The sequence below is a fragment of the Pedobacter suwonensis genome (genome assembly GCF_044762335.1).
Lineage (GTDB): Bacteria > Bacteroidota > Bacteroidia > Sphingobacteriales > Sphingobacteriaceae > Pedobacter.
Genome location: NZ_JBIWEB010000001.1, coordinates 564,423 through 622,093, shown reverse-complemented (window position 1 = coordinate 622,093; position 57,671 = coordinate 564,423). Strand labels below are relative to the sequence as shown.

48 protein-coding genes (1 of these 48 only partly in view) are annotated in these 57,671 nt (G+C 40.2%); 22 read left to right on the top strand and 26 right to left on the bottom strand.

All coding sequences use genetic code 11. The features are described from left to right. Nucleotides 1-563 carry the 5' portion of a dihydroorotase gene (locus ACIQXP_RS02590; protein ID WP_387504133.1) on the bottom strand. The gene continues 772 nt to the left of window position 1, outside the view, so the window shows 563 of its 1,335 coding nt (coding positions 1-563); its start codon is at nucleotides 561-563; its stop codon lies off the left edge, out of view. A gap of 189 nt (nucleotides 564-752) precedes the next feature. On the opposite strand from ACIQXP_RS02590, the gene ACIQXP_RS02585 reads away from it, so the two are divergent. The 4 genes from ACIQXP_RS02585 to ACIQXP_RS02570 all read left to right on the top strand — a co-directional run bounded on the left by ACIQXP_RS02585 (nucleotide 753) and on the right by ACIQXP_RS02570 (nucleotide 3,349). Next, complete coding sequence (locus tag ACIQXP_RS02585) at nucleotides 753-2,099, top strand: DEAD/DEAH box helicase (protein WP_293741658.1); 1,347 nt, start codon at nucleotides 753-755, stop codon at nucleotides 2,097-2,099. Beyond that, nucleotides 2,099-2,374: a hypothetical protein gene (locus tag ACIQXP_RS02580; protein WP_387504134.1), complete on the top strand. Its 276-nt coding sequence runs from the start codon at nucleotides 2,099-2,101 to the stop codon at nucleotides 2,372-2,374. The genes ACIQXP_RS02585 and ACIQXP_RS02580 overlap by 1 nt, the downstream gene beginning before the upstream one ends. Nucleotides 2,375-2,473: 99 nt before the next feature. Beyond that, the gene (gene gldC, locus ACIQXP_RS02575) at nucleotides 2,474-2,809 is read left to right on the top strand and encodes a gliding motility protein GldC (protein WP_090987907.1); all 336 of its coding nucleotides are present in this window, start codon (nucleotides 2,474-2,476) and stop codon (nucleotides 2,807-2,809) included. A 141-nt stretch (nucleotides 2,810-2,950) separates the two neighbouring features. Next, entirely contained in the window at nucleotides 2,951-3,349 is a 399-nt protein-coding gene (locus tag ACIQXP_RS02570; RefSeq protein ID WP_387504135.1) for a hypothetical protein, read from the top strand. A gap of 5 nt (nucleotides 3,350-3,354) precedes the next feature. Here the strand turns inward: ACIQXP_RS02570 and ACIQXP_RS02565 are convergent, their stop codons facing one another. The 4 genes from ACIQXP_RS02565 to ACIQXP_RS02550 all read right to left on the bottom strand — a co-directional run bounded on the left by ACIQXP_RS02565 (nucleotide 3,355) and on the right by ACIQXP_RS02550 (nucleotide 5,916). Further along, the gene (locus ACIQXP_RS02565) at nucleotides 3,355-3,858 is read right to left on the bottom strand and encodes a lipocalin family protein (protein WP_387504136.1); all 504 of its coding nucleotides are present in this window, start codon (nucleotides 3,856-3,858) and stop codon (nucleotides 3,355-3,357) included. Nucleotides 3,859-3,912: 54 nt separating this feature from the next. Then, nucleotides 3,913-4,302, bottom strand: a complete 390-nt coding sequence (locus tag ACIQXP_RS02560; RefSeq protein ID WP_387504138.1) for a cupin domain-containing protein — start codon at nucleotides 4,300-4,302, stop codon at nucleotides 3,913-3,915. Nucleotides 4,303-4,317: 15 nt separating this feature from the next. After that, entirely contained in the window at nucleotides 4,318-4,797 is a 480-nt protein-coding gene (locus ACIQXP_RS02555) for a methylated-DNA--[protein]-cysteine S-methyltransferase (RefSeq protein WP_387504139.1), read from the bottom strand. Between the two features lie 264 nt (nucleotides 4,798-5,061). After that, nucleotides 5,062-5,916 (bottom strand): alpha/beta fold hydrolase, encoded by an 855-nt coding sequence (locus ACIQXP_RS02550; RefSeq protein WP_387504141.1) that lies wholly within the window; start codon nucleotides 5,914-5,916, stop codon nucleotides 5,062-5,064. A 468-nt stretch (nucleotides 5,917-6,384) separates the two neighbouring features. Between ACIQXP_RS02550 and ACIQXP_RS02545 the strand changes: the two genes are divergently transcribed. Further along, nucleotides 6,385-8,730, top strand: coding sequence for a beta-L-arabinofuranosidase domain-containing protein (locus ACIQXP_RS02545; protein ID WP_387504142.1), 2,346 nt, complete (start codon nucleotides 6,385-6,387; stop codon nucleotides 8,728-8,730). Nucleotides 8,731-10,035: 1,305 nt separating this feature from the next. Here the strand turns inward: ACIQXP_RS02545 and ACIQXP_RS02540 are convergent. The 3 genes from ACIQXP_RS02540 to ACIQXP_RS02530 form a co-directional block, all read right to left on the bottom strand. Next, on the bottom strand, nucleotides 10,036-11,574 hold the full coding sequence (locus tag ACIQXP_RS02540; RefSeq protein ID WP_387504143.1) for an alpha-N-arabinofuranosidase: 1,539 nt from the start codon (nucleotides 11,572-11,574) through the stop codon (nucleotides 10,036-10,038). Between the two features lie 16 nt (nucleotides 11,575-11,590). Next, nucleotides 11,591-13,594, bottom strand: coding sequence for an alpha-L-arabinofuranosidase C-terminal domain-containing protein (locus ACIQXP_RS02535; protein ID WP_387504144.1), 2,004 nt, complete (start codon nucleotides 13,592-13,594; stop codon nucleotides 11,591-11,593). A 697-nt stretch (nucleotides 13,595-14,291) separates the two neighbouring features. Beyond that, nucleotides 14,292-14,750 (bottom strand): type I restriction enzyme HsdR N-terminal domain-containing protein, encoded by a 459-nt coding sequence (locus ACIQXP_RS02530; RefSeq protein ID WP_293741645.1) that lies wholly within the window; start codon nucleotides 14,748-14,750, stop codon nucleotides 14,292-14,294. 243 nt (nucleotides 14,751-14,993) lie between these two features. On the opposite strand from ACIQXP_RS02530, the gene holA reads away from it, so the two are divergent. The 9 genes from holA to ACIQXP_RS02485 all read left to right on the top strand — a co-directional run bounded on the left by holA (nucleotide 14,994) and on the right by ACIQXP_RS02485 (nucleotide 30,698). Then, nucleotides 14,994-16,013: a DNA polymerase III subunit delta gene (gene holA, locus ACIQXP_RS02525; RefSeq protein WP_387504145.1), complete on the top strand. Its 1,020-nt coding sequence runs from the start codon at nucleotides 14,994-14,996 to the stop codon at nucleotides 16,011-16,013. A 350-nt stretch (nucleotides 16,014-16,363) separates the two neighbouring features. Beyond that, the gene (locus ACIQXP_RS02520) at nucleotides 16,364-17,098 is read left to right on the top strand and encodes a hypothetical protein (RefSeq protein WP_293741643.1); all 735 of its coding nucleotides are present in this window, start codon (nucleotides 16,364-16,366) and stop codon (nucleotides 17,096-17,098) included. A 7-nt stretch (nucleotides 17,099-17,105) separates the two neighbouring features. After that, entirely contained in the window at nucleotides 17,106-19,136 is a 2,031-nt protein-coding gene (locus ACIQXP_RS02515) for a plastocyanin/azurin family copper-binding protein (protein ID WP_387504146.1), read from the top strand. 196 nt (nucleotides 19,137-19,332) lie between these two features. Further along, entirely contained in the window at nucleotides 19,333-19,869 is a 537-nt protein-coding gene (locus ACIQXP_RS02510) for an RNA polymerase sigma factor (protein WP_387504147.1), read from the top strand. 52 nt (nucleotides 19,870-19,921) lie between these two features. Next, nucleotides 19,922-20,905, top strand: a complete 984-nt coding sequence (locus tag ACIQXP_RS02505) for a FecR family protein (protein ID WP_387504148.1) — start codon at nucleotides 19,922-19,924, stop codon at nucleotides 20,903-20,905. A 122-nt stretch (nucleotides 20,906-21,027) separates the two neighbouring features. Further along, nucleotides 21,028-24,237: a TonB-dependent receptor gene (locus ACIQXP_RS02500; protein ID WP_387504149.1), complete on the top strand. Its 3,210-nt coding sequence runs from the start codon at nucleotides 21,028-21,030 to the stop codon at nucleotides 24,235-24,237. Between the two features lie 17 nt (nucleotides 24,238-24,254). Then, complete coding sequence (locus ACIQXP_RS02495; protein ID WP_387504150.1) at nucleotides 24,255-26,753, top strand: phosphocholine-specific phospholipase C; 2,499 nt, start codon at nucleotides 24,255-24,257, stop codon at nucleotides 26,751-26,753. Between the two features lie 11 nt (nucleotides 26,754-26,764). Next, nucleotides 26,765-30,043, top strand: coding sequence for a TonB-dependent receptor (locus tag ACIQXP_RS02490; RefSeq protein WP_387504151.1), 3,279 nt, complete (start codon nucleotides 26,765-26,767; stop codon nucleotides 30,041-30,043). A 193-nt stretch (nucleotides 30,044-30,236) separates the two neighbouring features. After that, on the top strand, nucleotides 30,237-30,698 hold the full coding sequence (locus tag ACIQXP_RS02485; protein WP_387504152.1) for a hypothetical protein: 462 nt from the start codon (nucleotides 30,237-30,239) through the stop codon (nucleotides 30,696-30,698). A 586-nt stretch (nucleotides 30,699-31,284) separates the two neighbouring features. Here the strand turns inward: ACIQXP_RS02485 and ACIQXP_RS02480 are convergent. The 3 genes from ACIQXP_RS02480 to ACIQXP_RS02470 form a co-directional block, all read right to left on the bottom strand. Continuing rightward, complete coding sequence (locus ACIQXP_RS02480; RefSeq protein ID WP_387504153.1) at nucleotides 31,285-32,025, bottom strand: DUF3108 domain-containing protein; 741 nt, start codon at nucleotides 32,023-32,025, stop codon at nucleotides 31,285-31,287. 131 nt (nucleotides 32,026-32,156) lie between these two features. Beyond that, nucleotides 32,157-32,552 (bottom strand): hypothetical protein, encoded by a 396-nt coding sequence (locus ACIQXP_RS02475; RefSeq protein WP_387504154.1) that lies wholly within the window; start codon nucleotides 32,550-32,552, stop codon nucleotides 32,157-32,159. A gap of 208 nt (nucleotides 32,553-32,760) precedes the next feature. Next, the gene (locus tag ACIQXP_RS02470) at nucleotides 32,761-33,381 is read right to left on the bottom strand and encodes a class I SAM-dependent methyltransferase (protein WP_387504155.1); all 621 of its coding nucleotides are present in this window, start codon (nucleotides 33,379-33,381) and stop codon (nucleotides 32,761-32,763) included. Between the two features lie 158 nt (nucleotides 33,382-33,539). On the opposite strand from ACIQXP_RS02470, the gene ACIQXP_RS02465 reads away from it, so the two are divergent. Next, on the top strand, nucleotides 33,540-34,532 hold the full coding sequence (locus ACIQXP_RS02465; protein WP_387504156.1) for a helix-turn-helix domain-containing protein: 993 nt from the start codon (nucleotides 33,540-33,542) through the stop codon (nucleotides 34,530-34,532). Nucleotides 34,533-35,152: 620 nt separating this feature from the next. Here ACIQXP_RS02465 and ACIQXP_RS02460 read toward each other — a convergent pair. Then, a complete protein-coding gene (locus ACIQXP_RS02460; protein WP_387504157.1) occupies nucleotides 35,153-35,689 on the bottom strand; it encodes a hypothetical protein in 537 nt (178 codons plus the stop codon). Between the two features lie 769 nt (nucleotides 35,690-36,458). Here ACIQXP_RS02460 and ACIQXP_RS02455 point away from each other — a divergent pair. Further along, nucleotides 36,459-36,926, top strand: a complete 468-nt coding sequence (locus ACIQXP_RS02455; protein ID WP_387504158.1) for a helix-turn-helix domain-containing protein — start codon at nucleotides 36,459-36,461, stop codon at nucleotides 36,924-36,926. Continuing rightward, a complete protein-coding gene (locus ACIQXP_RS02450) occupies nucleotides 36,904-37,467 on the top strand; it encodes a PIN domain-containing protein (protein ID WP_387504159.1) in 564 nt (187 codons plus the stop codon). Before ACIQXP_RS02455 ends, ACIQXP_RS02450 begins: the two co-directional genes overlap by 23 nt. A gap of 261 nt (nucleotides 37,468-37,728) precedes the next feature. On the opposite strand, the gene ACIQXP_RS02445 is transcribed toward ACIQXP_RS02450, so the two are convergent. From ACIQXP_RS02445 to ACIQXP_RS02415, 7 genes are all read right to left on the bottom strand, one after another. Beyond that, the gene (locus tag ACIQXP_RS02445) at nucleotides 37,729-38,898 is read right to left on the bottom strand and encodes a hypothetical protein (protein ID WP_387504160.1); all 1,170 of its coding nucleotides are present in this window, start codon (nucleotides 38,896-38,898) and stop codon (nucleotides 37,729-37,731) included. 102 nt (nucleotides 38,899-39,000) lie between these two features. Next, a complete protein-coding gene (locus tag ACIQXP_RS02440; RefSeq protein WP_387504161.1) occupies nucleotides 39,001-39,657 on the bottom strand; it encodes a hypothetical protein in 657 nt (218 codons plus the stop codon). A gap of 544 nt (nucleotides 39,658-40,201) precedes the next feature. Continuing rightward, nucleotides 40,202-40,627: a hypothetical protein gene (locus tag ACIQXP_RS02435; protein ID WP_387504163.1), complete on the bottom strand. Its 426-nt coding sequence runs from the start codon at nucleotides 40,625-40,627 to the stop codon at nucleotides 40,202-40,204. A gap of 27 nt (nucleotides 40,628-40,654) precedes the next feature. Then, the gene (locus tag ACIQXP_RS02430) at nucleotides 40,655-41,368 is read right to left on the bottom strand and encodes a hypothetical protein (RefSeq protein ID WP_387504164.1); all 714 of its coding nucleotides are present in this window, start codon (nucleotides 41,366-41,368) and stop codon (nucleotides 40,655-40,657) included. A 505-nt stretch (nucleotides 41,369-41,873) separates the two neighbouring features. Beyond that, on the bottom strand, nucleotides 41,874-42,344 hold the full coding sequence (locus ACIQXP_RS02425) for a hypothetical protein (RefSeq protein WP_387504165.1): 471 nt from the start codon (nucleotides 42,342-42,344) through the stop codon (nucleotides 41,874-41,876). Nucleotides 42,345-42,837: 493 nt separating this feature from the next. After that, on the bottom strand, nucleotides 42,838-43,290 hold the full coding sequence (locus ACIQXP_RS02420) for a hypothetical protein (RefSeq protein WP_387504166.1): 453 nt from the start codon (nucleotides 43,288-43,290) through the stop codon (nucleotides 42,838-42,840). Further along, nucleotides 43,291-45,054 (bottom strand): hypothetical protein, encoded by a 1,764-nt coding sequence (locus tag ACIQXP_RS02415; RefSeq protein ID WP_387504167.1) that lies wholly within the window; start codon nucleotides 45,052-45,054, stop codon nucleotides 43,291-43,293. It abuts the gene before it with no gap. A gap of 316 nt (nucleotides 45,055-45,370) precedes the next feature. Between ACIQXP_RS02415 and ACIQXP_RS02410 the strand changes: the two genes are divergently transcribed. The 3 genes from ACIQXP_RS02410 (at nucleotide 45,371) to ACIQXP_RS02400 (ending at nucleotide 46,676) form a co-directional block, all read left to right on the top strand. Continuing rightward, nucleotides 45,371-45,775 (top strand): EVE domain-containing protein, encoded by a 405-nt coding sequence (locus tag ACIQXP_RS02410; protein ID WP_387504168.1) that lies wholly within the window; start codon nucleotides 45,371-45,373, stop codon nucleotides 45,773-45,775. A gap of 342 nt (nucleotides 45,776-46,117) precedes the next feature. Then, entirely contained in the window at nucleotides 46,118-46,285 is a 168-nt protein-coding gene (locus tag ACIQXP_RS02405) for a hypothetical protein (protein WP_387504169.1), read from the top strand. Then, entirely contained in the window at nucleotides 46,254-46,676 is a 423-nt protein-coding gene (locus ACIQXP_RS02400; protein ID WP_387504170.1) for a hypothetical protein, read from the top strand. Before ACIQXP_RS02405 ends, ACIQXP_RS02400 begins: the two co-directional genes overlap by 32 nt. Here the strand turns inward: ACIQXP_RS02400 and ACIQXP_RS02395 are convergent. Together ACIQXP_RS02395 and ACIQXP_RS02390 are read right to left on the bottom strand one after the other, a co-directional pair. Further along, on the bottom strand, nucleotides 46,666-47,856 hold the full coding sequence (locus ACIQXP_RS02395) for a cation:proton antiporter (RefSeq protein ID WP_387504171.1): 1,191 nt from the start codon (nucleotides 47,854-47,856) through the stop codon (nucleotides 46,666-46,668). The genes ACIQXP_RS02400 and ACIQXP_RS02395 overlap by 11 nt on opposite strands. Before the next feature lie 70 nt (nucleotides 47,857-47,926). After that, the gene (locus ACIQXP_RS02390) at nucleotides 47,927-48,448 is read right to left on the bottom strand and encodes an acyl-CoA thioesterase (protein WP_090987823.1); all 522 of its coding nucleotides are present in this window, start codon (nucleotides 48,446-48,448) and stop codon (nucleotides 47,927-47,929) included. Nucleotides 48,449-48,856: 408 nt separating this feature from the next. On the opposite strand from ACIQXP_RS02390, the gene ACIQXP_RS02385 reads away from it, so the two are divergent. Continuing rightward, nucleotides 48,857-50,344, top strand: a complete 1,488-nt coding sequence (locus ACIQXP_RS02385) for an alpha-amylase (protein WP_387504172.1) — start codon at nucleotides 48,857-48,859, stop codon at nucleotides 50,342-50,344. 238 nt (nucleotides 50,345-50,582) lie between these two features. Continuing rightward, the gene (locus ACIQXP_RS02380; RefSeq protein WP_387504173.1) at nucleotides 50,583-50,849 is read left to right on the top strand and encodes a GIY-YIG nuclease family protein; all 267 of its coding nucleotides are present in this window, start codon (nucleotides 50,583-50,585) and stop codon (nucleotides 50,847-50,849) included. Between the two features lie 226 nt (nucleotides 50,850-51,075). Here ACIQXP_RS02380 and ACIQXP_RS02375 read toward each other — a convergent pair whose 3' ends face one another. The 5 genes from ACIQXP_RS02375 to ACIQXP_RS02355 all read right to left on the bottom strand — a co-directional run bounded on the left by ACIQXP_RS02375 (nucleotide 51,076) and on the right by ACIQXP_RS02355 (nucleotide 57,112). Next, nucleotides 51,076-52,002 carry a hydroxypyruvate isomerase family protein gene (locus ACIQXP_RS02375; RefSeq protein WP_387504174.1) on the bottom strand — a complete coding sequence of 309 codons (927 nt, stop codon included), beginning with the start codon at nucleotides 52,000-52,002 and terminating at the stop codon, nucleotides 51,076-51,078. A gap of 25 nt (nucleotides 52,003-52,027) precedes the next feature. Next, complete coding sequence (locus ACIQXP_RS02370; RefSeq protein WP_387504175.1) at nucleotides 52,028-53,023, bottom strand: FAD:protein FMN transferase; 996 nt, start codon at nucleotides 53,021-53,023, stop codon at nucleotides 52,028-52,030. Between the two features lie 10 nt (nucleotides 53,024-53,033). Next, complete coding sequence (locus ACIQXP_RS02365) at nucleotides 53,034-54,353, bottom strand: Gfo/Idh/MocA family oxidoreductase (protein WP_387504176.1); 1,320 nt, start codon at nucleotides 54,351-54,353, stop codon at nucleotides 53,034-53,036. 36 nt (nucleotides 54,354-54,389) lie between these two features. Continuing rightward, a complete protein-coding gene (locus tag ACIQXP_RS02360) occupies nucleotides 54,390-55,355 on the bottom strand; it encodes a formylglycine-generating enzyme family protein (protein WP_387504177.1) in 966 nt (321 codons plus the stop codon). 479 nt (nucleotides 55,356-55,834) lie between these two features. Beyond that, nucleotides 55,835-57,112 (bottom strand): type IX secretion system plug protein, encoded by a 1,278-nt coding sequence (locus ACIQXP_RS02355; RefSeq protein WP_387504178.1) that lies wholly within the window; start codon nucleotides 57,110-57,112, stop codon nucleotides 55,835-55,837. Nucleotides 57,113-57,671: the final 559 nt, after the last annotated feature.

Sequence of the window (57,671 nt, the reverse complement as noted above, 5' to 3'; positions counted from 1 at the left end):
AGGTTATGGCGGATGGTTGCTTCATCTTCACAGTGGGTGGCTACCAATATTGGTGCTTTGCTGAAGATGTTTTCTAAGGTTTTCTCGTTATCAACCAGCATATTGCCAGTCGATGAACCCATAAAAACCTTAATTCCGCAAACATTTTTCGGATCGGTTTTTAAAACCTCCTCAATATTATCGTTACTGGCGCCCATGTAAAAAGAATAATTGGCCAGAGAAGTTTGCGCGGCAATGTCATATTTATCTGCAAGCAATTCCTGCGTTAAGGTATTGGGTACGGTGTTGGGCATCTCCATAAAAGAAGTAATTCCTCCGGCTACAGCAGCCATGCTTTCGGTAAAAATATCGGCTTTGTGCGTAAGTCCAGGCTCGCGGAAATGCACCTGGTCATCAATCATACCTGGTAAAAGATACTGACCTTCGGCATTAATTTCCTGTGCACCGGGCGCAGTAAGATTCTGTCCGATTTTATCGATCAATCCATCTTTTATTAAAACATCGGCTACAATTTTTTGTCCTTCATTTACAATGGTGGCAGCTTTTATCAGGTAAGTATTCATGGTTTCAAAGGTAAAAATAGATTTGAGAAGTTAGATAGGAGATTTGAGAAATTAGGACAGGTTTATATGTCAACACGGTTAATAAACTAACCTCCGTATCCTTTAAATATGCGCTTTCAGTCAGGTTTGATTTAAACCTTCTACCTTACACCTTCAAACCCTCAACCTTAATCACTATCTTTGTACGCTATGGCGAAACCGTTCGAAGAATTTAAGTTAAACAGGCAAATTTTAAATGCTGTGGCCGATGCGGGTTACACCGTTGCAACGCCGATACAGGAAAAAGCAATTGCACCCATATTGTCCGGTCAGGATATTTTTGGTATTGCCGAAACGGGAACCGGAAAAACTGCTGCGTTCGTGTTGCCGATTTTAATGCAGCTTAAATATGCGCAGGGCGAAAATATACGTGCTTTGATCCTATCGCCAACCCGCGAACTGGCTATGCAGATTGAAGAACAGGTAAAACTGTTCTCTAGTTATACCGATCTGCGTTCATTAGTAATTTTTGGCGGTATAGGCCCTAAGACACAAAAAGAACAATTGGCAAAAGGTGTCGATATTCTGATCGCTACGCCTGGCCGTTTCCTTGAGTTATACCTGGCCGGCGATATCAATACGCAAAGCTTAAAGTTTCTGGTGCTGGATGAGGCCGATAAAATGATGGACATGGGGTTTATTGGCTCTATACATCGCATTTTGGAAGTTGTACCGCGAAAGCGCCAAAATTTACTGTTTTCGGCAACCATGAGCGATTTGGTTCAAAAAATTGCCGGCGATTTCCTGAAAAATCCAACTATTGTCGAAACAGCACAACAGGCAACTCCTGCAGCTAATGTAAGTCAAACCCTCTATGATGTTCCGAATTTTAAAACGAAATTGAATTTATTGCAACATTTACTGAAGAATGATGAGGCATTTACACGTTTAATCATTTTCTGTAAAACCAAAACAGTTGCCGATAATATCTTTAGTTTTATTGAACGTAAATATGGTGCTGATCATGTTCGTGTAATCCACGCAAATAAAGGTCAAAATACCAGAATCAATTCCATTAATAGCTTTAAAGAAGGAAATGTAAGGTTTCTGGTAGCCACAGATGTAGCCAGTAGGGGGATTGATGTAAGTGATGTAAGTCATGTGATCAATTTTGATGTACCCATTATTATTGAGGATTATGTACACCGCATTGGCCGTACCGGCAGGGCTTTTGCCAAGGGCGACGCCATAACTTTTGCTACTGAAGGCGAAAAATACTATGTACGTAAAATTGAAAAGCTCATCCGCCAGTCCATCCCGGTTGCAGCCATCCCGCAGGGGGTCTTTATAGAGGAAACTTCCTATGAAGAGCGCCAGCAGATCGCAAAAGAGATTGATCTGCAGAAACGCAAGGAAGATCCTGACTTTAAGGGGGCTTTCCATGAAAAGAAAAACGCAAAAGCCATAGAACAGAAGGCCAGGGATAAAGCAAAGGCAAAGGCGGGTAAGGCAGTTAAAAGTTTTAAAAAAGGTAAACGTTTTGATAAGAAAAAGTAATGATTAAACTTCGCGTTACGCCATTAAACATTGTTGGTGCAATTGGCTTAGGTTTAATGGTTACTGGTCTTTTTTCTGAAAAAAGTATGGCACCAAGGCAGATTAACTTCAGTGGCTTTTATTTGCTTATTTTGGGTTGCCTGGTTTTAGTTACTTTCGTAACGGATCTTATCTTTCGCTTTACTTTAAAAGATATTAAACGGATCTGGATGGTAGAACTGTTATTCATAGTTATTGCGGCAATATTGATGTTAATATTACAAAAACTAGTATAATATCAAAGCAAAGTATTTGGTAAAATCATCATCTTTGCCCCGAATAAAATACCGGTGAATTGGTGTATTCCGTTTATCGGTGAAACCCATTTTGAAAATATGAAAAAAGCAGAAATAAAATTAACAGTTGAGTTAGATGAAGGGAACAATCCGGAGAACATACTTTGGGAAAGTACAGATTCCGGAAATGCTGACAAAGTGCCTGCAAAGGCTTTGTTTTTATCCGTTTGGGATCATAATTATAAAAATACATTAAAAATAGATCTTTGGACAAAAGACATGCCTGTAGATGAAATGAAGCGTTTTTTTTATGAAACCCTGCAAACCATGGGCGATAGTTTTTTGAAGGCAACAGGCGAAACGCTGATTGTAGAAGACTTGCGCGACTATTGCGCCCACTTTGCAGATAAGATGGGTATTATTGAAGGACAGTAGGCTGGTTATTAGTCATTGGTTTATTGGTCATTGTTCATTGTTCATTGGTCATTAAAAAATTGCCATGCAAGCTAGTGATCAATCATTTCCTTATTTCGTAAACCTTTCAATTATTAAAATTAAATTAATCATCTTAAAATCATGTTAGTATTAAATAAATTCATGGCTTGGTTAGGCATTTTGTTATGCGTTATTGCCGGTTTCTGCCCAATGTTGAAAGTGCCAATCAAGGGTAACTGGAACTTATATCAATCTGATGCACGTTTATTTTTGATCACATATGCCATCATCGCTATTTCGGTGTTATTCCTTTTTATCAGAAAAGTTGGGGCATTCCGGTTTTTGAGTTTCATCATGGCTATCTGGTATATTTTAGCTGTTATTGCTGTTTATTTTACTGCTCATAATTATACTAAATATGGTTTTGCGAATAAACTGATCGGCAAAGTGGTCCATTTCCAGTGGGGATGGATTGTATTGTTGGTAGGCGTTATATTGATGCTTTTTAGTGTTAAACGTGGAGAAAAAATATCAGCTTAGGTTTTTTAATGCAATTGCGATGTTAATTTAGCCACATCGTATCCTTTAGCTTTGCACCTGGACACAATTTCATCATGGGTTTTCTTCGGCATCGTCTGATTACGGCTCATGATGAATAAAAATCGATGATCGGGATGACCTACCACTACATAGGAATAATCATCTGCAAGTTCGATAATCCAATAGTCTATCTTTACCGGCCAGATAAACTGTGCCTGTAACGCTCCTTTACTACCGTTTTCTGATGGGGACATTTTCGATGTTCTGGAATAAACCTTTTCATCCCCGGGCTTTTTGTAAGTGGTTACAACGTTATAATAGCCATTTTTATTTAAAGTGTAATTTGTAGTAGTCTCCCTGCTGCCCTTGTCAAAAATCGTAGGGATTGAATATAATGAATACCATGTTCCTGCATATTTTTTTAAGTCTAATTTGGCTACAGGGACATTTTTTTCTGTAGGTAAAAGGGTGAAAAGAATAAAGAGTATGGAGCAGATTGTTTTCATCATATCAGAGGTTTTTAATATGATTTACGAAACAGACCTCATCCTGGTTTTAAGGTCTTAATCAACTACAAAGTAATCATCGCTGCCTTCCTCCAGCGGAATATAAATTCTTTCCCATTCATTGCCGTCCACAACTTCCCAGGTATGCCCTTCTCCGGCGATATCATTGGCAATGAGTATAATCCCCGGCTCGATGATAAAGATTTCACCATTGCTCACGGTGAAACGGAGTTTCCCTTTTAGGGTAATTACATATTGACGACGCGGGGCAGGGTGTGGGATGCGCTCTAAACTAGATACATCTGTTTGGGCAAAAAAGTAATTGGCATTGATGTGCTGGCGGATAGGGATTTTGCCAATTTCGAAAGCACATTTGTCGCCTTCGATATTAATTAAACGGATCGCTTTAAGGTAATTTTTTGGTGTTACGGCTTGATCTCTATTCATCTTCAAAAATATGTATTAAAATTTTAATTCAGTCTGTCCTCTCCGGGCAATTTCGCGTTCGTGCTGCAGTAACCATTGTTTACGCCATAAACCGCCGGCATAACCCACCAGCTTGCCATTACTGCCAATAACCCTATGGCAAGGCACTATAATGGCGATATTGTTTTTTCCGTTTGCGGCAGCAATAGCCCGTATCGCTAATGGATGGTGGGCAGAAAATTTAGCATACGAAATGGTTTCGCCAAAAGGTATGGTTAATAAATTCCGCCAAACCTCCTGCTGAAATTCGGTGCCATTTTGTTTAATCGGAAAATTGAACTGCTGTAAACTGCCATCAAAATAATCACCTAATTGCTGAGCAACTTTAAGTGTGAGCGGATTTTCAGTAAGTCCTGTAATAGCTGTTTCAGCAAAAGTTACGGCGTGTACAAACTCATCATCCGCAAGGATGGTGATTTTTCCAATAGGTGATGCAATAACGGATACATTGTTCATGTCTTAGCTTTCTTTCACAAGTTGTACCGGTTAATATATATCATTAATAAGTTTTTTTCAAAATTATCTGCTCTTCTAGTTATTTTATGGATTTGTTAGTCATAAATGACATGTCGCGTTTTTAATGGTTATCAACTTAACATTTAACTTTCCTTTACTTTTCATTAAATAAAATATTGTTGCGCGGTCAGCGCTGTTTCATGCCGATTGGCGGTTGAAAAAGCATTTTTGTGCTCAATGTTTACATTTTAAGCTAAAAATAGGTTATTGGTGTGCAAAATCTCCTGAAGTATAGAGATGATCTGATGCTGATTTCGAACTGGCATTTTCGATAAAGTCTTTAATTTCCCTGATGGTTTCATCGGGCGCACTGATTTGTGGGAAATGCCCGGTAGCCTTCATTACAACCAGGAAATTGTCAGGCGTATTTTTGTGAATGTATTCTCCAACTGATACTGGGGTTATTTCATCATCTGTACATTGCAGCGTTAGGCTTGGTACTTCGAGGTTTTTCAATTGGTCTCTGTAATCGGCTTTAAAGGTTGCCATTGCAAAGGCAAGGGCTACACTTGGCGCAGTGGCTTCAAAACATTCCTGTAAAAAATCACATAGTTCAGGTTTACAAAGGCTGTCCATCACTCGTGGCGCCAATTGTTTACTCCAGGTTACATAATCCTGGGCGATGTGGGTAAAGATGCTTTCTATATCTCCGGTGTTAAACCCGCCGATATAATCACCATCGTTTAAATATCTTGGTGATGGTCCGATAAAAACCAGTTTTTTAAATACATCCGGAAGCTGCAGGGCGGCAATCATGCCAATCATGCTGCTAACCGAATGTCCAATAAATATAATATTCTTGAGGTCAAGTGCCTGTATGATGTCAATTATATCACAGGCATATCCTTCTAATGTAGCATATTTTTTTTGGTTGTATTGGCTAAGGTCCGAATCACCAGAGCCTACGTAATCAAATAAGATCACTTTGTAATTTTCCAGGAAAGCATCTGTAATATATTTCCAGGAATTTTGAGCACAGCCAAAGCCATGAGCAAACAGAAGTACCTGGCTGCCTTCGCCAAGTATTTTTACATTATTTCTGATGAGTATTGGATGCAAAGTGTTTGATTTTAAAATTCCTTATTAAGTTATGGAATGTAACGGTTTTTTTATGGAAAGATAAAAAATGAACAAAATGCACTGGAGTAATCTGTTGGCAGGCATTCAAACGTTCTTTTTAATGTTCCTGAAATTGTTAAAAAATCCCCTGGCGCTAAATGATTTGTTTCAATCATGATCTAATTGGCAAATCTTTTTTATATCTTCGTTTTATAAATGTCTTTAAGACGTTTATTTTAACCAAATTTTATAAATGCTGCTTTTGGACGGTATAATCCGCTAGCCAATGGTTTGCTAAACCTTTAATTTTATGAGCATTCAAATTATAACAGGCCGTTTTTTATCCTGGGTTTAATCATCAACAGAAGGCACGTAAAACGGATTATTTTATCGCCAAAGGTTATAAACGGTCTACCAAAATTTTACCCACTACGATCAATCATCTTTGTTATGAAGAAGTTTTTAAAAATGAAAAAAATAATTACGGCCGTTTTGTTATCCGCTTTATGCGGAACTGTTTTTGGGCAAACTGTCTTGCAGCCATTTAGTTTAACGGAAGTCCGCCTGCTTGATGGGCCTTTTAAACAGGCACAGGAAACTGATAAAAAGTATATGCTATCGCTGGATGCAGATCGGCTTTTGACGCCCTATTTAAGAGAAGCAGGATTAAAACCTAAAGCTGAATCCTATGGTAATTGGGAAAACACAGGTTTAGACGGGCATATCGGCGGGCATTACCTATCGGCTCTTTCCCTGATGTATGCGGCTACCGGCGATGCAAAGGTGAAGGAGCGGATAGATTATATGATTGCCGAGTTGGACAAATGTCAGCGTCAAAATGGTGATGGTTATCTTGCCGGAATTCCCGGAGGTAAGGATATCTGGAAAGAGATTAAAGCCGGTAACATCAAATCATCCAGTTTTTCGCTCAATGGGAAATGGGTGCCTTTATATAACATCCATAAAATCTATGCAGGCCTTTACGATGCTTATGCGGTTGCCGGCAATGCGAAAGCGAAACAAATGCTCATCAAATTAACAGATTGGTGCGTAGATCTGGTTTCCAATTTGTCCGATCAACAGGTACAGGAATTATTAAAGAGCGAACATGGTGGATTAAATGAAGCTTTTGCCCATGTTTATGCAATAACAGGCGACAAAAAGTATCTTCAATTGGCCAAACGGTTTTCAGATCAATCTCTTCTCAATCCACTTTTAAAAAATACTGATGCTTTAAATGGCTTACATGCCAATACACAGATTCCGAAAGTAATTGGTTTTGAGCAGATTGCGATGTTGGATAAAAATCCGGCCTGGGCTGATGCCGCTGCTTTCTTTTGGAAAACAGTAGTTGATCACAGGACAGTAGCCATCGGAGGAAATAGCGTTAGAGAGCATTTTCATCCTGCAAATGACTTTTCTTCGATGACAGAATCGCGGGAGGGACCTGAAACCTGCAATTCTTACAACATGTTGAAGTTGACCAAGCAACTGTTTCTTGCAGATCCATCAAACACTTATCTCGATTATTATGAACGTACACTGTATAATCATATTCTTTCATCGCAAAGGCCGGAAGGTGGTTTTGTATATTTTACACCGATGCGTCCGGGGCATTACCGCACCTATTCGAATCCGCAGGAAAGTTTCTGGTGCTGTGTAGGTTCGGGATTGGAAAACCATTGCAAATATGGGGAACTGATTTATGCACACCGTGCGAATGATGTGTTTTTGAATCTTTTTATCCCTTCAACCCTAAACTGGAAAGAAAAAGGTATTCAGCTTACACAGCAAACTCTTTTTCCAGATGCAGAAAAAACAACGATCAAACTTCAGCTAAAGCACAAACAACGTTTTGCCTTACATTTCCGTCAGCCTTCCTGGGTGGGACAAGGGAAAATGGTTGTAATGGTAAACGGAAAAAAGGTAATGGCTAAGAGTGAAGCAAATGGTTATGCCAGTATTGATCGCACCTGGAGTACGGGCGATGTGGTTGATATAGCCTTGCCGATGCATACCTCAACAGAATTTATGCCTGATGGTTCTGATTGGGTTGCCTTTCTGCGTGGACCAATTGTACTTGCTGCAGAGATGGATACTTTGAATCAACCTAATTTAACCGCTGATGGCAGCCGGATGGGACATATCGCCTCTGGTGCTTTATTGCCGATTAGTGATGCGCCACTGGTTACCGGGCCGAAAAATACGCTTGCCGATGAAATTGCACTGACCGATAAAAAAACTTTAACCTTTAGTGCCCGCAATGCGGTCTATCAGCCAAGATACAAATCCTTAAAATTGGTTCCTTTTTACACCCTTGCCGAAAAGCGTTATGTAGTTTACTTTCCTTACAGCAGTGAACAGGCTTTGCCGGAACGTGCAAAGGCGATTAAACTGGCTGAAGAAGAAAAGATGAAGATTGAACAGCAAACAGTTGATCTGGTTAATCCTGGTGAACAACAACCAGAATCTGATCATAATTTTAAAGGTGAACAAACGGATAACGGAACCTACCAGGAAAGGCATTTCAGAAACGGTAAAGCATGGTTTAGTTATGTGTTGAAAAACAAAGATTTGTCTGGAAATAAGCTCAGTTTAACCTATTTTGGAAAAGAAAAGGATAAAAGATTCGCTATCCTGATCAATGGGGTTAAAATTGAAAATGTAAAGTTAGATGGAAGCAAGGGAGCTGTTTTTTACACCCAGCAATATCAGATTCCAAAAGCACTATTGAAAGCAGACTTAGAAGTGAAATTTGTTGCCGATCAGGGATCGGCGATTGCCAATATTTATGAAGTAAGGTTGGTGAAGTAAATTTTCACTCCCGTGGTCTGTGTCCTCACAGACCACTAGCGCTATTTAAATGCAATCGTCCTCTGTTCCATGGTCTGTGTCCTCACAGACCACGTATTAAATCTAATTCTTATACTCTGATCCAAAGGCCTCTCCACTTCGCACTGCTCCGGTCGGACGACATTCTTGTTCCATGTCTTGTGTCCTTACAGACTACTGGCATTTTCAAATGCGATTGTTTACCCTGAGCACTAATTTGTTATATAAAATAAATATGAGTAACAGGATTCAAAGCAATAAATTACCTCCAATGATCGTCATTACAATAATGGTTTTTCTTTTAAATTCAGTCAATGGTAACTTTTTTCAGGATATATGAGGAAGGTTTTTTAAGCGAATTGTAGCGACGATAAATATCCTCTGCTGTAGCGAATCAGAAAGCTGCACCGTAAAACAAGCTCAGCATGTTGCGTGGTGGAGATTTATCTTCATGGTCTGTGAGGACACAGACCATGGAATGGGATCTATGAGTAAGGTTTTTGTTCCATGGTCTGTGTCCTCACAGACCACGGATTAAATCTAATTCTTATAATCTGATCCAAAGACCTCTCCACTTCGCATTGCTCCGGTCGAGACGACATCCTTGTTCCATGTTCTGTATCCTCACAGACCACTGGCATTTTCAAATGCGATTGTTCATCCTGAGCGCTGATTTGCTATATAAAATAAATATGAGTGACAGGATTCAAAGGAATAAATTACATCTGTTCCATGGTCTGTGAGGACACAGACCACGGATTAAATCTAATTCTTATACTCTGATCCAAAGACCTCTCCACTTCGCACTGCTCCGGTCGAGAGGACGACATTCTTGTTCCATGGTCTGTGCGGACACAGACCATGGAATGGGATCTATGAGTAAGGTTTTTTAAGCGAATTGTAGCGACGATAAAATCTTCTGCTGTAGCGAATCAGAAAGCTGCACCGTAAAATAAGCTCAGCATGTTGCGTGGTGGAGATTTATAATAATGGTCTGTGCGGACACAGACCATGGAATATTGATTTAAATGGAATGTACTATTCCGTGGTTTGTGTCCTCACAGACCACTAGCGCTATTTAAATGCAATCGTCCTCCTGAACATGAGGATCTTGCTGGAGAAATTTTGTACTGCTTTAGCCTATTTTATTGCCTTAATAAGACTTCCAGTTCTTTTTCTTTAATGGTTAATATGGTGCCATGCCTTAAGCCTTTTGGCAGGGAGATTTGGTCTGAAACATCAGTCCAGTTTTTTAAATCTGCAGATTCTTTGATTGTTCTGATAAAATTATTTCAATTCCAGAACCACAACAGATTGCGTCGGTAACTCTACTTTTAATGAATTACCCGATTTTTTGGCGCCTGTAAATTTGGCGTTGTGTACTTTGTTCAAATCGTTAAAAGTGTTTACGTCAGTAAGTTTAGCAGAGGTTAAAATCTGCCCGGTAACCGAGTTCCATTTCAAACCATCTAAAACCGTACTTATTGCAATTTTTTTATTTGGATCTAAATTAACCAATGAAATATGGATCGCACCGCTGGCATCCTGCGAAGCTGAAACATTAAGCGCTGGTATTTTTTGGTCTCCTACTACATAATCAGGGCTGGTAAAAGCAATTGGTAAATATTTGGCATCCTGGTGTACCTTGTAAAGATCAAAAACATGATAAGTAGGGGTGAGGATCATTTTATCTTTCTCGGTTAAGATTAAAGCCTGTAGAACATTCACAGTTTGGGCCAGATTAGCCATTTTAACACGATCAGAATGGTTGTTGAAGATATTTAAGGTTGTGCCTGCAATTAAAGCATCGCGTAAACTATTCTGTTGATACAGAAAACCAGGGTTGGTTCCAGGCTCCACATCAGTCCATATTCCCCATTCATCAACCACCAAAGCAACTTTCTTTTTAGGATCGTATTTGTCCATTATTGCGGAATGTTTGCTTACCAGTTCTTCCATGTGCAGGCAATTTTTCATGGTCGAAAAGTATTGAGCTTCATCAAACTTAGTGGCAGACCCTTTTGCGTTCCAATTTCCTGTTGGAAGCGTATAATAATGCAAGGTTAATCCCCACATTTGGTCGCCAATATTTTTCATACAGGTTTCCGTCCAGTTATAATCTCCCGCATTAGCACCACTGGCAATTCTTTTGAGCGGTGCTCCCGGATAATTACGTGCATAGGTGGCATATCTACGGTACAAATCAGAATAATAGGCAGGTGTCATGTTGCCACCACATCCCCAGCTTTCATTACCAACCCCCCAAAACGAAACTTTCCATGGTTTTTCTCTTCCATTTTGGCTGCGGATGGCTGTCATCGGGCTTACGCCGTCAAAATTTAGGTATTCAACCCATTTAGCCATTTCTTCAACGGTTCCGCTGCCTACATTCCCGGCAATATATGGTTCACAATCAAGCATCTGGCAAACGTCTAAAAACTCGTGTGTGCCAAAGCTATTGTCTTCAGTTACACCGCCCCAGTTGGTGTTGACCATTTTTGGGCGCTGGTTTCTGGGGCCAATGCCATCTCTCCAGTGGTATTCATCAGCAAAACAACCACCGGGCCAGCGCAGGTTCGGAACTTTTATTTTTTTTAATGCCTCTACAATGTCTAATCTTATTCTACCTTTATTTGGAATAGTCGAATTTTCATCTACCCAAAAACCATCGTAAATACACCGACCCAGATGTTCTGAAAAATGGCCGTAAATGTGTTTGCTCACCACCTGATCGCCTGCAGCTTTAATGGTGAGCCGGGTTTCGTTTTGGGCTTGCGCTAAAATAGAACTACAGAATAAAGCCGCAGATAATATAAATTTTTTCATGTTGATCTCGTTAAATCTATGTGGTAAATGGAATTTTGATGACGTTAAAAGAATAAGGTTTTAACGAAATATTTAATTTCTTGCCTTTTAGGTTAATCGTGCTTTTTTTCGGACTTACCGCTTCAGAATTTTCGAATGAGTTAACCTGTTTAAGATTGCTGTTTGCTATTTCCTCATTGGTACCCTTGCTTTTTAATTTCAATTTTCCTTCAAGGTCGAAATCGATCTGCTGCGGTTGATTAGCGTTATTGGCAATTTTAATGATGAGTTCTTTTTTTACCTGATCGGTTACGGCAGAAGCGTAGAGTCCATCCTGTCCAATAATGTTTTTATTATCAAGTGTAATCGAAACCACATCCGTTCCCTTGTTGGTAGAAAACTGTTTCTGAACATAATAATCTGGTGTGCCATACGATTTTAAATTATCTACCCAGATCATATCCGGTGCCCATTGCCAGGCGTCGATATTCGCAAAAAGTGGTGCGTATGAAGCCATCTGAACCACATCGGCATTGCGTTCCAGGCCGGTCATTAACGAAGCCGAAGCCAATGCACTTTCCCAATTATTTCTATTGCTGCCTTCAATTTTACTATCGGCGTGCACCGCATATTCACCCACAAAAACTTTCGAGCCGTTGCGCGGGTAATTGTCATACCGGCCTGCATTTTTTAAGAACCAATCAGCCGGACGGTAATAATGTTCATCTATAAAATCAGCATGATTATTTCTCAATGTGGTATTAAGCAGGTTAAAACGGTCGCCTTCCGGATCCGTTCCGGAACTGTTAATGATTTTAAAATCAGGGTATTTTGCTTTAATGGCTTTGGTAAAAATGGCAAGCCTTTCTAAATACTGCGGACCCCAGTTCTCATTTCCTACACCCATCATTTTTAGGTTAAACGGTTTTGGATGACCTAAATCAGCACGCATCTTACCCCATTTGGTAGTTACATCGCCGTTGGCGAATTCAATCAGGTCTAAAGCGTCCTGTACATACGGATCAAGTTCATCAAGCGAAGCGACTTCAGCAGAGTTAAACTGGCAGGCCATACCGCAGTTTAATATCGGCAGGGCATCTGAACCGATATCTTCAGCCAGTTGGAAATATTCAAAAAAGCCTAAGCCAAAACTTTGAAAATAATCTGGTGCGGCACGGTGAGGAAATTCGGTATTCCAGCGGTTGATAATCAGTTGTCTGTTTTCGATCGGGCCAATGGTTTTTTTCCACTGGTAACGGTTGGCCAGGTCGGTGCCTTCTACAATACAGCCGCCCGGAAAACGGATAAAACCAGGTTTCATATCGGCCAATAACTGCACCATATCTGCCCTTAATCCCTGCGGACGGTTTTTCCAGGTATCGCCGGGGAAAAGACTGATCATATCCACGTCAATATTTCCATTTCCCTGAAACAGAATGGAGAATTTAGCTTTAGGATCGGTTTCAGTAGCGATAAAACTTGCTGATTGTTTTTTCCAGTCGTTTCCTGTTTGATCAGGAGTCAAAGTGCCTTGTCCAATGATTTTATTGTTCGAATCTTTTAACATCAGTACCAGTTTAACCCCTGGAGTTAACTGGCGGTACATCAATGAAAAATCGTAGCGCAATCCTTTTTTAACGCCGATACCTTTAAATCCCTCGTTTATCAGTTCAAAATCGTCAGTTTGTTTTTTTACCTGTAAATATCTGGGATTGGCGGTATTTACCTCTTTGCGGTTTACCACCAATATTTCTCCTTCCTTTGGATTTTTACGCTGGATGCTCCAGCCCATCAGCGGTTTTGTAAATTCGAACGAGCGGTTTTTAATCAGTTCGGCATAAATACCACCATCGGCACCGAAGTTAATGTCCTCGAAAAAAACACCCCACATATTCGGCTGCACTTTAGCAATACTGTGGTCGGTTTTAACTTTAATTACTTTAGCAGTTTGTGCCTGTACTGGCGTAGTGTATCCAATTCCGATGATAGCGTATGCTACACATGTCGAAACGATAGTTTTAATAGGGTAATTTAAATTCATACGGTTTAATATCTGGAAGATTCTCAAAGTAAATTAAAATATTTAAGATAATAAACGTTATAAGAACATTTATTTTTTTCTTGCTGTATTTGGTTTGTTAAAGCTAGAGCTCTTGCATTAAAGAATTTAAGTTACGCAATAGAAATTAGTAGAAGCATTTAAATTTTTATCGGATATGGCAACTCAATGTTAAATTTTAATAATTAGATGAGCGTGCAGCGCGAAGTATTGGGGCTTTGTTTTTTGTTTGGTGTTTGGAAATGAGTACACAGTAGTTCTTGGCGGTCTGCAGCCCCGCTTTCCATTACAAGTCCTCGCTACGCTCCGGGCTTTCCATTGCAATCGGGTTTAGGAACGAAGGTTTTTGCATACTCCAGCTTAAAAAATGAATACTATTTTTGCCATATAGCCCCGGTTGCAGCGATACCCTGCATCAACGAGGTACGAGGCAGCGAAGCGTATAGCGGAAAACGGGAAGAAAGTTAGTGTTTTGCATTAACCCTGCGCTCCCTATAATAAAAATACTTTTACCATAATCAATTGTATTCGCGAAGCACGAAAAGTAATATTTAAAGTGATCTGTGAAAACATGGAGCCGTGATCAGGAAGAATATTATTTGCAGATTTAGCTACAGCATTACGATTCCCAGTCAGGCTGGAATGACGGATTTTATTCTCCAGTTTTTAACAATTTGAACTACAGCTTCAAATAATCCGGCATTTCTTCTACAAAATTAAAGCTTCCCTTTTCCAAATCCATTTTGGCGTAAACATGCTGCAGACCATTGGTTAACACAATCCATTTGGCCTGGTGAATCGAATTGTATCGTGAGGCCTGATCAAAAACCGATGGTGTAATTTTTACTTTTGGTGCCTTACATTCAATCAACATCAGCTTTTCGCCGGCAGTATTGTAGACTAAAATATCACTTCGTTTTTGCAGTTGATTTAATACTAAACCACCTTCAATCTGAATTAGCGTACGCGGAAATTTCTTTTCCAGGATCAAACTTTGAATAAAATGCTGACGCACCCATTCCTCGGGTGTGAGCACCAGGTGTTTCTTCCTCAACTCATCAAAAATAAAAACCACATCATCTTTTTTGGTAATTTTAAATGGATAGGGTGGTAGGTTAAGCGGAGTAGGAGTGAACATTTCAGTTGGCAGTTTTCGGTTTGCAGTTTGCAGTTGGCAGTTCGCAATTGTCAGTTTGCAATTAACAATACAACAATTTATCAATTTGAAGCCTCAAAGTTAATTAATTCTGAATGATGCTAAAGCAGTCTCCTGCTTAATGTCTCAAATCTCGTGTCTCCAATCTCACATCTATCCTCTCACATCTCTTAATTTATAAACATTTGCCAAAATCCTTAAACCTAAATTGTAATTTTACAGGCAATGACTGCTGCCGAAATTATTAAAGATCTTAAAGTCCGAAAGTTCAAACCTGTGTATTTATTGCATGGTGAAGAATCTTACTATATCGATCAAATAACGGATTATATTGAAGATAAGCTGCTGAACGATGCCGAAAAAGGCTTCAACCAAACCGTTTTATACGGTAAGGATACCGATATGGCTACGGTTTTGGGGGCTGCAAAGCGTTATCCCATGATGTCTGATTATCAGGTGGTGATTGTTAAAGAAGCGCAGGATTTAAAATCGGGTAAGGAAGACAGTTCTAAAGAGGGTGAATTTGTACTCAGTTATTTTGAAAAACCACTACCGAGTACCATTTTGGTGCTGGCTTATAAATATGCCAATTTTGATAAGCGTAAAAAAATATATAAAGCCATCAATAAAAGCGGACTGATTTTTCAGTCAGATCCGGTTCGCGATTATAAGCTGGTACCCTGGATCGAGGAATTTGTTAAAGAAAAAGGTTACAAAATCGATCAGCAGGCATCGGCTTTAATGGCCGAATATCTGGGTACCGATCTCTCTAAAATTGCTAATGAGATTGAAAAGCTGATGCTTAATGTTTCGAAAGAAGTAACCATTAATACCGACCTGGTTCAGAAAAACATAGGCATTAGTAAAGAGTATAATGTTTTCGAATTGCAAAAGGCGCTGGCGATCCGCGATGTGTTAAAATGTAATAAAATTATCAATTACTTTGCCAGCAACCCAAAAGCGAATCCAACCGTTATGGTTTTGGCCAATTTAGGCGGCTATTTTACCAAACTCCTCAAATATCATTATATCCCGAATAAAGCAGATGCTGCTTCAGCCTTGGGTGTGCCCCCATTTTTTATCAAAGATTATGAGGTAGCGGCAAGAAATTACAATAAGGGTAAAGTTTTTCAGGTGATCGGCTTACTTCGCGAATACGATTTAAAAAGCAAAGGACTGGATAGCACCGGTAATGTTGATGATGGAGAACTCCTGAAAGAACTTGTATTTAAGATTATTCACTAATTCAACTTGCAAAGTAATCTCTCAATCATCTTTGAAACTTCGCAAAGGATCCTTCTGCGTTAAACCCCGGTAATTAACTTCGCTTTTTCTGTTAAATGCGAAATGTTGGGTTTTCCCTCACATAAAGTAAACAAAACCGGATCGGCCAGTCAAATTTATGCGCCCTTAGTAAAAGGTTTTACTGATTTATGCCTTAATTATTCCAGCATCTTTCTTATTAAAATTTAACTTTAATTAGTTGTAAATTAACTTATTGTATGGTTAGCGGGCGATTGTTTTTGTAAACTGGCCTGCTAATGATATATTTGTTATGCAACCGATTGTTTTGTTGCGTCTAAACCAAATGAAATATGATCTATAAACGAATGATGTGCTGCCTGGCGCTTTTAGTCAGCTGTGCAGCCTATTCTATGGCGCAAAATGCCAATCCTTACCTCATCAATGCAACAGCTAAACCTTATTTATTGCGGAGCTTCCTGATGTTTGAAGGAAAAAAACGTACCCATGTAATTTCTGTAGGCACGCCCGAAAAGGTGAACTATGCTTACGACTTAAAACAAGGCGCTTTATTGGAAGTATGGCGCGGAGATTTTATAGATGCCAGGGAAATGTGGGAAGATCGGGGAGAGCCTCAATTGGCCAAACCTTTAGGTGCCATTTTACCACTTTCTGCAGCTCCGGCCCTTGCTCCGCTGGCAGATAAGGATGCGGCATGGCCGGATTCTATTGCGTTTGACGATCTTCTAACCCAGGGCTATGTTTTAGATAAAAACAAAATGCCTACTTTTTTATATTCAGCTCATAATGCCGATGTAAGTGATAAAATAGCCGTTTTAGATGGCGGTGCCGGACTCAGCCGTACCATTAGCCTCAAAAACAGCAAACAGCCGCTGTATTGCAGAATTGCAGTTGGGCCAAACATCGAAGCGCATAAAAATAACAGTTATGTTGTTGGCGAGAAGGCCTACACGATAAAAGTAGCTGATGGCGCAAAAGCTTTCATCAGGAAGACCCAAAATGGTAAAGAACTGCTGGTGCTGCTGGCCAATGCTACCGATTCATTAACCTATTCCATCACCTGGTAATCAAGACATGAAAAAATCAACATACTTATTGTCTCTTTTGTTGCTGGGCACTGGTCTGGTAACGGTAAAAGCACAAACACAACCACAAACAGAAAAACAGATTTATCCCATCGTAACCGTTCCCATCCCCAAAGAAATTTCACTTGAAGTGGGTGGAATGACTTTTTTGCCTAATGATGAGCTGGCAGTGGCCACCCGGAAAGGTGAAGTCTGGATCATTACCAATCCGTACATGAAAAACGGACAACAGCCCAAATACCGCTTGTTTGCGCATGGCATGCACGAAGTTTTAGGCTTAAATTATATCAAGGGAGACATTTACCTCACCCAGCGCGCGGAGATTACACGCCTGCGCGATCTGGATGGCGATGGCGAAGCTGATGAATACCGAACCATGTATTCGTGGCCATTATCTGGTAATTACCACGAATATGCATACGGGCCAATGTTGGATAAAGACGGCAACATGGTGGTAACGCTCAATTTGGGCTGGATTGGTTATGGTGCCAGCTTATCTAAATGGCATGGCTGGATGCTCAAGTTTACACCGGATTTTAAGTTGAAACCTTTTGCAACCGGTTTCCGCTCGCCTGCGGCAATGGCACTGAATAACGACGGCGAGATATTTTATGCCGAAAACCAGGGCGACTGGGTTGGCTCGGGCAGTATTACCCACGTAGCGGAAGGCGATTTTGTAGGCAATCCGGCCGGCTTGATCTGGGCAGATCAGCCTGGCTCACCGGTTAAGCTGCGCAAACAGGATATTCCCGATACCGGTGAACCCGAATTCGAAGTAGCCAAAAGGGTACCGGGATTAAAAACGCCATCTGTGTGGATTCCGCATTCCATTATGGGGAATTCTACTTCAGGTATACTCAATTATACCGATAATGGTAACATGGGGCCTTTTAAAGGGCAATTGTTTGTTGGCGACCAGTCGCAGAGCAATATCAACAGGGTGTTTTTAGAAAAAGTTAAAGGTGTATACCAGGGTGTGGTATTCCCATTCCGCAGGGGCTTTTCTTCAGGTATCCTCCGGATGAACTGGGGCTCGGATGGCAGCATGCTGGTGGGTATGACTTCAAGGGGATGGTCTTCTACAGGCAAGGCCGAATACGGGCTGCAGCGCTTAACCTGGTCGGGTATTACACCATTTGAGGTACAAACCGTAAAAGCCCAGCCTGATGGTTTCGAGCTGGAGTTTACCATGCCGGTTGATGAAAAAACAGCGCGCGATGCGGGTACCTATAAGCTATCTACTTTCACCTATAAATATCACCATATTTACGGCAGTCCGGTAATCAATCAGTCGGCACGCAGCATTAAAGCGATAGTGCTTTCTCCCGATCATAAAAAAGTACGGTTAGTGTTGGATAGTTTAAAAGAAGGTTACATTCATGAAATTAAAATGGAAGGCCTGCGAAGTGAAAATGGGAAAATTCCTTTATTGCATGACTATGGATATTATACCATGAATAAGATCCCTGATGGCGAAAAACTGGCACTAACTGCCGAAAATAAACCGACAGGTAATGCGCAGGCACACCACATGGAAGGTATGGACCATCATCAGATGGGCAATATGCCTGCAGCAAGTGGCGCAGTTAAAGGCAATACCGATGTTACCAAACACGTAACACAACAGCCCGAAACCTGGGCCAAAGGACCTGAAAAAACGATTGTATTGGGAACCAAACCAGGTTTGAAATTCGACCAGACCAACATTACCTTAAAAGCAGGCACCAAAGTAAAGCTAACCTTTAAAAATGTTGATGATATGTTGCACAATTTTGTGCTCACTGCGCCAGGTTCTGGTAATGCAGTAGGAGAAATGGCCTTGAAAATGGGGCTTGACGGCGAAAAATACGATTTTGTTCCCGCTACCCCTAAGGTATTGGCTTATACCTCATTGCTACAGCCAGGCAAATCGGATACGATTTATTTCACCGTGCCTGACAAACCTGGCACCTATCCTTTTATCTGTACCTATCCGGGCCATTATATGGTGATGAAAGGCCAGATTAAAGTGATTAAATAAGATACTGCTTAACAGCAGCAATGTCAAAAAGCAGATTGAATGGATATAAAACATTTAATCTGCTTTTTTTATACCCTGATTTCCAATATTACCGGAAATTAATGCTGGGGAAAAAACGTCGTGTTTTGTAACAAACCGTTTATAGGTTAATACTTAATATTGGCTTAATAAGTCGTTAGCTAATTTTGTCCTAACAATGATAAATAATCGTCAGGAACTAATAAAGGCTTTTACCCAGGGTGATGATCAGGCATTCCGCATACTTTTTGATATTTATTGGGATACCTTGTATCAATTTGTAACCCAACAGACCGGCGATGAGGAGCAAAGTAAGGATATCGTTCAAAACGCATTTGTTTCCCTTTGGCAGAACAGGCATAACCTGGTTGTGGGAGATAGCCTGTTGCCATACTTGTTTAAAATTACCAGAAATGAAATTATTTCCCTGTTCCGCAAGAACAAAGTCAGGCTTAATGGAATTGAAATTCTGGTTGCCAGGTTGAAAACTGCCGATGATCCTGAAAATGTACTTATTGCAAAAGAACTTCAAGTCAATATTGATCTCGAAATGATCAAAATGCCACTGAGCATGAAGAAATGTTTTCAGCTGAGCCGGTACGAAAATAAATCGATAAAAGATATCTCTGCAGAACTTTCACTGTCAGAACAAACTGTAAAAAATAACATTTCTGAGGCCATGCGCAGACTTCGTAGTGGCTTAAAATTAACCTAAAGGTAACATTTGCTTAAAGTACTTTTTCTCCTTTCATGCGCTTTATACACGAATGAGATCCAAAGGAGAAAAATATTTAGCTGAACAGTTCAGGAAATACCAAAACGGACAGATTGATGAACAACGCAAACAAATTATTGAAGATTGGTTTGATGAACAATATACAGCAAAAAATACTTCTTCGCCCACCATTAATAAGGCTGCATTAGCGGAAGAGCTTTTTTCCAACATTCAGCAGACGGTAACGACGAGCCGCTCAGTAACCGCTAACGTTTGGCTCAAAATCGCGTCAGTTTTTCTTTTATTTGGAATTGCCGGGCTGCTATGGCGTGCATCTAAGAAGGAGGATAAGGTATTTCAGGAAGCCGCTTATATCCAGTACAGCACCGCAAATTTAGAGATGAAAAAGGTGATGCTCACCGATGGATCAGTAATCTGGCTAAATGCAGCCACTGCTATCCGCGTACCTGTTACTTTCAGTCATGGATCTAAAAGAGAAATTATCCTCGATCATGGCGAGGCTTTTTTTGAAGTAAAAAGAGATACCACCAGACCCTTTCAGATACACAGTGGTAAATACCTTACCACAGTTTTGGGAACTTCCTTCAATATCCGAAATTATCCCGGAGAACACCAGTATAGCTTAGCCGTGCGGACAGGAAAAGTGAAAGTAGAGCGTAAGGTAAAGAACGGCTATGCGTTGTTAAGTGCTGGCCTAACCCGGAACAAGCTGCTGAAAGCCAGTGAAAACAGCCAGTCACCAATCATCAGGACTATCGATACGCGTTTTTATCATGCATGGATGGCAGGAGGTCCTGCTTATCTGGAAGATGCAGATCTCATTCAGATTGGAGCCGCACTGGAAAGGCAATACAATCTTAAAGTAAAGGTAGAAACAAACGGGAAAGCCCTTGCCCGTTATTCACTTTTGATCAACCGTGAAAATATTAAACAGGTTCTTCAAATGCTTGCCGTTAAAACCGGCATCAACTATCAGTTAACAGGTCGTAAACTAATTATTAAAACAGGTAAATGAAATAACAGACAAATTAAAAAAGGCCGGCTGTCTACTGCTATAGATAACCGACCTCAGGCCGTGCTGTAGCAGCACAGTCTATTTCTTAATCAATTCCGAACAAACCAATTAAAAAATTAAATATGCAATATTATTACCAGTATATTAAAAAAAAGGTCAAAAAGATCTCATTTTATACTTTTTCAATTTCGCTGACAATCCTGCTATGTGCATGGGTCAGTTTAACAGCTTCCGCACAATCAACAGATGCCTCATTCTCCGGGAAAGTTGTTGATATAAAAGGAGTTGCTATTCCCGGTGCTTCTGTAGTGGCGCGAAATGAGTCTACAGGCTTCAGGGCTGTAACCTCCACCAATAAGGATGGCCTGTTTAGCCTCATTCAGTTGCCACTGGGCAGGCCTTACACCATCACGGTAAGCTTTATCGGCTACCCAAAACAAATCCGCTCAGATTTCGCCCTAAACCAGGGAGATAATATCGTGGTCAACTTCCGCATGGAAGAAACGTCCAGTCAGTTGAATGAAGTAGTGGTAAGCGCCGGTTCACTCACCAAACGTATTGATAGGCTGGGATCCAGTACCGCAATAACCGGGCAGAGTATACAGCAGCTGCCAACACAAAACCGTAATTTTAACAACCTTTCTGCACTGGCACCTACTACCAACGGCACCAATATCAGCGGGCAAAGAGCCTCTTCTACCAATTATGTAATCGATGGTGCCAGTGCCCGCAATAACCTTACTTCGGGCGCCATAGGCAGTGGTCCATATTCACTTTCACTGGAAGCCATCCGTGAATTTGAGGTAGCAACCAATGTTTACGATGTGACCCGTGGCAGGGAAGGCGGAGGTACGGTTAGTGTGGTAACCAAATCGGGTACCAATACGCTCAGCGGATCGGTATTTGATTACTACCGTTCTGATTTTTTAGCCAGCCCGTACGATATACGCGGAATTAAACGTACACAGAAGTTTACTACCAACCAATATGGTTTTAGTTTGGGCGGAGCGCTTATTAAAGATAAGTTGCACTTTTTTACCGCGCTTGACCGCCAGGATGAAACCATGCCTTTTTACATTGCTGATATTAAAAGCAAAGACGATGAGATATCCCTCGGGATCAGCCGGGGTGCGCTGGACAGTGTAATCAACATTGGCCGAAGCAAGTACGGATTGGGGAGCGAGCCGCAGGTGGGCGAGTTTAAGCGTAAAACTTTGGCCAATACCTTTTTTGCAAGGCTCGACTGGCAGATTAATGATAAGCACCGTTTAACCATCAGGAACAACTATAGCGACTGGTTAAACCCGGTAAGCAACAGTGATAATTCCAATATTAATTTATATGAAGTATGGGGCGATTTTAAATCAAGGGAAAATACTACCCTGGTGGCACTACGTTCGCAGTTCACCCCGTCTTTCCTGAATGAGTTTAAATTGCAGTACCAGTCTGCCACACGTAATTATGTGCCGAATAGTGAGCTGCCGGCTGCAAATATACCAAGGGCCATTGTAACGGTTCGTTCTACGCTTCCAAATGGCACATTGGGCAGTAAAACCGTGCAGTTGGGCGGACAGCGTTTTTTCCCGGAGAACAACAAGGAAAACCAGATCCAGCTGATCAATACCGCTTACCTGAACATTGATCAGTACAAATTTACCTTTGGTACCGACAATACCCTGACCTATATGGATACTTATATATCCAGCGAGCAGAATGGAAGGTTTATTTTCAATAGTTTAGCCGATTTCAACAATCTGAACGCTTCAAGATATGCCAGGGAAGCGCCTATTAATGGTATTCCTTCAGTTCAGCAGTATATTTTAAATGCATCACTTTTTGGAGAGGTAGAGTTCGATCTGGCGAAGCATATCAATGCAATGTTCGGTTTGCGCTATGATGTAACGAGCTTTCTTACCCAGGCAGATTACAACCCGGTTGTGGAACGGACATTGGGATTAAGGACTGACAGTAAGATTACAGATGCCGGAAAAATCCAGCCACGTGTGCAGCTGACCTGGGATATAAACGGCGAGCAGAAAGACATTATCCGGTTAGGCGGCGGTCTTTTTTCTTCTTATCCGGTTAATTATGCACAGGTGAACAATATTCAGAACAGCGGAACAAAAGTGGCCTCAATCGATGTTTCAAGGCCGGCAACAGGCACCAGCCTGGTTCCTGTTCCTGATTTTCCGGCTTACAGAAGAGATCCTGCTTCAGCCCCCGGCATCATTGCAGGAGTACCTTATGTGTCTACCATAAACCTGAACGACCCTAACCTAAAGATGCCTTCAATATTTAAGGCTAATTTAAGCTATAATAAAATTATTGGCAACAGGCTCCGTCTGGGCGTTAACCTGTTGTACTCTTACACCACAAATAACTATGTTTACCTGGACCGCAACCTGGTTGATCGTCCTTATTTCACACTGGCTAATGAGGAAAACAGGGGTGTTTTTGTTCCTGCAGCATCGATAACAGCAGCTGGAATTACCAATAATGTACTGGGAAGAAAGACCAATGAAGTTGGCCGCGTGCTGATGCTCACCAATGGTGCCAGGCTGAAACAGAAGGCCATGATCCTGGATGCAAGTTTCCGTTACCTGAAAGATGGTTACTTAAATGTGAGTTACACCTTAAATGATGCAAGAGATAACTCTTCATATAATGGTAACGTAGCGAATACTTCAACATTCCGTCCGGTTAAATCTGATCCAAGGGATCTGAGTTCAATTTATTATTCAGATAACCAGTATCGCAATAAACTCGTTGTTTATGGCAGTACGCCAACCTGGAAAGGATTTTCGCTTGGCGCAACTTTCAGGGGGATTGGCGGGACCCGTTATTCGATGACTGTTGATGCAGATCTGAACGGCGACTTTGTAGGTGGCCCAGGTAATGATAACGACCTGGCTTTTGTATTCGATCCCAACAATCCGGCAACCAGTGCAACGGTAAAAGCTTCTATGGAAAAAGTATTAAACAATCCCGATAACCGGGCAAAAGACTATATCCTTAAAAGCCTGGGCAAGATTGCAGACAGGAACGGAGGGATCAACCCTTTTTCCGGTACTTTTGATATCCGCCTGCAAAAAGATTTCAAAACCTTTAAAAACCAGAAACTTACCTTAAGCTTTGATGCTTTTAATTTTGCCAACCTGCTGAACAAGAAATGGGGCGTAAACTACAATCTGGGAGATCAGACCTTATTGCTGGTTACCCGTTTTGATCAGGCCAAACAACAATATGAATACCGCGTAAATGAAAACGTTGGCGTTACCCAGGCCGCCGGAACCCCTTACCAGTTACAGCTTGGTGCAAGGTATTCTTTTTAAACAGATTTAACAAATACATGGATACTCGTAGAGATTTTATAAAAAAGGCAGCCCTCCTCTCAGGAGGTGCTGTCTTAAGCAATATGCTTCCGCCTTCAATCCAAAGGGCATTAGCAATTGACCCCACCTTAGGCAGCACTTTTTATGATGCCGAACATGTTGTTTTCCTGATGCAGGAAAACCGCTCATTTGACCATACATTTGGTATGCTTCAGGGGGTACGGGGCTTTAACGACCCAAGGGCGATTACTTTGCCTAATAAAAACAAGGTGTGGCTGCAGTCTAACAAAGAAGGCGAAACCTATGCGCCCTGGCATTTGAATATTAAAGAAACTAAAATTGCCTGGATGGGCTCAACGCCGCACAACTGGACCGACCAGACTGATGCCAGAAACGGTGGAAAATATGATAAATGGCTTGATGTTAAAAAAGCGTATAAGCCAACTTATGCCCACATGCCACTTACGATCGGCTATTGTAAACGCGAAGATTTTCCGTTTTATTATGCCCTTGCAGATGCATTTACCGTTTGCGATCAAAATTTCTGTTCGGTTATTGCCGGTACACACCCAAACCGGTATTACTGGATGACAGGCACCGTACGGGAAGAAAACAAGCCACAGGGTATTGCACATCTCTGGAATATCAGTAATTATGATAAACCTACCTTAAACTGGAAAACCTACCCGGAGCGGTTGGAGGAGAACGGCGTGTCATGGAAGATTTACCAGAACGAGCTGACCATGGGCTTTGGACTAAATGGAGAGGAAAGCGGCTGGTTGAGTAATTTCGGAACAAACGTGATGGAGTACTTTGAACAGTACAACGTTCGCCTGCACCCGGGAGCCATTGCCAACCTCAAAGAGAAAAAGGCGCTGCTGTTAAAACAAATAGAAGCCTATCAGGCAAAAAACCTGACCAAAGAAGAACAGGATAAGCTTATCGCCATTAAGAAATTACTGGAAAAAAACGAAGCCGAGATGAACAGCTATACCATGGAACAGCATCATGCCTTATCGGATAAGGCCAGGAACCTGAATGCAAAAGCCTTTCAGATCAACGGTAACGATCCTGATTTTCATTCTTTAACGGCAATGAAATATGATGACCATGGTGAGCAGCGGGAACTGAATATCCCTAAAGGCGATATCCTGCATCAGTTCCGTACGGATGTTGATAACGGAAAACTTCCTACAGTGTCATGGCTGATGACACCAGCAAATTTTTCTGACCATCCGGGGGTTCCCTGGTTTGGATCGTGGTTTGTAAGTGAGGTAATGGATATCCTGACCAAGAACCCCGAGCAATGGAAAAAGACCATTTTTATCATGACCTATGATGAAAATGACGGCTATTTTGATCACATTCCACCATTTGTACCCCCGCGTCCGTTTAAGGAAAATTCAGGTAAGGTTTCAAACGGGATTGATACGTTGATGGATTATGTTTCGAAAGATCAGCAGACCAACCCATCAATGAAAGAAAGCAATATCAGGGAAAGCCAGATAGGGCTGGGTTATCGGGTGCCGATGGTTATTGTATCTCCTTGGACAAGAGGTGGTTATGTAAATTCAGAAGTGTTTGACCACACCTCATCGCTTCAGTTTTTAGAAAAATTTCTGGAGAAGAAATTGGGAAAAAAAATTATGGAAGAGAACATTACCCAGTGGAGGAGGACAGTTTGCGGAGATCTAACATCTGTATTCAGGCCCTACAATGGTGAGCAGATCAATCAGCCGAAACCTATGGAGAAAAAGCCTTTTATGCAGGCTATTTATTCTGCAAAATTCAAAGACCTTCCAGATAATTACCGGAAGTTGAGTCAGCAGGAAATCAATGCGATCAATAGCAACCATAGCTCATCGCCTTATTTTCCCCAGCAGGAAAAGGGGATCAGGTCTTCGTGCGCACTTCCCTATGAGTTGTATGTAAACGGAGAAGCGGCTAAGGGTCAGTTTAAGCTGAGCTTCAAGGCCGGATCTGAGGTATTTGGCAAAATGGCAAAAGGTTCGGCTTTCACCGTATATGCCGTCAATCCGTTTAAGGGAGAAACAATGCATGTTTGGGACTATACCGTAAAGGCAGGGCATACGCTTGAAGATGCATATTTATTTGATGATTTTGAAGGTGGCCGCTATCATCTAAAAGTGCATGGACCAAATGGTTTTTTTAGGGAATTTGCGGGCGATGAACAAAATCCGGCACTAAAAATAGCATGCACCTATGAACGGAAAGAAAATAAACTTACCGGGAATGTGCTGCTGAAACTGAATAATATGGATCAAAAAGATATCCGGGTTTTAGTTCAGGATCTGGGCTATAAAAAACCTGAAAAATCTGTTCTGGTAAAAGCAGGAAGTGAAAATACCATTTTGCTCGATCTGGAAAAGAGTTTCAACTGGTATGATTTCAGTGTAACTGTTAGGGGAAAAGATCTGTACCTAGAGCGTTTTGCCGGTCGGGTAGAAACAGGCATAGCAGGTAAAACCGATCCATTGATGGGTGGGGTTATTTAGTTTTAGGTTCCATGCGGTTGTTGTTGGTTTTTCTGGTATTAGCTGGGTTTGGCTGTGCAGCACAGACCACCAGGACATCGCTGTCAGGACTGATCAGGACCGCGGGTGGTGTAGCCGTAAATAACGCATCGGTTACGTTGATTCATTTACCCTCCAATACCGTTTATGGCTGCGCCAGTAACCTGTCCGGGGGCTACCTGATTTCTGATGTAAAGCCAGGTGGCCCCTATCGGTTTGAGGTTAGCTCTTTGGGCTTCAAATCCTACCGGCTGGATAGACTGTTCTTTAAACTTGAGGATGAAATATCATTGAATGTGATGTTGGGAGAAGATATCAGAATGCTGGATGATGTTCAGGTAAGCGCAGGTAGCGGCGACATGCTTTTTGACCCCAACAATCGCAGTACTTTATTTAATATCAACCAGGCCAGGATAAGGCTCTTGCCCAGTGTAAAAAGAAGTATTACCGACTTTACCCGGCTGAGTCCCTATGCATTCGGGGCTGCAATTGCGGGTGGCAATTACCGGCAAAACTTCATCACTATTGATGGTTCGGAGTTTAACAACAATTTTGGGGTAGGAGATAACCTTCCGGGCAATGGGGCCCAGCCTATTGCACTTGATGCGATAGCCGAAATTTCGCTCAATCTCGCACCCTATAGCTCCATCTGGGAATCTGGTTTTATTGGAAGCGCCATTAACATCATCACCCGATCGGGCAACAATAAAATGCAGGGGGCTGTATATTCCTACTTTAAAAACCAGGATAGCTATGGCAGGAAGGTTGGCGGAAACACGCTCGAAAAAAGACCCCTTCAATACCTGCTGAACGGATTCAGGCTGGGTGGGCCAATTTTAAAAAACCGGCTTTTTTATTTCATCAGTTTTGAAAAGGAAAGAGAAGTTTACCAGCCCCAAACCTTTAGGGCAGCTACAGGTGAATCCCCCTATGGTACATCCGTTAATACGGCAAGGCCAGGCGCTGCAGCACTCGACAGCATAAGCAGCTATCTGTATGCAAACTACGGCTATGAAACGGGTAGTTATCAGGGCTATGATTTTACGAATAGTAGCCAAAAATTCCTCATCCGTGCAGATTGGAATATTGCCGGGAACAGTAGGTTAACTGTTCGGTATAATCAGCTCAATAGTTTAAAGCCTGAACTGCTGAATGGCTCAAGAAGTCCCTTAACGCCCTTTGCAGCAGGCACAGGACGAAGAAACCTTAATGCGCTGCCGTTTTCAAACTCGAACTTTACAACCAGATCCGGTTTTTATTCCCTTTCCCTGGAGTGGGACAGTAAGCTCTCCACACATTTAGATAACACGCTGCGGGCTTCTTATACCGGCCAGCAGGAGTTGCGGCTATCAGATAGTAAACCATTCCCGTTTGTAGATATTTTAAAAGATGGTATCCCATTTACCTCATTTGGCTATGAACCGTTTTCTTACCACAATAAAAGAAGCGTAGCTTTAGTGTCCATAAGTAATGTGTTGCACTGGAAGCCGCGGCAGAATAGTTGGGATGCAGGATTTCAGGCTGATTATATCCGTACCGGAAATCGCTATATGCCCTTTGGAACGGGATATTACACCTTTTCCTCCTGGTCTGACTTCGCAGAAGGCAAAAAACCTGTTGATTACGCGGTAACCTATCCAACCGGGCAGGATAAAAACCCTCCTTTATATGGTTTTGATTATTTTAACCTTTCTGCATTTGCACAGCATAATATGGTTTTGGGTAAACATACAGTGCTTAATTTAGGTCTGAGAGGTGATTTGTCTCTCTACCCCAAACAACTACCCCAAAACCAGGAACTTTCTGAATTGGTTTTTAGCTCAGGTACCCAGGTCAACACCAGACAATTGCCGCAACCGCAAATACTGCTATCACCAAGGGCAAGTTTAAAATACGATGTATTTAACAACCATCTTCTTCAGTTAAAATTAGGCACAGGGATATTTACGGGGCGTATTCCTTTTGTATGGGTAATTAGCCAGGCCCGTTATTCGGGTGTTGGGCAGGTAAGTCAGACCTGGCAGGGGCAGCTTAACACCCCACATCCTTTTGAGGCAGACTTTCAGCATTCGTTTGCTACGGGGCAAAGCGAACCGCTTCCATCAGTAAGCAGTGTGCTTTCCGGCGATTTCAAGATGCCTCAGACATGGAAAACCAGTATAGGGGCCAGGGCAACCCTTCCTGGCGGCATCAGCTTACAGGTAGATGCAGTTTATAACAGGGATATCCGCAGCATTGCGTTTAGTGATATTAATCTGGTAGAACCCTCCAGGCTAAATATTACGGATTATCCTGACCACAGGTGGGTCTATCCGCAAAAAAATCAGGCAAAGTATATCAATACCTTAAACAGCAACGGAAAAGCAGATCCTAAAGGCACTTCGGCATTAAACATGGTAAGCATTTCCAATTTATCCGGCGGGTCTTATTTTTCTGCCTTATTTGCTGTGAGTAAAAGTTTTAGGCGCGGGCCTGATTTTTCATTCTCCTATATCCGGTCTGTTGCCAGAAATTATAACGACGGTGATGGCGACCAGACCTTATCTGCCTTAAATGCTACACCCACTGTAAACGGAATTAATCATCCGGCTTTAAGTTATGCCGGTTATATTGTGCCCGACCGGATTGTTTCAACGGTTACCTGGCCACTGGTATTCAATAAACATTTAACAGTTAATTTCGGATTGGTATATCAGGGAAGTTCGGAGGGGCGCTTTTCCTATACCTATGCACGCGATCTTGTTGGGGATGGAACCAACCGTTCGTTGATTTATGTTCCCGAAAATCCGTCAGAAATTTCATTTGAACCTTTAAAAGTGCTGCTGAACGGAAACCAGGTGGTGTACAGTAGTGAGGCGCAGCGTAAGGCTTTTTTTGATTATATCGCGCAAGACGCTTATCTGAATAAACGTAAAGGAAATTACGCGGAGCGTAATGGTGCACTGTTTCCGTGGCGGCATTTGTTTGATCTCCATTTCTCGGCAGAATTTACCATCGACCCAAAGAAAAATAAAAACCGGATTGAAACCAGTATTGATGTCCTTAACATTGGAAACCTGATTTATAAAAACTGGGGTCTTAAAAAATTGATTAACGCCTCTGCCATCCTTATACCTGTAAACCTGGATATGATCTCGGCCAACGGAACCACACCACCAAAATTTAATCTTGCAAATGTTGGCGGCAGGTTGGTTTCTGAAACATTTCGTCCCGACTACAGCCTAAATTCAACCTATTTGTTTCAAATTGGATTGAGGTATACATTTGATTAATCATGATGGCGCAAGCCTTATCGGTCACTGCCTTAAGCGTTGGCCTGACAGCGGATTTAGCCGTATTTAAAAGATTATGAATTAAAGCAGCTGTTGTCAGCCGCTAGGCAATACTAATACTAAAGGTAATAACCGTGGCCAGTTTATAATATTTGCGTTAGTGCTGGTAGCAGGATATTGTTTAACTTCAGCCATGAACGAAAATACGATCAAGCCACAACTGCTTTGGGATTTATATCAAATTTCAACGCGTAATGCGCATGAACTGCTAATTGCTCGTGGCTTCCGTTTTCTTAAACGATTAGAAAACTTAATGCTTTATCAGTCGCCTGGTGAGGCTTTTACTTTGACTGAAGAAAGTGGCGTGGTCACTACCGTGCAATACAAGATCAGCGACGAAAAAGCATATTATACCTGTCTTAAATACGCAGAGGAGGCCTTACACTTCCAAACCATATTTGAAAACCACGAGCCACCGGCATATATCATGCGTCTTGATGATGAAAAATGCTCAGTGGTAGGTATGATGATTGGTGGAGAGGGCGATTACCAATCGTTAGCAATTACCCTGCTTGCTAAACTTCCGCCCCACAATGCTGAAAGGAAGGTTGAGGTCATTTTGCAGCCACCCCCCGGATCCCCCATGCTAATGTAGGCTTAGCGACCATGTACCTAAGCATCAGTATGACTAGCGCTTTAGCAGACCAATTATCAACAGCACAATTCATCCGGCCCGCAAGTCTAAACACCAGGATCCGAGCTATTAAATGTGTGATATCTGGTTTCCCCGGTTTATTTTAGTATATTGGTTTAATCAAAAAAGGATGATCACTCAAATCCATCCGTCTGTTTAAAAATCCCCCAAAAAAAACTTCAAAAGTCCACATTCATGCCACATTTACCCCACGTTTAGGCCACGTTCCGGCCAGGCCTGCTTCGTATATACCTGCACACTGCTTCGCCCTTGCCTGGGTTAAGTTAAGGCCTCGTGGTAGATCAGGTAAGTTAAAGATTTGCGCTGATGCAGTTTGGCAGGTCAACAACAGCTAAACAGGGCATAAATAAAAGGTTATCTTCTGGTATTGTTGGTCTATGGTTTTGTTGGAGAAGCCTTGGCAAATTACAATAAGAAAACACCCGGGTTATGAATTCGGTTGGAGCGGTATCAACAGATAAGTAAATATTATACTTTTGATCAGTACATCCCTTTCAAACTAATTTATACCGGATAAGGAGCCAGATTAAGGTTCTATTAATTTCATTTCCATGATGCGGCTGCCCATCGTAATTCGCTGCAGATAGAGTTGCCTGGTAATTTGGTCGATATGATAAATACTTTTCCCACCTGCACTGCTAATTTCATCCGAAGCTTCTACGATCCATACCTTTCTGTCGCCAGAATTTTTGGTGCGGTATTTTCCTTCGTTAACGTTTAATATATGCGCTTTAATTACGCCGGTTTTTCCGTTTGGATTGTAATCAAAAATATTCAAATCTGCTTTGAAACCTGTTTTTAACGGCAACCAGTTGACCAGCATGGGGTAGAAATTACTATCGAAATAACCAGGTTCAACCTGTTGGGCTATTGCTGTTTTCTTACCACTGGTTTTGTCGTGATAGAAACCCTTAATTTCTGTTCCGAACTCAATGGCCATCTCTCTTTGTGCATTGTAAGAGGCGTGGTAAACCGGTGAGAAATCGGTCTTCTTGACAATGGTTGAATCAATCCACGGGGAAGGAGACGATTTCATTTTTACGGTTGTAATTACCTGTATTTTATCACCTGTAACCCCTACCTTCGTATCTACCAAACCAACGGTAAATCTGCTGGTGTCTTTAAGCATGGTCCATTCCATCTGGTAGTGTTGGTTGTGAATAAACTTTTTATTCACTAAGTTTTTGTTTGGGGATATAACTTGCTGGCTCCAGCCGATGAAGGGCATTGCAGCATACAATAAAAGGATCAGGTAACTTTTTTTCATCACATCTTTTTTGGTATATCTGTTAGATGGAGTATAGAATGGTTTGTTACAAACTGATTCAGGTTGGTGAGACACCAACCGATAGTAAAAGAACGGACGCGCACCTGCAGAATCTAGCTATAAGGTTTAGCCTAAAGAAAATTCTGATCTACGGATTGCCCTATTTTGAGTTCTTTATACTTCTTATATCCATCCACCGTTAGTAATTGATATTTTATCTTATTATAGGCAAGAAGATTGTATCCCAAGCTGGTTCTTTTAATATCGAATGTGCCTTCAGGGAATATCAGTTGGTTTTGTTCCACTCTAAATTTACCTTTAATGTAGTCTGCATTGTTGCTAAAAGAGTCATGAAACGCAAATATCTCGACATCATTAATTCGGAATTGACATAGTACTACGGAGTATCTTTTGCCGTTCATTACCGGTTTTATCAAATATAATTGTTGGTTTACAAGCGACAAAGGCCTGGTGCAAGAAGTAAAAGACAAAGCGATCAGTGCCAAGATTTTGAGAACGTTCTTCATAAGGTTAAATATAATATTTTATAGTGCCGGAACAAATACTCCTGTTCTAGCGCAAGTCTTAGTGCCCCTCCCAGAGGCATTGGCCTAACTTGTGTCTAAGCAAGTAGTGAGGGACCAAATTTATTTCAATAAGATCCTGAAACAAGTTCAGGATGAAGATTCTTCGATGACATTGGATTCCAATAGTAGGTGAATTTAACCAGAGCCACTATTTTTTCTGACCAGATACCATGATAAAAGGTTTAGTGATTTCCTCTCCGTTTTGCTCGATTATCGTTTCGGTTAATTTCTTTACTTCGATGTTGGTAAATCCCGATTGTTTGAACAGGCTTTTTACCTCATTAATCTCGTAAAATGTAAAATCGAGCTGTGTCCAGGGCAGGTGAGCACCAAAGTTTTTTTCAACAAAGGCAAGATTCATTTTTCCACCTGATTTTAATACGCGATAGCTTTCCGTTAAGTATTTTAGCGGATCGGGCCAAAAATAAATGGTGTTGGCTGTAAAACAATAATCAAATGAATTATCCTCGAAATCAAGCTGATGATCGGTTGTTTTAATTAATTCTATGTCATTACCATCAGCTTCATCAATAGAAAAGGCCGAATCAGTTGCGGCTTCGGTATGGTAGGTGCCTGAATAACTAATGTTTTCTGCCTTTTCAAACAGGTAAGACAGGTGTACGGTGTTCATCATCCCAATTTCCAATACTTTTTCTTCCGGTTTTAAAGGTAAAACTTGTAAAAGTTTAAAAATTAGGGTGTTTTTAGGTGGGAGAACGTCAGTTTTTTTACTTAGCGTTAACGTAGTCGGGTCCTCTTGCTTCTCCATGGTATAGTCATTAATCTCTTGCGTTGTATTCGCAATTCAGGCAAAATTGAAAAATAGCTGCGGTACACTTTTACACCAAAAGGATTTTCTTTTGCAAAAAACCGAATTGTGGATAATCCCATTGCATTAGTTCGGCTTTTTTTGTGATCATTGCCTTTATGGGAATTAATGTTGGTAAGAATTACGGGGCCTGGAAAAAGGTTGGGGGCAGCTTTGATGATCTCCGTGTTCGCAATGGATTGGTTACACAAAAAAAGGACAAATACAGTTTTTCTTTTAGCGATGCCGAGTTGGTACAGATCAATATTCCTGGTATCTACATTGTGTATGGCGATATCCTGTTTAAACAACAGCAGATGTATTTTAGCCCAACCAACGATGTACCCGATATGATCAAACTGCGTTTTACGCTCTCAGGCAGTGGCACCATTTTTAACCGCGTAAATAAGCAGCAATACATCTTTAATTCCAACCAGCAGAATATTATTTATATGCCTGAGCTTGATGGTACAGGCCAATATGATACCGGCCATAGCTACCGCTTTTTTGAAGTTCATTTCGCTAAAGAAAAGTTTTTGCAATTGGCCGAGCATTCTACAAAAGCATTACAGGTGCTGGCAGATCATGCCGATACCGGGCGTTACATGCAGCTGGGGGAGCAAAATCTTCCTATTTCCTGGGCCATGCAGCACTGCATCCGCGATATTCTCGATTGTGATTATCCGGAAGGCCTGAAACAGATGTTTATTGAATCGAAATGTATTGAGCTGTTGGTACTCCAGGCCGAAGCTTTTGAACGGGCCATTAACCAAAAGGAACCTGCGGCATTGTATTCTGATTATGATCGCGAATGCATTTATCATGCAAGAGACTACCTCATCGAGAATATCCACCAGCCACCATCGGTTGCCGAACTGGCTAAAGTATGTGGCATTAACGAATTTAAACTTAAACAGGGTTTTAAAGGACTGTTTGACAACAGCATATTCGGTTACCTGAGCGATTACCGGCTTAACCATGCCAAAGAGTTATTACTGCAAGGCCTCTCCATAAAATCGGTGGCCTTTATGCTCGGTTATTCCTCTGTACAGCACTTTAGCAATGCTTTCAGAAAGAAATTTGCGGTAACACCGGGTAAGTTGAAGGGGTAAGATGGGAATTGCTTAATACGCTACAGTATGAATTCTTCTTCCGCTCTATGCCGCGGGGCATCAAACTTCTGAGGCATCAAAAGTATGCAAAAATGCTTTGTCAATCCAGCAATGAGCCTTTTGCACAATCCCATGCGCATCAAAAAAACAGCGGCACTTCGTTTTGTGTTCAATATTTTTTTAAAAATTTAAATCATCTTTATGAACACAAAACCACTGCGTTTCAGGTTTGTTAGTGCCAATTTACCTGAACTGCACCTGTTTTTTTGATTTCCCCGGCTCTTGGGATTGACGGGCGTGCTTCGGTAAGGGCTGTGCTATTTCAAAGCAAGCTGGCATAATGCCTAAACTTTTCTTAAAAGAGAATTGTCCATAAGCTAGGATTTAATATAAGGGTTGGGATTGACGGGCGTGCTTCGGTAAGGGCTGTGTTGTTTCAAAGCAAGCTGGCCTAGCCTAACGCTCTAAACAATTTTTATCTATCGGTTGGTGTCTCACCTACCGAATTAAGTGATATAACTGGTAGTAACCACCCCGCCCGTTGGGCACCCCTCCTAAATCAGGAGGGGAGTTTTCCCTCATAGCTGTATAGGGTAAATGGCCAATTAAAATTTGAGCGGTTACAGTGTAGCTGCTAAACCGGCAGTTTCGTTATATTCATAACTCTCAGAAGAATTACGCCAGGCATCGCAGTCTGACAGCCAATCATAAATCATTTTATAGGCAGCGGTAATTTCGGCAGAAAATTTTAAGGTTGCGCCTTCAAAATCATCTTCCTGAAAGATATAGGCATTTAATCCAACATATAATAGTTCTGAAAGGTGCTCCACATCAAATTGGCCAACAGCTTGTAGGTTATCACTCAGGTTTATGGCATAACGCTGAAAGGTTTCTTCATTGGCCAAAAGTTTTGTTTTGGTAAGCAGGCTGATGAGATTGTTTACATCATAAAGGGCATTGGCAATGGTAATGGGTTTGTGTTTACCGGAGCGCGGATCGGGCCCGATAGCTGCGCTAAGCATTTCAGTAAGGAATTGATTCACATCCGATAAACTGATCATATCGAAATAGGCTTCAATCAGTTTCCGGAAGGTACTTACAGCTGCTACCTCATTTGGGAGCTGTGTGTTTGGGTTTTTACAATTGTCGTTTAGCATAACATTGATAAAAAGATCCTGAGACGCTGCTAAACGACAATTAACTCTTTACAGAGAAAATATAGATACGGGACCACCGCTCGTCTCAGGAATATTGTTTAAAAATTGATTTACTTATTGGCTTCTCTTTTAAGATTTGTAAAATATGTTAATTATCATTTAGCATAGGCAAGATAGCTACAATAAATCAATCTACAAAATCTTTTTTGCTTAAATAGGGCATAAACGAGGGCTGTTCCATCATGCGGTCGATAGTTCAGAGGTTGCGGTCGATAGTTCAGATGTTGCGGTCGTTAGTTCAAAGGTTGCGGTCGATAGTTCAGAGGTTGCGGTCGATAGTTCAGAGGTTGCGGTCGACAGTTCAGACGTTGCAGTCGATAGTTCAAAGGTTGCGGTCGATAGTTCAGACGTTGCGGTCGACAGTTCAGACGTTGCGGTCGATAGTTCAGTCGTTGCGGTCGGTAGTTCAGACGTTGCGATCGGCAGTTCAGAGGTTACTGTCGATAGTTCAGAGGTTACGGTCGATAGTTCAGATTTTGTAGCCGATCGTCAGTTAGTCATTGTGCCACCATGAGCTTGTTCTATACTATTGTTAAATTTCATTTCTCCTGTTTTGTATTCTTAACTTTTTACATTTTTTTGGTTCGTACAGTTGTGATGTATTTCTTTTCTCAAACCGTTGGTTAATCTCGTTTGTTATCGTTTTGTTTATTTTATTTATTTCGTTTATTTCGTTTGTTTTTTGTTTAACTTCGTAGAAAATTGCAGCATGATGTCAACTGATCAAATACGCCGTCCTTCCAAAACAGAGCAGAAGATGGCCATAGAATCTTTACCAGCTTTATCATCCATACTCTCCAATATCCATTCTGAACAGACTGAGATTGAGATTGAAGAGACGGGCGAACGCATTAAGATACCTGCACGGGCTTTGGTATTTCTGGGTGATATTTTAAAGGCTATGGGTGAAGGTAAGCCTGTTTCTATAGTTCCGGTGGCAACGGAGGTAACTACGCAGAAGGCAGCCGAGATATTAGGGTGTTCAAGGCCATATTTAGTGAAATTACTGGAAGAGGGGGCTATTGAGTTTATCAGGGTGGGTAAGCACCGCAGGATAAAATTCGAGGATGTTGTGGCTTACAGAGAAAAGATGAAGGTGCAACAGAAAAACAATATTATCGACATTATGGGCGCTGACGAGGAACTCGGCTTGTATGATTCACAGTGTAAGGTTTAAGGCCGTACTGGATACCAATGTCATCTATCCGGTTGTGATCAGAGACCTGCTTTTCTGGTTTGCCCATTATGATCTTTATACGCCAAAGTGGGGTACTAATATTTTCTGTGAGTGGAAAGAAGTGATGCTCAGGCACGGCGTGGAAGAAAGGGAAGCTGAAAAGCGGGTACAAAAGGCAAACCATGCTTTCCCTGATGCTTTGGTGGGTAATTATGAAAGCCTTATTCCACAGATTCAATTACCGGATGAGGATGACCGTCATGTGCTTGCGGCTGCAATTAAAACGAACGCAAATGTGATCGTTACCAATAACCTGAAGGATTTTCCAGAGGAATATCTGGATACCTTCGGTCTAAAGGCCAAAAGTGCCGATGATTTTCTTACCGATATTATCGACCTGAATCAGGAGCAGGCGATTAAGGCTTTTCGCGAGATGGTGCTGAACCGGAAGAATCCCGCAATGGATGAATATCAAGTACTGGAAAGCCTGCGTAGAAATGGGCTTATTGGTACTGCAAATTATTTGCACGCGCTATTGTAAAATCCGCGTACCTTACTTATTAATTAAAGTACAAGTCATCTAGCCCGTTTGCAAGGACACTAAGAATTGCCTTGGTAATGTGCTTTGCATTCGATAGTTTAGACACAGTAAGTATTGGAATTAGTTATTATAAGATTGCAAGTGTTAAGATCAAATAGGAAAAGGAGAAATGGATATAAATTTCTATTTGTAATGGATAGTGCATCGACGTCGTAATTCCTTAAATGTCTTCAGATTACAAGCTTAGATTTCTATTAATTATTAAAAGGGCAATTCATCGTACTCGAATGAGTATGATCCTCGGTAATGAAATATCGAACTGAACCACGTTGTAACAATTTCTTTTATTTCACTATTAGAATTAAGAAAGTTTAGCAGCGGTAGGTTGTTTTTTGGTAATGAGAAATAGAAACGTCGCTCGGTGTTGTTAGATTCCAAATAGAGCGCTTCAAGATCATCATCGTTATAATTTATATATTCTTCCAGATATTTCGAACATATAGTATCCAGATCAATAATCAAACTTTTTTTAAATTTGTTATATATCATCTGTTTTGCACTATAATCAGAAAATACATTAACCTGATAAAATTGATTGTATTCCTCTTCAACAATTAAACAGTTCTGTAAATGGAGATTATCATAATCATTTAGGACAGCCTTGAAAATATCATGGCTTACGAATTTAATTACAGAGTGGTTTACTTGTTTATTAACAATGAAACGATTGACATAGTTAATCTGGTTAATAATGGTGTTTTCCATTTCATCTCCAACGCAATGTGTCTTAATCAGGCTAACAACATCTGTTAATGATAGTAAATTAAAATTATAATAACAAAGAGATTCCTTTCTTCCGTCTTTTAATGAATTCAGTTCGTAAGCCTGGGCTTTTAATAAAGTGTTAATACTTTCGTATATGCTCGCATCGTTAGCTATACTGTTTTTGGCATTATTGTATTCGCGAAATGCAAATATTATATCAGGAGTACTATATAGTTGGCGTAATGGTTCAAATTTGCTATCAGTTGAATTCTTCAGTTCTGAATCCCATTGATTCTTTTTCATTTGGTACTTCAGAACGATATCATTGGAAAAGTTAGCTAATGGGTAACTAACGGTATTATTCTTTGTTCCGTTATTATCCCTAGTCATGAAGATCCAATTATTATCAACACTCTTTTTACAACTTATTATTAAAGCGGTATAAACAATTAAATCTGAAACTTCAGTAACCTTGTAGGCAACAATGTCCATTTCTCGTTGAGTAGGATTTGCATCATCTAGATAGTATCGATTATGAATTACCTGCCACCCACATTCCTCAAGATCTACTGCCACTTTATGTTCCAAGAAAAATCCAGTAGCATCTCTTATCTTATCATCAAGATTATTCGGGATTCCGCCGTTATTAGCTTTGTGTTTGGTCATCACCTCTTGAAATTTTTTAAGGTCGGTTCTTTTATATTATTAATTATATTTGGCCTAGCATCATTCTCTAACTTAGGATATTTTTAAGCCTGTTTGCGGACTTCATCTTATATTAGTAATTTTGAAGCTTTTCAAAACAACATTCAATTTCTGAGACCAGTCAACCGCGTCTTCTTTTCTATATGAGAATGTTAACATATGCATTCGATCGTTATTATGGAATTGATACATTGATACGTTCACTAAAGGGTTGTTCCTCAATTGTCTGGTGTATGATATCTTTAAAACACTTCCCCCGTTTATTGTCACTATTTGTACCCTGTTCCAATTTACTAACTTCAAGCCAGTATTCTTAAATGATTCTATAATTTGTGATTTAAGCTGCTTATCTAGTTCTAATAACTCACTCGACGTAGCCGTAACTGTCGTAGTCAGTTTTTCATACTCTCCAGGGGTTCCAAGATAAGTCTCCAAAATTACTCTAGCATATGTGTTAAATGACTCTTTGTCTAATTTGTTGAGACCCTTTTGTTGAAATACAATTCTATTGTCAGTAATTTGGAACTTAAATGTTTGTTTCAAATCATTCTGGTATTTCTCCTCGATTTTCTTGTATTCGCCGCTCTGTATCTCCATAGTCTCTGGTATGGATATATATCCAACACCTTTAATTAAATAACGGTCATAAGTTATCTGTGATCGCACCTGGATATATGCGTTTGATAGGATGGCTATTAGTAGTAAAACTTTATATTTCATGAATTGCAACTTTAATCAAACCAAAAATGACAATTGCGCTATACTTATAAACACCTCCCATACTAGGATGAGTCTTAGCGTCTATTGCTTTAAGCATAGGCCTGACTTGTGCTTTGCTGGTCTTATTAAGATTAATAATGGCAGCATAAGTTATCCAGCCCACTAGCGTAAACGCTGAGACAATTGGCAACGAACTACAACTTTTCCAATTTCGCAAATACATTCAATCGGAGAACCATCTTTGAACTTTTTCGTTTAGCCCTACTATCTCGAAATCATGGTCATTGTTTTTTTCTTTTATATCGCTCATCGAAAAAATCTTGGAATGAAATTACATCTGCTTCGCTCTCAAAATTCTCTTTAGTGATAATACATAATTTTCTGTAAACATCAGGTAGATATAATCTATCTCTCAAGTAATTTGAAATATAATTGTAAATTGTCTTTTTTGGAGTATTAATTGACAAAAAAATAGCATTCTGAAAATTAAATTTATTTAGATATAAATTCAGCTTGAAAAAATCCCAAATGAACTTTTTATAGCTTAGATTAAGTTCTGTTTAGCTTCAACAATTAGCCTTTGGTTCATTGGACTTTTATCAGTTTCATCTTTGTGTATGATAAAATCTGGAATGAGGTAAAGTTCTTCAAATGGATTTGCTTCGTTTCCAAGTAGACTGCAAATATCATTTACACTTTTTTCAACCCTACTATCACTAATATCAGAATATGCATATTTTTTTGGGATTTGAAATTGACGAATTAACTCCTTAGGCTCTGCTATCAATTTCATATGGTTTAAAATTGCATATTTCTCATTTAGTTTTGTAACAAAATTATTTTCATAAGTTGAAAAGGTATCTCCGTTTATATTAATAATATCATCAACTAATGTTACTCGTTGAGTAATATAATCAACCCTTTCAACCTCATTTAATGCTTTTAGGAAATTCGATATTGTATCGTTCATTTGAAAAAAGGTGGTTTACAGTAAGTGTTAGTTTTGCGGTTTAGAAGTAATGATAGGAGCAAGTTCTTTTTTTAGTTTTTCAAAGTCCTCCTTGCTCATCATATCAATTTCCATTAATTCTTTTGCCTCTTTTAATTTCGCAATAGCCTCATCTCTAGTCATCTTTCTGTTTTTTAGTAAAACTTCACCAGACTCAATAGCTAACTCTGTATCCATTACACTTAAATATTTATTTATGCCAAAAGCTCTCCCATTTATTTCACCTAAAACCATAACAACATATAAAGGTTTATTTTTACTACCCCTGTGATATGTTTTTATTTCATTGACAACTACAGAAGTATTTTTTAAACTATTATCTGCCATACTCTGCGCATCTCCATTCATAGCAGCCATAATACTTCCAAACCCGGCAGGTCTACCCATTTGTAAGAATTCGTAAGTTTTTTTAGCGGTGCTTCTTGATTGTGCCACACCTCCTCTTGCCTTGGTGCCATAACTTCCTGAATAAGTCCTGGTGTTCATTTCTTGAGAAGTGGGCGTTCCTAATATTAACGTGTCGCCAATCTTTACACTATTCTTACTAACCGTTACATACTCTTTTACCTGCGCACCATTTTTAATTGAGCTAAAAAAATTAATGTCTTGGGTATTTTCATATGTCAATAAATCAACATTTTCCTGGGCATAAATATTGACACCTGAAAATAGTACAATAAAAAAGGTAATTGTTTTTTTCATAATCGTTATTAATAATTGGTTTGTTTATTTTTCTTGAAACTAAGATATAAATGCTATGCTGTAGCGCTTAGTTACCCGGAACTGGGCAGATTGGCGAATGAGAGTAGCGTATTTATAAAATAGATATAAAAGTATGTAAAATTCTATATACCATCAATTGCCTTCTTCCTACCTATGTTTCCCTATCAAAGGTTTTAATTGCTTGTGCAAAACATATTCAATTATTTATTCAGCATTTGTCACTGGAGATTTAATTTAGGATGAGATATTTGAAAATTAACATAAAGGTATTTTAATAAAATCTTTTTGCAATACGGGAAACCGCAATTACACATAAGTAAGTATATCATTTTATTTGCTCCATTCTAGCCCAAGTCTTAGCGCCGATTGCCTTAAGCATTGGCCTGACTGCTTTGGTAGTTTTATCATGATTAATAATGACAGCACAAGGCTATCTAGCGTATTAGCGTAAACACTAAGACTTTTGTTAGTAATGGTTAGTTAATTATTCAACAATTATTTTACCAGTTGGCGAAATAATTTCTCCATTTTTCCACTTTGTTTTCCCCAAGAATTTCCCGTTCATCCAAGAGTAGATTAAAATCATATCGTTATCTTGAGAGTAGCGATCTAAATCACGAGGGTTTTCTGATAAATTTTTTAAATTGGTTTTATTGGAAGCTTTGTAAAAAACAATTTGATAGTCCGATACCTTCTTAAACTTTTCAATATTCTGGGTATTAATAAAACTATCTATAGTCGATTCTGATTGTTTAAACCCCTGAAAATTTTCAACGATATAATAATCAGATTTATGATAGATCACTTTACCATTTTCAGAATCTAGACTATCGTATCTATTAAATTTTTCTAACGGAACGAAATTTATTTTTTTATTGATGCAGGAAATCATTAAAGACGAAAACGTAAAGCCTAAAAAAAACAATGTTTTCGCTTTACAATTATAAATGGCCATATAATTTAGCTTTTATGTTGATTATTGTTTCAAAAGGTTTATATCCCCAACCAGCACGAGTCTTAGCGCGCTCATAGCCTTACGCCTTGGCCTGACTTGTGCTTTGGTAGTTTTATCGATATTAATAATAAAAGCATAAGCCATCCAGCCCGGTAGGCTGATTATTTAAACTATATAGGCATTTTCGAACTGTTTCAAAAGGCAGTATAGAATTTAAGCTGTTAACAAATGATCCTAGATTATTAAACGACTTTTAAATATCAATCTTTCTCTGTTATTTCAATAATTGAAAAATTAATGTCGATTCATTGAATACATATAGCCGTTCGATATCCCTAATCTCTTCAAAATTATTTAAAGAAATAAATTTTGAATAATTTATCATCAGATCTTTTTAATGGCTTTGTCTCATTGCAGTATCTATACAAGTCAAATAAATTAAACTAAAGCCATTATATATCTCATCATAAAGATTTAAAGACATTTTATTAGCCTAGTGTGTTCTTTTCGTTCTACTGTAAATTGACCAATGATTCAGCTTATGACATAATTTATAATCATAAATCGTAAATTTTTGGAATTCATAGATCCCAAAAGATACTTTTGCAGTATCGTTCTGGAGAAAGATTTTTCCAAAATCAATTCTTATTCTGTGATTATTAAAAGAGTTTGGACTAAGATCGATGATGTCTTCATTCATTTTATCAGAATTAATATATCCTATGTTAAATTTTTTTGTTCTATCTGGCCAATTCTCATTAACAAGTTTTGTTTTAATGATAAATATAGTATCTGGCTTTGCGGTTAGATTATTAAATAGTTGATTGTCGTCTAATATTTCACTTATAACTTCGTTTGTATCACTTGCTTGGGTGCGTGACTTAATACTACTTTTACATGCGATTAAGCATAAAAATATCAGGAAAAGGTATGTTTTGTTCTTCATTTATTGTCTTGATTTTACTCTATAATATCTTAACCATTCTTGTGCATTGGAAGGCTCTAATCTATTAGAACCTGGGGCCGCAATAATATCTTCGAAGTACCAGCCTGCTTCATAAGAACCTTTACCTGTTACAACTCCTGCCATTCTTTTTGGTAAATTGTTGGCATCTCTTCCAAAATGGACAAATTCATGTAATGTCGTTATCGTCAAAATTAAGCCAAGTGCCTGATATTTGGTAGGGGTATTAGCTATATCTAAATCGTTGACGTATCCATTATCAATTTTCAAAATTTTATTTTTGTCATCAAATTGCCCCACAACGTCGTTTCCGTTACCATCTTTTAGGTTGTTAATCACTATCACTTTGGGGCCTTTACCTGGTTGCATTAGCTCCCTGATTCTTTTTTCTGTAAGCCCTGTTGTTAAACTTAAAGCTTTAAGAATGTTAGGATAATGCGTAAGGAAATTTGGCAAATCATTAACTAAAGCTTTGAATTTTGGATATCCGTTTAATTCTGAAACATCTAAATTTGGCAAATTGATGGTTAACGTATTATTGTCTATTAACTCTCTACAAATGGTTTCTGGATTTTCAATCAAATATCTCAAAGACCAGTGAACGAAATTAGTATTATCTATTGACGATCCATTTTTTATTAAGTATTTACTTAATTCGATAACTGCTTCACCATTCAATGGATTATTAATAAAGCTCAGTTCCGCTCCATCGGGATCGAAATAATTGATAAAATACTGTTGCGGCGTTTGGGTGGTTGTGACTACAGGTGGACCAGATATTTCATCACAATCTGTTTGAGCAGCAACCATCAGCCTGGCGCCTCTTTCAAACGATATACCGCCCGGACCTACCGGCTGTGGCGTACCATCACAAGGATTGTAGGTGCCAGGAGTATTAGGTGTTGTACTACCACCGCCGCCACCGCTACTGCCACCTCCTGTCGGAAAATTTGGCATTGCACAATTTATCACTGTATTTTTATCAACCCTATACCCTGGAAGATAATCTAACATACCCATGGTTAAGCCACCATCGCTTTCCCAAGGACAATGGCCTGGCATATCGCCTGTAGAGCATGGATAGGCCACCACAGTAAATACATCATAAAATTCACATTCTCCCGGAGCGAGGCTAATTACATCTCGATAACCGGAATTTCCACTTATGGTAGCAAGCAACTTATCTTTTAATTTCCCATCACGGTTAGCTAATCCAGTGGTATTTATTTTATCATTCAGGGAAATATCCTCTAAATATATTTTATTGAATACGATGGTTCCTTTAAACTTAGTTTTTAGCTTTTTCCGCCAGTTGTCCAGCCATTCCTTCTCCGGATAATAAGTTGATAAAAAAGCGGTGGTTTTGTCTTGGATTACCTGTATGGTCAGATTCTGAAAAGTAGTTGACCTGGATGTTTGAGGTTTAATCGCAATTACATAACTTATCGTATCTCCAAGGGTAAGTTTTTTTACACTATCCATCTCCAAGTCAAGATTTCCTGGTAGGGCCTGGGTGCTCATAACTTTTGCTTTTTGGCCAGACAGTACTGCTTTTAAACTTCCGGTAGAGTTGAGGTCTATGGCACTTACGAATTGAGAATAGGAAATGGAACGAATTTTATCGGTGGAGCTGTTTTCGGTTTTTTTGGGTAGTAAAAGGTCTTTTTTACAGCTTTGTGCCAATAACAGGCACATCAGGATGAGGCAAACGATGGCTTTGCCTTTAGAGAATGTTAATTTGTTCATTGTTAATTCAGATTAAAATTGAGGCGAATTCCGTAAAGGTATAGCAATATAATTAGTAAACATAATTCTTAATTTTATACTCGTTAAGCGCACTTAGTCAAAGAACCTTTTTAAAAATAGAAAATGATTGAGTGTATAACGATTAGATTTTACTAAACTATAAATTTCATTTTAGTCTTCAATAAGGGAAACCATAATTACACATCAGTAAGTATCTCATTTTATCTGGTTATCGCTTATCTATCCAACCTATTTCCTAATCCATTCCCTTTTCTTAGTTTTGAGGGTAAAATAATCGAAACAAATACAAAGCAGCATGAACCATTGGTTAGTAAAATCAGAGCCTTTTAAATACAGTTGGGAAAAATTTAATGAAGATGGCCGTACCTTTTGGGATGGCGTGCGGAATTACCAGGCCCGTAATAACCTGAAAGCTATGAAAGAGGGCGATTTGGTGCTTTTTTACCACAGTAACGAAGGTAAAAACGTGGTGGGTATTGCCAAGGTTGTAAAAGAGTTTTACCAGGATCCTACCACTGATGATACCAATTGGGTGGTGGTCGATTTAGCTCCGGTAGAAACGTTGAAAAACCCGGTTTCTTTAGAGCAGATTAAGGCCGAACCGAGCTTAGCTGATATTTCATTAATCAGGCAGGGGCGTTTATCGGTAATGCCGCTTAAGGCTACTGAATTTGATAAGATATTGGAAATGGGAAATTAGTTTGGAGTTGGGAGTTTGGAGCTGGGAGTTTTCATGCTAAGCGCCTAATGCTGTGCAGTTAAGTTTGGAGTTGGGAGTTTAGAGTTTGGAGTTTTCCTGCTGAGCGCTGATTAGTTTGGAGTTGGGACTTTGGAGTTGGGAGTTTTCCTGCTGAGCGCTGATTAGTTTGGAGCTGGGAGTTTTAGTTTGGAGTTTTCCTGCTGAGCGCCTGGTGCCAAGTACTAAAGTTAGGAGTTTTTCACGCTAGGCGCTAAAGTTTTCAGTTGGCTGTTTCAGTTTTTATGAATAGTTTTATCTACCATTAACATCCTCCAAATGAAGTAAAAAATCATTGCAACGTTTATGACGCTGGCCGCTTGTTTATTTGTAAACGAAAGCAGGTCGCAGGGCATTAAGCCCTACCTAGCCATTGTAAAAACAAAAACTGATGTGATAAAAGGGCTGCTGTATAAAGCAGATTCGGCTAGCGTAGTGATGATTGTGGAGGGTAGTCCGGGTTACTTTACCTGAGGATCAGATCAAAACCATTAAAATCAGAACCCCGAAAAAGGAAGCCAGTATCATTCAGTTTTTGAAGTATGACCCCTGGAATGCAGATAACTTTGAGAAACGTGCAGATGGCGCTATTGTTCGGAAATGGGGCGAAAAAGACCCGACACTGGGTGAAGAGGTAGGCGGACATGTAGTTACAACCATGGTAAATATTACCGGTAACATCATCGCTGCACCCATACAAGCCATTAACCCGAGTATTGCAAACTTTAAAATTAACGGCGATGCCGCGAAGTATGCAGAACACCAAACTGATCTCGATTATTTCTCGGTTTATTATCAGCAAAATACCAACCCAATAACCGAACTACAGAAAATAAAAAACATTTCGGCTTCATTTAAACCGTAGGCGTTTCTTCGGCTTTATTTTTACTTAGGGTAATGCCTAAAGTCATCACCAGGCTGGTGCCCAATACCACTAAAAACAGGAAAGAAGGGCCAACCTCAACAATTTTGAGCGATTTAGGCAGGTTAAAATAAAGTAAAATACTAATCAAACCGCGTGGCGCAATATAACCGATCGGGCTAAGGGCGCCATTTTTAAATACCTTTAAAAAGAAAAACCGAACCGCGAAAATGGTGAGCAAAATGAAAAAACCATTGGCCAGTACGGGCTTATCGTTCAGCTCGCTGATGTTCATGGTGAAGCCAAAAATAACAAAGAAAAACGTTCTTAAAATAAAGGCACTTTCGGCAGAGAGCTGATACAATTGCGATAAATCTGCAGACAGGTTTTTATACAGAAACACACTCCTGAACCAGGCATTCCGGATGGTATCGGCATTGTTCAGAAATAATCCGGTGCTCAAAATCAACACCAGTGAGGATAAATGGTACGACTGACCAATGGCATAAACCAGGATCAATATGGAAATAATCAGGAAAAATTTAATGTGGTGCACCAGTTTCCCCATTACATAAAGCAGCACCACGCAGGCAATGGCCGATAATAAAATAATTAAAAAAGTGCTCAAGCCTAAGCCTATAAAGGCCGATGTGGTAATGGAGTGATTGGTAATGGCAAAGTTGAAAATGATAATACCGAGGATATCGGAAAAGGAAGATTCATAAATGACAAATTCCCGGTCCTGGCTTCCCAGCGCGGCAGCAGAGGGTATGGCAATGGCCGAACTGATGACGCTAAAAGGAATGGCATTGGCAATACAGGTATATAAATCTTTATGGGTAATCTGGTAAATAATCAGCGTAATGATAGATGCTGTTGCGAGTAAAATGGTTAAGGCAGAGAAAAAAGCGCTTTTGATGACTTTGTTTTTTTCGCGATCGTATTTCAGCTCCAGTGAACCCTCAAAAACAATGAGGATTAAACCTACGGTACCGAGTGTGGGTAAAATGGAGAGGAAATTAAAGGTTTGTATTTTGAGGTAATCGACCAGGAAACGCAGGCCAATGCCCAGTAACAACAGCAATAAAACCGAGGGTACTTTGGTTTTACTGGCCACCAAATCAAACAGATAAGAGAAGATGACTAATCCGCTTAAAATAATAAGTATGGTATAAGTTGTCATATTTTTTAGCGTAAGGTAAACACTAATGTAAAATAATCAAACCAAGCAGAAAGGAATTTGTTGAAAAAAATTAAGCTTTAAAGAAAAGTGCCTTGAGTTCGCTGGCCTCATCAGGACTCATTTTTCCGCCTAAAACCAAACGTAACTGCCTGCGCCGCAGGGCACCATCAAATAAATCAATTTCTTCTGGCGTTTCCGGAATTAGTTCGGGCACAGGTATGGTACGTGCGCTCTGATCAACTGCAACAAAGGTATAATAGGCCTCATTACTTTTCTGGCGTGCACCACTTGGGATATTCTCTGCCCATACATCTAAACGAACTTCTACCGAGGTATTAAAAGCCCGGGTTACTTTGGCTTCGATGGTAATGACATCGCCTAATTTAATGGGCTGTTTAAAAGAAACATTATCAACCGAGGCGGTTACCACGATACGATTGCAGTGTTTTTGAGCTGAAATTGCCGCTGCAATATCCATCCAATGGAGCAAACGCCCGCCCATCAGGTTATTTAAGGTATTGGTATCATTGGGTAGTACCAATTCGTTCATAATGGTAAAACTTTCTCTGGCAAATTTCTTTTTTAAACTCATTTGAGGCAAAAGTAAGTAAAATGTGGTGAAAATGGTATTAGAATTAGGCTCTGGCGCAGGGAAATTGCTTTTAACTTTTCTATGATCATTATTCTTCTCCGCGGGTGCCTAATCATGATGTTTGCCACGGAACCACGAATAACACGGAAAACTTTACTGCTCCTTGATTTCTGTGTTTCCGTGGCTATAGTCAACAAAGATTGCTTCACTCCAACGCGTAGTCCAAGCTTCAGTTCGCAATGACGAAATGATCTTCCCTCAATCGATTCGTCATGCGCTAAGACTTGCGCTAGTAATGGTACAATAAGAATTCTGTGGTGATTTGCGAGATCAGCGGGAAATAGGTTAAGGCATGGTATAAAAACAATTCATCGCCTGTCATGTTATCTTTTATAAAAATCCTAATTAATGCAAAATCAAACGCTTATCCAATTTTTCCATTGGTATTATAACGAAGAACAAAATTTATGGACTAAGGTAGCTGCCGAAGCAAGTCATTTAAAAGAGATAGGGGTAACCGCGGTATGGTTGCCACCAGCTTATAAATCGAACAATGCTACATATGATGTTGGTTATTCGGTTTACGATCTTTTCGATTTGGGCGAGTTCAATCAGAAAGGAAGTGTAAATACTAAATATGGCTCGAAAGACCAATATATAAAAGCTATTGAAGCCCTACATGAGAATGGGATTGGCGCCCTGGCCGATGTTGTATTTAACCACAAAGCAGGTGGCGATGAACTGGAGAAAATTGCCGTTCGGACCGTAAATCCTGAAGATCGAAATGAATTTACCAGTGATGTTTTCGAGATCGAAGCCTGGACAAAATTTACTTTCCCCGGCCGGAAAGGTAAATACTCTGAATTTATCTGGAACCATGAGTGCTTTAGTGGAGTGGATTGGGCCGAAGATGTTCAACAAACGAATATCTATTCCATCCAAAACTATTTAGGCGAAGGTTTTGAAGAGGTACCATCTACTGAATTTGGCAATTACGACTACCTGATGTACAACGATATCGATTTTCGTAATCGCTCAGTAGTTGAAGAATTAAAATATTGGGGCGAATGGATCGTAGAGACTACCAAAGTGGATGGATTTAGGTTAGATGCCGTTAAACACATCAATCCTGATTTTATTGTAGAGTGGATTGATCACCTGAATCAAAAATTTAATCGCGAATTTTTTATTGTAGCTGAAGATTGGAATGTAGTGGACATCGCCGGGCAGTTGAATTACATTGAGATTACCGGCGGACGGACACAAATATTCGATTCACTTTTGCACCATAATTTTTTCCTGGCGAGTAAGGAAGAAGATTTTGATATGCGGACGATTTTCGACGGAACGCTGGTACAGGTAAAGCCCGATCTGGCGGTAACCTTTGTAGATAATCATGATTCGCAACCTTTACAGGCGCTGGAATCTTACGTCGATTTTTGGTTCAGGCCTTTGGCCTATGCCATGATCCTGTTGCGCGTGCAGGGCATTCCGTGTTTATTCTTTCCTGATTTGTATGGAGGGATTTATGACGATAAAGACAAAGAGGGTGATGAAGTGCATGTAGAACTGGTGGCTATCACTGCAGTAGAAACCATGAGTAAGATTCGTACAACCCGGGCTTATGGCGAGCAACGTGATTATTTTGACCATGGCGTTTGCGTAGGATGGACCCGTGCCGGTGATGAAGAGCATGAAAACAGTGGCCTAGCCGTGTTGCTGAGCACCGGTGAGGAAGGCTTTAAAGAAATGGAAATCGGTAAACACTTTGCCGGAAAAACCTTTGTTGATGCTTTGGGCTACCGCAAGCAGGAATTAGTTATTGGTGAAAATGGCAGGGCAGAGTTTCACTGCAATGCAGGCAGTGTTTCGGTATGGGTGTTGAAAGTGGGCTAGGGGAAGAGATGATATTTTGGTCTGTGGGGACACAGACCACGGCGTGGAGGGGTTGGGAATGCCAGTTGCATCTCATCCATGCGTCATTCCCGTGCAGACGGGAATCCTAATGCAGCTTAAGATTGATGCTAGCCTAAATAAATTTGAGATGAAGCGAATGTTTGATGATGTAACACATAAAAATTTAAGAGAAATCATGTATTTTTAATACATGGAACGCGGTGGTTGTGTTTAAATTATGACCAATGTTTTTAACACGGTTTATTATATCGGTGTTACCTCTGATATACATTCAAGAGTAATTGAACACAGGTGCAAAAGATACCCCACTTCCTTTACTGCCAAATACAATTGTATTAAGTTGGTTTATTTTAGGTTCTATTCTAGCATTGGAGAAGCGATCGCGCAAGAGAAGAAATTAAAGAAATGGAATAGGGGTTGGAAAATTAAGTTGATCAGCGATAACAATCCTCAATGGCTGGATTTGTTTAATGAGGATTTGTGATGTTTAACGTTAAAATATTCAGTTTATCTCTGAGAACCGTAAAACCTTTAGTAAGCATTACGATCCCCAATCAAGTTGGGGATGACGATTGCCTCTGAACCATGCGTCATTCCCGTGCAGACGGGAATCTTAATGCAGCTGGCAAACCCGGTACAATGCATTACGATCCCCAATCAAGTTGGGAATGACGGAGTGCATAGGAATGACGACCCATCTAGTTGTATATTTACAAAAAATTATCCTCAGCCCTATAAGCCGAAATAACAGCCAGCTCACCTTCTTTGCCACCTTTAGAATTGCCATGCTCCATACCCATCACACCTTTGTAGCCCTTGGTATGCAGGTGTTTGAAGAGGTTTTTATAATTGATCTCTCCGGTTGTAGGTTCTTTTCGGCCCGGATTATCGCCAATCTGGATGTAGGCAATTTCGTCCCAGCAGCGGTCGATGGTTTTAATTAAATCGCCTTCGGTGCGTTGCATATGGTAAATATCATACAGAATTTTACAAGAAGGACTTTTAACCGCTTTACATACGGCATAGGTTTCATTTGTTTTTTGCAGGAAAAGTTCAGGTGTATCGCTCAAGGTTTCCAACACCATAATCAAACCGTGTGGTTCAAAAATTTCGGCTCCGGCACGCATGGCATCAATTACATTGGCAAACTGGTTCCCGTAAGGCAGGTTACGCTCATAAAATCCTGGCACTACGGTAAGCCATTTGGCATTACAGCGTTTGGCGGCTTCCACCGATTTTTTGCAGGTTTCCACAAATTTATCTTTAAACTCTTTTTTGCCTGTAGTTAAAGAGGTTTTCCAGTTATCGCCACCATCTACCACAAAAACGCCCATGCGCATGCCGAGTTTTGCCAATAAATTGCCGATTTTCTCCTGTTCTTCAACAGACCGGCCCAGGTAACCGTTATCTTCTATCGAACGGAAACCTTTATCGTACATAAATTGGATCTGATCTAAAAAGCTTTTGCCTGCATGGTTTTGGAACATGCCCTGGTGCGGTGCATAGTCCATATTAAAAACCTTATCACTTAATGCCATATTTGGTTTTTCGGCCGCAAAACTATTGGTAATTCCTGCTCCGGTGGTTATTGCACCAGCAGTTAATAAGCTGTTTCTTATAAATTCACTTCTTTTCATCGGTTGGTTTTTAAACGGATAGGTCTTATTGTGTAATTAATTTTTTAAATCCCCTGGTTAGGGTATCAGCCACTTTGCCATCTTTTTGGCGATATACAAAATAAGCTTCGAGGTTTTTTCTGCTTTCCACAAAGGCCATGGCATCTTTAAGGTGCATCGCCATTAGGGCATTATCATATCCATCGGCAGTAATGGCATCATTGGCGTAAACGGTAACGCTGATCATTTCATTATCTAAAGGATAACCTGTTTTAGGATCGATCAGGTGAGAAATTTTTTTCTTTCCGCTTTGATGGAATTTGCGGTAGTTGCCCGAAGTGGTAATGGCGCCAGCATTTATCGCAGCGATATGCCTGATTACTGGCGTTCCATCTTTATCCGGACCTTCAACACCAATTTTCATGGCTTCGCCATTGGGTTTAGGTCCGGAAATGCGAATTTCGCCGCCCAGTTCAGCCACATACTGTCTAATTCCTTTTTGTTCGAGATAAGCGGCAATTAAATCGACGCTATAACCTTGTGCAATTCCATTTAGATCGATTTGCAAACACGGCTTTAATTTGCTTAACCGGCCATCCTTCAGTTTCAGGTTTTTCATGCCCACACAAGCCAGTATTGATTTGATAACCGCCGGATCAGGTTCCTTTTTAGCCTCTTTTGGCCCGAAACCCCAGGCTTGTACCAATGGGGCAACCGTAATATCGAAAATGCCCCTCGTATCCTGATTGATCTCGAAACTCCGTTTCAGCACGTCGTTCATGAAACGATCGGGTTTAATCTCTTTTTCGGCAGCATTAAATTGATTTATCAAAGATCTCTTTTTGTAAAGCGACATCGATAAATCAATTTCGTTTAGTAAACTATCTATGCCCGCTTTAGTGGCTACACTATCAGTGGCATAGTACATAATGGCGTAATCGGTCCCCTGCGCAAAACCCTCAATTTTATACTGCTTCAACTCTTTTTTCAGGGAGAAAGCAAATATGAATGGTAAAATGAAAAGCAAAAAGCTGCAACGCATCAATTTAGTTTTAGATTACCTTGGTTTGTCCGGGCATGGCGATTGGATATAGTCCTTTGTCGTCAGGCATTAACTTCGGATTAGCATCCCATGCCAAACGCTCTGGCATCAAACTAATGTTGGAAGCCAAAGCCTCATCCCACTTAATGGTTTGGCCAGAGTAAGTAGCATAACGACCGATAATCGACGAAAATGTACTGGTTGCAGCATAGTCTACATTACTGAATTTATATTCGCCCTTCGAAACCGCATCGAACAATTCATCGTGTTCTGTTTGGTAAGGATTGGCGTTACCTTTGGTGTTGTGGTTATACAATTCTTTGCCGCTGTAATCTTTCATAATGGCCTGGTTACTGCCTGAAAGGTAAATTTTACCTTTTGTACCTTGAAAAGTTTCATCTACACGGTTACTGATGCCTTCGAAATGGCGACACTGGCTATTGATTACCGCACCATCGGCATAGGTTAATTCGATAGAGTGGTTATCATAAATTTCTCCATAGTCTTTTCCTGTTCTCCAGGCACGGCTACCCGTTCCCTGTACCGAAACCGGATGTCCGTTTTTGATCCAGTTGGCAATATCAATATTATGCACATGCTGCTCCACAATATGATCGCCGCATAGCCAGTTGAAATAATACCAGTTTCTCATTTGATATTCCATTTCGGTCTGGTTTGCTGTACGCGGACGTACCCAAACGCCACCGCTGTTCCAGTATACCTGGCCCGACATGATTTCGCCAATTGCACCATCGTTAATGCGTTTCATCGATTCGCGGTAGTTGTTCTGGTAGCGACGCTGTAAGCCTACTACCACATTTAATTTTTTCTTTTTCGCTTCTTCGGCTGCGGCCAATACTTTTCTGATGCCTGGTGCATCTACCGCAACAGGTTTTTCCATGAAGATTTGTTTATTCTGTTTAACCGCTTCTTCAAAATGAATAGGGCGGAAGCCCGGAGGCGTAGTTAACAGCACTACATCGGCTAATGGAATTGCTTTTAAATAGGCATCGAAGCCAACAAACTGGCGTTCTTTCGGAACATCCATTTTTGCTGCAAATTTAGAACTTAATGATTGGTAGCTGCTGTCTAAGCGATCCTGAAAAGCATCGGCCATGGCCACCAGTTTGATGTTAAATTTAGTGCTTAATGCCTGGAAAGCTGCTCCGGTACCACGATCGCCACAGCCTATTAAGGCAATTTTAATGGTGTCTGATCCGGATGCATATGCACCGGCCAGGGGAATACTGCTGATCATGGCGCCACCGGCCAGCATGGCGGTTGCTTTTAAAAAATCGCGACGATCTTGTTGGTTGATTGGTTTTTTCATGTGTTTAGTTTTTTATTTTGGTTAGATAGTGTAGGGTTAAAAGTCTTTTATAGGTTGTTTGTTATAATAGGCATCGATATCAGCTTTTGAGGGTGTTACTACCGGGCGTACCAGGCGCATCCCAACAAAAGGAGCTTCAGGGAACCACCAGTTGCTTTTTGGAATCTGTGGATCTAACTGTTTCCATGAGGGATCAGAAGCTAATCTTGCTGTTGAAGTTAAATGATTTGCTGTTTCGTCATAAGAGCCACCTCGAACTACATTCGGATAAAGTTTATCGGGTATGGCCACCGGGTTTTCAACCATTTTATCTTTGCTTTTACTGTAGAAATCAGGAAAGTACTGGTCGTAAGTCCATTCACTCACGTTTCCATACATATCAAATAATCCCCATGGGTTTGGTTTTTTCTGCCCTACCTGGTGTGTTTTGTTATCGCTGTTATCTTTATACCAGGCATAATCGCCTAATTTGGAAGCATCATCGCCAAAAGAATAACTGCCTTCCGTTCCGGCCTTACAGGCATATTCCCATTCTGCTTCTGTTGGTAAGCGATAAAAAACACCTGTACGCATGTAAAGCCATTTACAAAACTGGATGGCGTTATATTGGGTCATGGCTACGGCTGGCTGGTTCGCTTTACCCATACCAAAAGTCATATCGAGATAGGGTTTTGTAGGCCTGGTAACGGCGTCTACTTCTGCCGGAATAGCGCTTGTACTGGCTTGTTTTTCATAATCGCGGTAGAGGAAAGGTTCAAAAATATCCCAGGTTACTTCATGTTTTCCCATCCAGAAGGCATCGAGTTTAACCTCATGAACGGGTTGCTCATCTGGTTTTCCTGTTTTACTGCCCATTTTAAATTTGCCTGCCGGTATGGCCTGCATATCGAATTTTAATTTGGTTCCATTAATGGATTGTGTGTAAGAATCGTTGGTGGTTTGTGCTAAAATCTGTGTGCAGGGATAAATGATTAATGCTGCTGCAATTAATTTGTTAAACATGATTTTTGGTTAGATATGCTTGATCTGCTAGTGTTTATCTGGTAACTTTCTGAAACACTAAAGTAAATAACCACATTTAAAACAAAGAAAATTTATGTAACAATAAAGGTAGGTATAGTTATTTAAAGGTCAATTTGACAATTAAATCGATCTTCATCTTAATGGATAACTTTTTATAAAAATCAATATAAATGGACAGATGTTAAAAAAGCTGAATGGTATTGAAGTATCGTCATACGACCGTAGTGGAGAAATCTTTAAACTATGTTAAAAGATCTCTCCACTCCGCGTTGCTTCGGTCGAGAGGACGACCACACTATTGGATGGTGTCAATGGTAACTGGTTTCAGGATCTAATTGGTGAGGAATCTTTGAATAAATTCCACTTGTATCTGGTTATATTAGACCGTTACAGGCAAAGGGTTTTACCATATCAGGGATGTAAGGTCATTTGAGCTTATGATTTTGCAATGTTACTGCTTACCTTCTGTCTGAAACTTTATTGCTTAAATTGGTGAAACCAACCAGCGTATCCCAACGCGCACCCGGGCGGCGGTAATAAACAAAAATCTGATAACTGTTTTCGGTCTGGAAAAATGCACCTTCAAAAGGTTTGGTTTCCAGTGTTTTGGTGTCATTGTTATACCAGGCAAATTCATAATCATAAAGGCCTTGTTTAAGGATTACATTGCCATAAAACTGTTTCCGGTTGGAGTCGTAAAGCAATTTATTTTCATTGCTCATGGTATAATTGTTAAACCGGCCAACTACATAAGCATCACCATTAGGGCCAGGTGCTGGAGCATTCAGTGTGAATAGAACACTCATATACTCTGATTCTGTTTTATCGTCGCGCCCGTCGGTATTGCGGATAAAAAAGTTTCCGTTTTCATCAAACTGGTTGGCAAAAGCTCCAACTGTTCGGGGTGCATCCTGAAAAAGTATCACGTTTACGGATGAGTTATCGCGATAAATATCCTTTACATTATCTGCTTTGTAACGTAAACTTCTGGTATCAAACTTTCTAAACTCATTATCACCCCAAAAATCATTCGTATTAAGGTCGTTATAAACCAGTTGATTTGGTCGTACAAAGGCCGGCTTGGTATTCACCTGGATCGTATTGTCATTAAAATTTTGCATCACCACCGCTTTTATATCCTGATAGGGGTTAGGGATGGGGAAGGTATGGTTAATGGTAAAGTTGATTTTTTGCTTATAATTCCTGTTCTCCACCTGCATGGAATTTGTTACTTCTCCCGCTATGGCCACCTGATTATCGAGGAGGTAAAAGCGCTGTGAAATAACCGGTTTATTTTTATCGCCATCCAAATACACTTTTAAAACATAGTTTCCGCCTATTTTGGGTTGGATTTGCGTATTAGGTAAGCTGATCTCGTAGTGTGTATATTTTCTTGCCGTATTGGATGAATAGCGGTAATTGATGATGCGGTCGTCGTTAAAACTTTCTAAATAATCGATGCTTGAGATTTTGGAAGTTTCCCATTCTGCAGTACAATGCTCAATGGTGTACCAGTAATTTTGGGTGCCGGCAAGTAGATCGTCAAAAGAAAGTGTGATGGTTTCTGACGAATTGAGCATGATAACAGGCAAGCTCTGCTCTTTATTGCTGTTATAGCAAAGTACGGTTTTAATATTGGGGAGATAAATTTTGTTCTCGTTGGTAAACTTGCTATAGTTTTGCGCAAAGGCGAATGTAGAGATGAAAAATAAAGCCGTAAATACTATTTTCTGCATGGATAAATGTAGAGTTTTATCGGGAAGGGACAAAATGGAGTTGTGAAGGGCACCGCGGAAACAAGGATGAACACGGAAGATTTTTCGGCGCAGCTTCATTTCATCGAATAATATATTTTAAAAGAAATCAATATGATTAATAGTAGGATTCAACTGTATGTGTCTTTTCGCTGAATCGTCATTGCGAGAAGGCTTTTTCAGCCGACAGCCTGCCCCGACTTTACGGTGAAGCAATCTTTATGGCAGAATCGCCAGCATGAGAGATTGCTTCGTCGTTACTCCTCGCAATGACGACCGCGTTAGTGGATTCTAACATCAAAATCTTCTTTCGTGTTTCTGCGTCTCGGTGGCAAAAAATATTGAACAAAATTTAAGGCAAGAATCGCCAGCATGAGAGATTGTTTCGTCGTTACTCCTCGCAATGACGACCGCGTTAGTGGATTCTAACATCAAAATCTTCTTCCGTGTTTCTGCGTCTCGGTGGCAAAAAATATTGAACAAAATTTAAGGCAAGAATCGCCAGCATGAGAGATTGCTTCGTCGTTACTCCTCGCAATGA

What these genes read in the sequence shown, in the direction of transcription:
- ACIQXP_RS02585 (WP_293741658.1), top strand. Translation starts at nt 753, where the DNA reads ATGGCGAAACCGTTCGAAGAATTTAAGTTAAACAGGCAAATTTTAAAT.
- ACIQXP_RS02580 (WP_387504134.1), top strand. Translation starts at nt 2,099, where the DNA reads ATGATTAAACTTCGCGTTACGCCATTAAACATTGTTGGTGCAATTGGC.
- gldC (WP_090987907.1), top strand. Translation starts at nt 2,474, where the DNA reads ATGAAAAAAGCAGAAATAAAATTAACAGTTGAGTTAGATGAAGGGAAC.
- ACIQXP_RS02570 (WP_387504135.1), top strand. Translation starts at nt 2,951, where the DNA reads ATGTTAGTATTAAATAAATTCATGGCTTGGTTAGGCATTTTGTTATGC.
- ACIQXP_RS02565 (WP_387504136.1), bottom strand. Translation starts at nt 3,858, where the DNA reads ATGATGAAAACAATCTGCTCCATACTCTTTATTCTTTTCACCCTTTTA.
- ACIQXP_RS02560 (WP_387504138.1), bottom strand. Translation starts at nt 4,302, where the DNA reads ATGAATAGAGATCAAGCCGTAACACCAAAAAATTACCTTAAAGCGATC.
- ACIQXP_RS02555 (WP_387504139.1), bottom strand. Translation starts at nt 4,797, where the DNA reads ATGAACAATGTATCCGTTATTGCATCACCTATTGGAAAAATCACCATC.
- ACIQXP_RS02545 (WP_387504142.1), top strand. Translation starts at nt 6,385, where the DNA reads ATGAAAAAAATAATTACGGCCGTTTTGTTATCCGCTTTATGCGGAACT.
- ACIQXP_RS02540 (WP_387504143.1), bottom strand. Translation starts at nt 11,574, where the DNA reads ATGAAAAAATTTATATTATCTGCGGCTTTATTCTGTAGTTCTATTTTA.
- ACIQXP_RS02535 (WP_387504144.1), bottom strand. Translation starts at nt 13,594, where the DNA reads ATGAATTTAAATTACCCTATTAAAACTATCGTTTCGACATGTGTAGCA.
- ACIQXP_RS02530 (WP_293741645.1), bottom strand. Translation starts at nt 14,750, where the DNA reads ATGTTCACTCCTACTCCGCTTAACCTACCACCCTATCCATTTAAAATT.
- holA (WP_387504145.1), top strand. Translation starts at nt 14,994, where the DNA reads ATGACTGCTGCCGAAATTATTAAAGATCTTAAAGTCCGAAAGTTCAAA.
- ACIQXP_RS02520 (WP_293741643.1), top strand. Translation starts at nt 16,364, where the DNA reads ATGATCTATAAACGAATGATGTGCTGCCTGGCGCTTTTAGTCAGCTGT.
- ACIQXP_RS02515 (WP_387504146.1), top strand. Translation starts at nt 17,106, where the DNA reads ATGAAAAAATCAACATACTTATTGTCTCTTTTGTTGCTGGGCACTGGT.
- ACIQXP_RS02510 (WP_387504147.1), top strand. Translation starts at nt 19,333, where the DNA reads ATGATAAATAATCGTCAGGAACTAATAAAGGCTTTTACCCAGGGTGAT.
- ACIQXP_RS02505 (WP_387504148.1), top strand. Translation starts at nt 19,922, where the DNA reads ATGAGATCCAAAGGAGAAAAATATTTAGCTGAACAGTTCAGGAAATAC.
- ACIQXP_RS02500 (WP_387504149.1), top strand. Translation starts at nt 21,028, where the DNA reads ATGCAATATTATTACCAGTATATTAAAAAAAAGGTCAAAAAGATCTCA.
- ACIQXP_RS02495 (WP_387504150.1), top strand. Translation starts at nt 24,255, where the DNA reads ATGGATACTCGTAGAGATTTTATAAAAAAGGCAGCCCTCCTCTCAGGA.
- ACIQXP_RS02490 (WP_387504151.1), top strand. Translation starts at nt 26,765, where the DNA reads ATGCGGTTGTTGTTGGTTTTTCTGGTATTAGCTGGGTTTGGCTGTGCA.
- ACIQXP_RS02485 (WP_387504152.1), top strand. Translation starts at nt 30,237, where the DNA reads ATGAACGAAAATACGATCAAGCCACAACTGCTTTGGGATTTATATCAA.
- ACIQXP_RS02480 (WP_387504153.1), bottom strand. Translation starts at nt 32,025, where the DNA reads ATGAAAAAAAGTTACCTGATCCTTTTATTGTATGCTGCAATGCCCTTC.
- ACIQXP_RS02475 (WP_387504154.1), bottom strand. Translation starts at nt 32,552, where the DNA reads ATGAAGAACGTTCTCAAAATCTTGGCACTGATCGCTTTGTCTTTTACT.
- ACIQXP_RS02470 (WP_387504155.1), bottom strand. Translation starts at nt 33,381, where the DNA reads ATGGAGAAGCAAGAGGACCCGACTACGTTAACGCTAAGTAAAAAAACT.
- ACIQXP_RS02465 (WP_387504156.1), top strand. Translation starts at nt 33,540, where the DNA reads ATGGGAATTAATGTTGGTAAGAATTACGGGGCCTGGAAAAAGGTTGGG.
- ACIQXP_RS02460 (WP_387504157.1), bottom strand. Translation starts at nt 35,689, where the DNA reads ATGCTAAACGACAATTGTAAAAACCCAAACACACAGCTCCCAAATGAG.
- ACIQXP_RS02455 (WP_387504158.1), top strand. Translation starts at nt 36,459, where the DNA reads ATGATGTCAACTGATCAAATACGCCGTCCTTCCAAAACAGAGCAGAAG.
- ACIQXP_RS02450 (WP_387504159.1), top strand. Translation starts at nt 36,904, where the DNA reads ATGATTCACAGTGTAAGGTTTAAGGCCGTACTGGATACCAATGTCATC.
- ACIQXP_RS02445 (WP_387504160.1), bottom strand. Translation starts at nt 38,898, where the DNA reads ATGACCAAACACAAAGCTAATAACGGCGGAATCCCGAATAATCTTGAT.
- ACIQXP_RS02440 (WP_387504161.1), bottom strand. Translation starts at nt 39,657, where the DNA reads ATGAAATATAAAGTTTTACTACTAATAGCCATCCTATCAAACGCATAT.
- ACIQXP_RS02435 (WP_387504163.1), bottom strand. Translation starts at nt 40,627, where the DNA reads ATGAACGATACAATATCGAATTTCCTAAAAGCATTAAATGAGGTTGAA.
- ACIQXP_RS02430 (WP_387504164.1), bottom strand. Translation starts at nt 41,368, where the DNA reads ATGAAAAAAACAATTACCTTTTTTATTGTACTATTTTCAGGTGTCAAT.
- ACIQXP_RS02425 (WP_387504165.1), bottom strand. Translation starts at nt 42,344, where the DNA reads ATGGCCATTTATAATTGTAAAGCGAAAACATTGTTTTTTTTAGGCTTT.
- ACIQXP_RS02420 (WP_387504166.1), bottom strand. Translation starts at nt 43,290, where the DNA reads ATGAAGAACAAAACATACCTTTTCCTGATATTTTTATGCTTAATCGCA.
- ACIQXP_RS02415 (WP_387504167.1), bottom strand. Translation starts at nt 45,054, where the DNA reads ATGAACAAATTAACATTCTCTAAAGGCAAAGCCATCGTTTGCCTCATC.
- ACIQXP_RS02410 (WP_387504168.1), top strand. Translation starts at nt 45,371, where the DNA reads ATGAACCATTGGTTAGTAAAATCAGAGCCTTTTAAATACAGTTGGGAA.
- ACIQXP_RS02405 (WP_387504169.1), top strand. Translation starts at nt 46,118, where the DNA reads ATGACGCTGGCCGCTTGTTTATTTGTAAACGAAAGCAGGTCGCAGGGC.
- ACIQXP_RS02395 (WP_387504171.1), bottom strand. Translation starts at nt 47,856, where the DNA reads ATGACAACTTATACCATACTTATTATTTTAAGCGGATTAGTCATCTTC.
- ACIQXP_RS02390 (WP_090987823.1), bottom strand. Translation starts at nt 48,448, where the DNA reads ATGAGTTTAAAAAAGAAATTTGCCAGAGAAAGTTTTACCATTATGAAC.
- ACIQXP_RS02385 (WP_387504172.1), top strand. Translation starts at nt 48,857, where the DNA reads ATGCAAAATCAAACGCTTATCCAATTTTTCCATTGGTATTATAACGAA.
- ACIQXP_RS02380 (WP_387504173.1), top strand. Translation starts at nt 50,583, where the DNA reads ATGACCAATGTTTTTAACACGGTTTATTATATCGGTGTTACCTCTGAT.
- ACIQXP_RS02375 (WP_387504174.1), bottom strand. Translation starts at nt 52,002, where the DNA reads ATGAAAAGAAGTGAATTTATAAGAAACAGCTTATTAACTGCTGGTGCA.
- ACIQXP_RS02370 (WP_387504175.1), bottom strand. Translation starts at nt 53,023, where the DNA reads ATGCGTTGCAGCTTTTTGCTTTTCATTTTACCATTCATATTTGCTTTC.
- ACIQXP_RS02365 (WP_387504176.1), bottom strand. Translation starts at nt 54,353, where the DNA reads ATGAAAAAACCAATCAACCAACAAGATCGTCGCGATTTTTTAAAAGCA.
- ACIQXP_RS02360 (WP_387504177.1), bottom strand. Translation starts at nt 55,355, where the DNA reads ATGTTTAACAAATTAATTGCAGCAGCATTAATCATTTATCCCTGCACA.
- ACIQXP_RS02355 (WP_387504178.1), bottom strand. Translation starts at nt 57,112, where the DNA reads ATGCAGAAAATAGTATTTACGGCTTTATTTTTCATCTCTACATTCGCC.